Origin of the sequence: Janthinobacterium sp. BJB426, from assembly GCF_002735705.1 — a bacterium.
In the GTDB taxonomy this organism is placed as follows: Bacteria; Pseudomonadota; Gammaproteobacteria; order Burkholderiales; family Burkholderiaceae_D; genus Janthinobacterium.
This window is the reverse complement of the sequence record NZ_PDZL01000029.1, coordinates 1-56,775: the sequence shown is the minus strand read 5'-3', so window position 1 is coordinate 56,775 and position 56,775 is coordinate 1. Positions and strand designations below refer to the sequence as shown.

The following is a 56,775-nucleotide window of genomic DNA, read 5'->3' as shown; positions in this document are numbered from 1 at the left end:
AGCCAATGCAAATGCAGCAGCCGCCCATGCGGCGCTGGCGGCGGCGCAGGCCGACGATGCGGCGGCTGCCACCGCTGCCGCCGTGGCGTCGTCGGCCTGGGCATTGAGGGTGGCTGCCATGGAAGTGGCCGCCTGCGCCGCCGCCGCTGCCGCGGCGGCATCGGCATTCTGTGCCGCTACCGCCGCCGTATGTGCGGCAACCGCATTGGCGGCAGCGGTGGCAGCCGCCGCATCGTCGGCCTGCGCCGCCGCCAGCGCCGCATGGGCGGCTGCTGCATTTGCATTGGCTTGCGCCGCGTCATCGGCCGCACCCTGGGCGGCGAGGAGGAGATTCAGTTTCAGCGTCTTGTCATTGTCGGCATCCGTGGCGTTGATATCGGCCGTCACGGCTGCGGTCAGGTTGGCGATGGCCGCATTGAGCGCGGCATGGGCGTTGAGGGCTGCCGTATCGGCCAGTTGCGCCGCCAGCGTGGCGGCAGCCGACAGTGCCGCCGTATGAGCGGCATTGGCGGCGGCATCGTCGGCGGCCAGCGCCGCGCTGGCCGCGGCCAGTGCATTGTTGGCTGCCGTTGCGAGCGCGGCCAGCCCTGCATCGGCCAGCAGTGCGGCATCGGCAATGAGCTGTGCCGCTGCCGCAGCTGCCGCCGTGCTGGCCGCCGTGGCGTCGTCTGCCGCGGCGGCATTGGCGGCGGCGAGCGAGGCGCTGGCCGTCAGTATCGCCGCGTTGAGGGTGGTCGTGGCGTTATTCAGGGCCGTTTGTGCGTTGCTCGCCGCGGTGGCTGCCGCGCTGGCGAGACTGTCGTCGTTCAGGGCCTGGTTCAGCGCGGCCAGCGCGCTTGCCGCCGTCGCCGCCGTCGTGGTGACGGCGAGATCGGCTGCTTGCGCCGCTTGCGTGGCTGCCAGCGAGATGGACGCCGTGAGGGCGGCGGTGGCGGCGGCGATATCGTCCGCTTGCGCATGCTGTGTGGCGGCGGCAGAAATGGCTGCCACGGCGGCGGCGGCCGCGGCAGCCGTGTCGGCGGCGGTGGCGGCCACGGCGGCGGCCGTTGCATTGGTGGAGTTCAGCACCGCCGCAGCGGCGGCCGCATCGTCGGCCAGGGCCGCATTCAGGGAGGCCAGCGCGTTGGCGGCGATGGTGGCGGCGCTGGCGGCGGCGTTGTCGGCCAGTTGTGCAGCTTGCGCAGCTGCTTGCGAGACGTTGGCGACAGTGGCTGCCGTCGCCGCAGCCAGATCGTCGGCAATGGCGGTGGCGGTGGCCGCGCTCGCCGTGATGGCGGCAGCGGCCGTGGCGGCCGCGTTCGCATCTGCCTGCAAGGCTGCATTCAGGGCGGCCAGGGCATTGGCTGCCGTCGCTGCCGTCGCTGCGGCGGCGGTATCGGCTGCCTGCGCCGTCTGGGCCGCTGCCAGCGAGGTGGCTGCCACGCCGGCGGCGGTGGCCGCGAGCGTGTCGTCCAGTGCCGCCGCAGTGGCTGCCGCCTGGGAAGTCAGGGCCAGGGTGGCGGCGGCGGTGGCGGCATTGTCGGCCGCCAGTGCATTGTTCAGGGCGGTCAGGGATGCTGCCGCCGTGGCAGCCGTCGAGGCGGCAGCCGCGTCATCCGCCTGCGCCGATTGCGCGGCGGCGAGCGACAAGGATGCTGTGGTGGCGGCGACGGTGGCCGCCAGCGCCGCCACCAGATCTAAAGGATGGGCCTGCGAATAAGCGGCCAGGGAAGCGGCATTCGCGGCATCGTTGTTGGCGACGGTGGTCAGTGCGGCGGCATCCGTCAAGGCGGCCTTGGTAGCCGCCACGGTGGCGGCCGTAACGTTGAGCGTGTGGGCCGTGCCCAGCAGGACGGCGTCGGTGAGGCCGGCGACGGCGGCGGCCGCCGTCGAGGCGGTGGCATTGACGGTCGCGACCAGGCCCAGCGCAACGGCGTCCGTCAGGTTGGCCGTCGTTTGCGCGGCGGTGGCGGCGGCCGCGTCGACGGTCGCCGTCAAGCCCAGGGCCACGGCGTCGGTCAGGGCGGCCGTGGCCGCTGCTGTGTTGGCGGCGGCCGTTGCGGCTGTCGAGACGGTGCCCAGCGCCACCGCATCGGTCAGGCTGGCAACGGCGGCAGCGGCACTGGCGGCCGTGTTGGCGGCCGTCGAGACGAGGCCCAGTGCCACGGCGTCGGTCAGGTTGGCTGTCGTTTGCAAGGCGGCGGCGGCAGTCGCGTCCGCCGTGGCGACGAGACCTAACGCCGTGGCGTCAGTCAGCGAGGCGGTGGCGGCTGCCGTATTGGCGGCCGTGGTGGCGGCGGTCGAGAGGGTGCCCAGGGCCACCGCATCGGTCAGGTTGGCAACATTCGTCGCCGTATTGGCGGCGGCGGCAGCGGCCGTGGCGAGCAGGCCCAGTGCGGCGGCATCCGTCAGGTTGGCCGTGGTCTGCAAGGCGGCCGCTGCGGCGGCGTCGGCCGTGGAAATGAGGCCCAATGCGGTGGCGTCCGTCAGTGCGGCCAGGCTGGCTGCCGAGGCAGCAACCAGGCCATCGGCGGTGGAAATGAGGCTCAGTGCGATGGCGTCCGTCTGGCCGGCCGTCGTCACGGCGGCGGCAGCGGCGGCATTCGCAGCCGACGATACCAGGCCCAGGGCGACGGCATCGGTCTGGTTGGCAACGAATTGTGCCGCGGTCAGCGCGTTTTGCGCCAGCGTATTGGCGGCCGTCAACGTGGTAACGGCGGCCTGGGCGGCCAGTTCAGCGGCGGCGTCGGCGGTGGACACGAGACCCAGCGCGCCGGCATCGGTCAGCGCGGCAGTGGCGGCCGCGGTCGTGGCGGCGGCCTGTGCGGCAGCGGCGGCGCTGACGGCCGAGATATCGATCCCGCCGAGCCCGGCGGCTATTTCCGCCGCCGAGACGGCGGCGGCGGCGGTGGCTGCCAGTGCTACGGCGTCCGTCAGGTTGGCGGTGACTTGCAAGCCGGTCGCCGTCAGCGCATCGGCGGCGGAGGCCGCGGCCAGGAGGATGGCGTCCGTCAGGCTGGCATCGGCATCGGCGCCATCGGCATCGATCTGCAAGGCATTCACGGTGGCCGTCAGGTCGATCACGCTGGTTTGGCCAGCCGTGACGTTGGCGGCTAGGGCGGCGAGGTTGGCGAGATTGAAGGCATTGAGCGCGACATTGACGTCCAGCAGGCTGGCTTGCGCATTGGCGGCATCGGCATCGGCATCGGCCTGGTCGGCTGCTTGCTGCAGGGCGACGACATCGGTCTGGTCGGCCACTGTTTGCGCATTGGCGGCATCGCTGGCGGCGGCTGCGTCGGCTGCGGCCAGGGCGGCCGCATCCGTCTGGTTGGCCGTCGTTTGCGCTGCCAGCGCGGCGGCGGCATCGGCGTCGGAAATCACTTGCAGGGCGGCCGCGTCCGTCAATGCCGCTTGCGTGGCGGCGCCGGTGGCCGTGCTGGCTGCCGCATCGGCCGTGATTTGCAGTGCGGCCGCGTCGCTCAGGTTGGCAGTGACGATGGCATTCGCCGCGACGGTGGCGGCAAGGGCGGCGGCGGCGTCGAGCGCGGCGGCGTCGCTACTGGCGGCCAGGGCGGCGGCGGCCGCCGTGGCGGCGTCGGCATCGGAAATCAGGGCCAGTGCGGCCGCGTCGGTCAGGCCGGCCTCGAGTTGTGCTGCGTCCGCCGCGGCGGTGGCGGCGTCGGCGATCAGGCCCAGGGTGGGCGCGTCCGTCGTATTCGCTTGCGTCTGGGCATTGGCGGCCGCCGTGGCGGCGGCATCGGCGGCCGCTTGCAGGGCGACGGCGTCGGTGGCGTTGGCGATCGAGGCGTCCCAGGCGGCAACGCCGGCAGCAGCGTCCGCAGCCATGGTCAAGGCGACGGCGTCGGTGAGCCCCGCCTGCGTGGCGGCGGCGGTGGCCGCATTCGCGGCGGCGGTGGCGGCGATGCCCAGTGCCGCGGCGTCGCTGGCGGCGGCGAGGGCAGCGGCATTTTGCGCGGCGGTCGTGGCGGCAGACGATGCCGCAGCCAGGGCGGCGGCATCGGTGGCGGCGGCCAGGCTGGCGGCCGCGGCGGCGCTGGCGGCATCCGCATCCGAGATGAGGGCCAGGGCATCGGCATCGGTAAAGCTGGCCTGGATTCCTGCGGCGACGGCGGCGTTGGCGGCGGCGGTTGCCGCCAGGTCCAGCGCGGCGGCGTCCGTGGCAGCTGCCAAGGCCGTCGCCGCTGCGGCAGCGGCGGCATCATTGGCAGAGATGATGCCAAGCGCCGCCGCATCGGTCAGCGCTGCCTGGGTGTTGGCTGCGGCGGCGACGACATCGGCTGCATCGGCGATAGCTTGCAGTGCCGGAGCGTTGGTCTGGTCCGCTTGCGTTTGTGCCGCATCGGCAGCGGCGTGCGCGGCGGCGGCGGCGGCGGCGGCCGTGGCGGCAGCCGCATCGGCATTTTGCGCCGATGTGGTGGCGGCCAAGGATGCGGCCGCGGTCGCGGCGGCGGCCGCGGCAGCGCTGTCGTCATTCGTGGCGGCGCTAGCGGCCGCTTGCGCGCCGGGGACAACAGCCGCCGTGCTGGCCGCCAGCATATCGTCGCTGGTGGCGTTATTGGCCGCGAGCAAGGCTGCTGCCGTCGCAGCTGCGGCCTGTGCCGCCAGTTGGTCGGCCAGGATGGCGGCATTCGCCGCTGCCAGCGAAGCTGCTGCCGTGGCTGCTGCCGCGGCGGCGCTGGCGTCATCGGCCAGGGCATTGTTGGCGGCGGCAATAGCTGCGGCGGCGGCCAGCACGGCCGCATCGGTGACGGTGGTGGTGGTGGATTGATTGCCCGTGCCACCCTGGCCGCCGGTCGAGCCACCCGTGCCGCCCGTACCGCCAGTTCCCGTGCCGCCCGTGCCGGAGCCGCCAGTTGCGGCGCCACCACCTCCGCCGCCGCCTGCCGCGGCGGCTACCAGACCAAGGCCGCCAAGCGCGCCCAGTACGCCAAGTCCGCCCAACCCGCCTGCAGCGCCGGCACCCGCACCTGCACCTGCGCCAGCCGAAGCGCCGGCGACATCGACGACACTGCCGCTGGGGATGCCGGCGGCCCCGGCACCAGCGCCAGCGCCTGCGGCGCCACCGTTGTTATCGCTTTGCTGTGTGCCGGAATCGGCACCGCCGTTGCCAGCCTGGCCTGCGGCCGCACTGCCGCCACCGCCTGCCAAGGCTGCTGCTGCAGCCACCGCCGCGGCCGTGCCCAGGGCGGCGGCATTGCCGCTATCGGCGCTTCCCGTGACTTCCACGACATTTTCAGGCGGCATGGTCGCGCTGGCATCGGCCCCTTTGATCAGTTCGTCTTCGTCATACTGTTTGCGGTCGCCATTTTTTGGATTGACGGCTTTTTTTGCGGGCGTCGTGATCCTGGCGGCTGCGCCTTCGGCATTGACGGGAACTTGTGCTGGATTTTGGGTGGTGGCCATTTGAAAGTCTCCGGAAAAGGTTATGTACTCGTTCAATTTTCTAAAATAATAAAAATCAATAATCTGATTCGATTCCTTGCTTGCTCCGGCGAGGCTTGGGCCGTGGTCGAACTTGGGTGTTACCGATGTCGATAATGGCAAGTAAAACATAACTGGCAAAAAAACGCTGGTACAACAGAATACTTATTCAGAAACATTAAAAATGCCATTTTTATAGTTGTTTCATATGGCGTCATTTTTTTTGTATTTTGTTTCTCTTGTAACTGGATTGCCAGGTGTGATTCACTCGCAGGGTGCGGTATTTGCAGGCCCTTCATATCCGCTCCCACTGTGATGGTAGTTTCAATTTTGAAACTTTCAATTTCATTTTGATCACTTTGCATGACTCTATTCTGGCAAGCTTTGCTTTGGCTAATAATCACGAATTGTCACGAAATGGGGCTTTTAGGCTGAATCTGCCAACATGTGCCAGTGTTTCTGTTCCTTTTATCCAAAAAACATATCGCTATCGAATTGCTAGTTGTTGCTTTTTTGTATGGTGATTATCAAATGTGATTGGGAATAAAATACGATAGAAATAATTATTTGTAATTATCATATCGATTTATTACTATCGATTGGGTAGTTGGTATTTAACAAGGAGGATTTTTGATAATAACTATCAATAAGGTAGTTATTGTTTCAGCGAACTGAATGGGGCGCAAAATGGAAAACGCCCCGATGGGCGGGGCGTTTTTATGGGGAAGAGAACCTGCGCTGTCAGCCTTCCTCGCGCCAGCTGCGCAGGCGGATGGCGGCGTAAATCAGCGCCGCGCCTGCCGCCGCGCCCAGCCAGACGGCTGGCAAGGCCAGGCTGGACCAGGAATTGCTGAACACATCGATGCGCGTCATGTGCGATCCTCCTTCCGCCAGCGCGTGCATGCGCGGCAGCAGTTCCGGTTCGAACAGATACCAGCTGCCGGGGAGAGTGCCCAGCAGGGCGCGTCCGATGACATTCATCTGTATCCAGCTGAGATCGCTTTCCGTCTGCGTCAGCTTGCCTGCCCAGACTGTCAGGATAAGCAGCAGTAGCGGCACGCCGACGGCCCACAGGAAGACTTTCGACTTGGCCCAGCTCGATACCATCAGCAGCCAGCCCACCGTCGGCAAAGCCCACAGGCAATACACGGGCAGCAAGCCGAACACGCGCAGCGGTCCCAGGTACAGGCCCGGGGTGGCGAGCAGTTCGGCAAACACGTGGATGCCGTTGGCCGCCAGTACGCCGCTGAGGATCAGGATCAGGGCCAGCGACGTCAGGCTGGCTGCAGCAGCCACGATCAGCGGTGCGACCAGCAGGGCGATGGCCGCTTTCGACAGCACTGTCTGTGCATCCGAAATGGGCAGCGATTTCCAGAACAGCACGCTGCGGTCGCCGCGGTCGTCATGCAGGGCGCTCAGGCAATAGAAAAACACCAGGAAGCCCAGCGCCAGGAACAGCGGCGCGGCCGCGTACGTATAGTTGTTGGCGACGGCGTCGATGATTTCCGTGCGGCGCGGCCCGAAGGTGCGCGTATTGAAGATGGTGCTCCAGGAAATTTCCTCGCCGTTGACGATGAGCGCCGTGTGCATTTTGGTCCTTGCGACAGTCGCGGCCGCCATCAGGGCGCCCAGCACCGTCATGACGACGCCGATCAGGGCCGGCGTCCACACCAGCATGCCCTTGTGTTCCCACAACTCGCGCCGGAGCAGCCATTGCATCTTGTTTACAGGGGAAATACTCATTGGTACGATCCTTTCATGGTCGCGACAAACAGGTCAGCCAGGCTGGGCGTGCGTACTTCGCCGAGGGCGGCCAGCTGGGTGCGGGCGACGCCGTCGAACAGCATCACCGACTTGCCGAACACGCTGCGTTCGCTGATCGGCTGCAGGGCGCGCGCCGGATTGACGTGCTGCGGGCCCACCATCACCTCGATGTAGCGCTCGCCCACCTCTTCCATGCTCGACGCTAGGACGATCTGGCCGTCGCGAATGAACATCAGGTCGCTGAGGATGTGTTCCACTTCCTCGATCTGGTGCGTGGTAATGACGATGGTCTTGTTTTCATCGAAATAGTCTTCCAGCAGGTTTTGGTAGAACTGCTTGCGGTACAGGATGTCCAGGCCCAGGGTCGGCTCGTCGAGCACCAGCAGTTTGGCGTCGATGGCCATCACCAGTGCCAGGTGCAGCTGCACCACCATGCCCTTCGACATGGCCTTGACCTTCATCTTCGGCGACAGCTTGGTGTGGGCCAGGTAGCGTTCAGCCTTGCTGCGGTCGAAACGTGGATGCACGCCGGCAACGAAATCGATGGCGTCGGCCACGCGCAGCCAGCCCGGCAGGATGGCCACGTCGGCGATGAAGCACACGTCTTCCATCAGCGCGTCGCGCTGCACGCGGGGATCGCGCCCCAGCACCGACAAGTCGCCCTCGAAGCCCGTCAGGCCCAGGATGGCTTTCAGGGTGGTGGTCTTGCCGGAGCCGTTAGGCCCGATCAAGCCGACGATGCGGCCCGGCGCGATATCGAAGCTGATGCCGGCGATGGCCACCTGCTTGCCATACTGCTTGCTCAGGCCGCGCGCGCTGATGACGCTGTCCTTGTTCAATGCATTCATGCGTTCTCTCCGTGTGCGCCGCCGTCGCGGCTCGCTTGCAATAGTTGATCGAGATCGAGGCCCAGGCGCGTGATGTGTTCCAGCAAGGCCGGCCATTCCTCGCGCAGGAAGCGCTCGCGTTCACTGGCCAGCAATTTGTCGCGGGCGCCTTCCAGTACATACATGCCGAGTCCTCTGCGTTTTTCTACCAGGGCATCGTCGACCAGTTCCTGATAGGCGCGCGAGACCGTGATGGGATTCAATTGATAATCGGCCGCCACCTGGCGCACCGAAGGCAAGGCGTCGCCGGATTGCAGCACGCCATCGAGCATCATGCCCACCACCCTGGCCTTGAGCTGCCGGTAGATGGGGCTATTGTCGTTCCATTCCGCGCTCATGGGATGCGCTCCGACAAGGGCGGGGCGGTGCGGCGCGTGAAAAATGCTGTAGGCATCGAAGCTCCGTGATGTATTGAGTTGGTGTTGTAGTTAACTATAACAGTGAAAATTCAAATGTCAACATATTCATGTTTTTATATCCACAAGGAAACTATAATGTTGCGTGTTTGAAAATCTTACTTGATAACTTTCGGCGTGCATGTCGCCACAACCATGAAAGCAGAAATGATAAATTGCTTTGGAGAAGTACAAAACCTGTTCAGGCGTGCCGGCTGCGGCGCCGCCTTGTTGGCGCTATTGAGTGCCTGTGGCGGCGGTTCCGGCGGCGGCTCGTCCACGCCGCCACCGACACCCGTGGCGCCGGTCGAGACGCCGCGCTATTTGCTGGGCGGCACGGTCAGCGGCCTGCTGCCTGGCGCCAGCGTCGTGCTGGCGAACGGCACGGATAAAGTGACCGTCACGGCCAACGGTCCGTTCAGCTTTGCCGGCAAGCTGGCGGCGGGCGCCAGCTATGAAGGCAAGGTCGACAGCGCTTCCGCGGGCCTGGGCTGCAGCATCGCGCAAGGCGCGGCCACCATGGGCAGCGCGGACGTCAGCAACCTGGCCGTGCGTTGCCTGCCCATCGTGCTGGCGGGCGTGCAAGAGAAAATCCAGAATGTGGCCGGCATGGTGCAAGATGTGGCGGGCAACTATTACATCGCCGATGCTGTGCGGCAAGTCATTCATAAAGTCACGCCTGGCGGCGCCTTGAGCGTGTATGCGGGCATCTCGGGCAAGCCGGGCGCCGACGATGGCGCTGCTGCCACAGCCACTTTCCATATGCGTAGCGGGATTTCGATCTTGACCATTGATCGCGCGGCGAATCTGTATCTTTTCGATAATTGTAATGCACTCTTGCGCAAGATTACGCCCGCCGGCGTGGTCAGCACGGTAGCGGGACAGCGCAGCGCGGCATGCGACTGGTCTGCCCCGGAAGCGGTAGTCGCGGATGGACAAGGGGCACTGGCGCAATTCGGCTGGACTACGGGCATGGCCATGGATAGCAATGGCGATGTCCTGCTTGCTGATGCTGAGCGGCAAATGATTCGCCGGGTGACACCCGGAGGGCTCGTTAGTTCCGAGAAGCTGGTTGATAGCCGGGGATACCGGATATCCCCTTCGCAATTGGCTGCCGATGCCAGCGGCACGATCTACTTCAGCGACGGGATTGGCAGCCGGATATATCGTTGGCAGCAGGGCGTGGCCGTCGTGGTTGCGGGAAGCAACAAGCGTGTGAGCGAGGATGGCAAAGGCGCCGCCGCCAGCTTCCGCAATATTCGTGGCATGGCGGTTGACCGTGACGGCAATGTGCTGGCGGCTGACGTCACCGCTATTCGCCGCATGACGCCGGATGGTGACGTGACGACCCTGGTTGGCGGGGCGGTGACGGACGCGGCTGGCGTTTCCGCCGGCTGGACGTATCTCAATTCCCTGTTGCTGGAGTCTTCCGGCGCCTTGATAGTCCACGATGCCAGCAAGCACCGTTTGGTCCGTTTCGACGCGACAAAGGTGTTGTCTGCCATGCCATTCATGCCGGGCAATATGGGGGTGGCCGAGGCTGTGGGCGGGGCAGCCCGTGTGGGATATGTGGGTAGCTCTGGTATGTGCAGCGATCCTGCTGGCAACGTCTATCTGCTCGATATGACAAACAAGGTGCTGCGCCGTGTCACGCCGGACGGGACATTCAGCATCTACGCAGGCGTTGCTGGCGTGGCTGGAAGCAATGACGGTCCGCGCACCAGCGCGACCATGCTTGGCCCTGTCGCGATCGCCTGCGACAAGGATGGCGCTGTATATTTTGCCGACAAGACAGCTGCTGGCACCGGATTCAACTTGCGCAAGATCGGCAAGGATGGCCAGGTATCCACGCAAGAAGCTTTGCCGGCCGGCACAGGCAAGCCTTTGCAGTATCGGCTGGCGATTGACAAGGATGGCTATCTGGCTTGGCTGGGCTGGGGACCCGACGGCATCTTCCGCCGCCCTCCTGGGGGAGCGTTTTCGGCTTTCCTGTCATTTGAAACCCTGACGCGCTCGCTGGGCGACACGGGGTCTGGCTGGGAATACATGGACCCGGGCAGCCTGGTTTTTGACAGCAAGGGCAATCTGTATTTTGACGATAATGTGCATCAAGTTGTATTCAAGGTTGATCGCGCAGGCAAGGCCAGCGTTTTTGCCGGTACCTTGAACAAGGGCAGCGGCGGCGATGGCCCGCCAGGCGTAGGCGGCCTGCCGTTTACTGGGGCGCCCAGCTTGGCTGTCGATGCGAGCGACAATCTGTACCTGAGCGGCCAGGGCTGGGTGCGCAAGATCGATGCAGCCGGTGTCATTTCCACGCCAGCATTGGCATGGGGCCATCCGGATATCGGTATCCTTGCCTTTGGCAACGGTATCTTGTACGGCTTCACGACCCAGGCGGTGCTGCAAACGCCGTTGCCTTAGTCGCTGATCCGCGCTTGCAAGTCCAGCGCATTGAACAGGGCGGCCCCGGCCGCCGTATTGTCGAAGATGCACCAGCTGTCCGCCTGGGCTGATGCGTGCAATTCGGTCGCCAGCGCTGCCAGGTACTCGGCCGGATAGTCCGAGTAGTAGATTGTCGGGCTGCCGTGCAGGCGCAGGTAGGCCGCTGCCGTCGTTGGCACGTGCGGCCCCGCTTGTCCCGCAGGCGGATCGGCGCGCACGCGGGTGATGCGCTGCATCCTCAATAGCTCGGTGGCGCCTGCCTCGAACCAGCTGGGGTGGCGCGCCTCGCACGCGAGCATACCGTCGAAGCGCTGGCGCAGCGCATGGAAAAATGCGGCGGCCACGTCCGTTTCGAAACGCAGGCTGGGTGGCAGCTGCACCAGCACGTAGCCCAGTTTATTCCCCAGTTGCATGACTTCTCCCGCAAAACGATCCAACTCGGCCGCACAGTCGCGCAAACGCCGTTCGTGCGTGATGCTGCGCGGCAATTTCACGCTGAAGCGGAAGTGGTCGGGTACGCTGGCGGCCCAGCGCGCGTAGGTGGCGCTCTGGTGCGGGCGGTAGAAGGAGCTGTTGATTTCCACGCAGGGCAAGACGCGCGCATAGCGCTGCAGGTGGCTGCCATCGAGGGGGAAGTGGCTGGCGGCGGTGCTGGAAATACTCCAGCCGGCCGTGCCGATGTAAACAGTGTGCATGGCGCCATTACAGCAAGACCAGGCGGGCGCGGCTATCGGACAAACGCCCGTGCGGCGGTCGGCGCAGGCCTAGACCTGGTCGATGATGTCGCCGCTCAGGTCGTGGCGCGTGATGTTGCCGCGCGCATCGATGGCGATCCAGCCGCCGCGCGGCTGTTGCGGCGGCGTCACGTCGCATTCCCAGTCGGGCAAGACATAGCGCAAGGTAGCGTCGACTTTATGCAGGGCGGGGCGGTGCGTGTGGCCGTGGATCATGACGGTGCTGGCATGTTCGGCAAATACTTGCGCGACAGCATCGGGCGTGACATCCATGATGTCCATGGACTTTTCGCCATTGTGCTCGCGGCTGCTCTTGCGCAAACCGTCGATGATGGCCTTGCGCTGCGCCAGCGGCATGGACAGGAACTGTTTTTGCCAGGCGGGCTGGCGCACCATGGCGCGAAACTCCATGTATTGCACGTCTTTCGTGCATTCGGCGTCGCCGTGCAGCAAGACGATGCGCTGGCCGGCTATCGTGGCCACATGCGGTTCGCTGAGCAGGGTGGCGCCGGCGGCGGCCGCAAAGCCGGAGCCGACGAGAAAGTCGCGGTTGCCGGCGATCCAGTAGACATGCACGCCCGCATCGCTGACGGCGCGGATGGCGGCCGTCATGCGCGCATTGAACGGGTCTTCCAGGTCATCGTCGCCGGCCCAGTATTCGAACAGGTCGCCTAATAGATACAGTGCTTGCGCATATTGCGCATGGTGTTCCAGGAAAGAAAGAAACGCCGCGCTGGTGCGCGGGTGCGAGCTCTGCAGATGCAGGTCGGAAATAAAGAGTGCGGCAGGCATTGTCATCGTTCAACGCTCCCAAAAAGTGATGTACATGGAGAGGTGCAAACGCGGCAATGCCTGTTATTCATGATGCCAGAGCCGAATTACGCGGCTTCTACTTTCTCGATGACAACGTCGGTCACTGGCACATCGGCGAACATGCCGGCGCGCGAGGTTTTCACGGCGCGGATGGCGTCGACGACTTCCTTGCCTTCGGTGACTTTACCGAATACGGCGTAGCCCCAGCCGTCCTGGCCTGGGTAGTCGAGGAAGCTGTTGTTCTTGATGTTGATGAAGAACTGGGCCGATGCCGAGTGCGGGTCCGACGTGCGGGCCATGGCCAGCGTGTACGTGTCGTTTTTCAGGCCGTTCTTGGCTTCGTTTTCCACGGTGGTGTCGGCTGGCTTTTGTTTCATGCCTGGCTCGAAACCGCCGCCCTGGATCATGAAGCCGTCGATGACGCGGTGGAAAATCGTGTTGTCGTAGTGACCGGCTTTCATGTAGGCCAGGAAGTTGGCAACCGTTTTTGGCGCTTTTTCGGCGTCCAGTTCAGCGGTGATCTTGCCCAGATTGGTGGTAATGATGACGGAGGTCATGATGATCCTTAATAAATTGGATGATAAATGATTCAACGGCCCGTGTCGTTCGGGGCCGTAAAAACGCTATTTTACAGTTTTGCGGGCGCTGTCTTGAGTAAAGTCGCCGATTCGATCACCACGGGGGTGACCGGCACGTTCTGGTGCGGGCCCTTGTCCGCCACGGGCACGGCCTTGATCTTGTCGACCACGTCCATGCCACTGACGACTTTGCCGAACACCGTGTAGCCGAAGCCGTCGCGGCCAGGGTAGTCGAGCGGGCCGTTGTCGTTGACGTTGATGAAGAATTGCGCGGTGGCCGAATGCGGGTCGCCCGTGCGCGCCATGGCGATGCTGTAAGTCACGTTTTGCAGGCCGTTTTGCGCTTCATTCTTGATCGGCGCTTTCGTCGGTTTCTGCTTCATGTTCTTGTCGAAGCCGCCGCCCTGTATCATGAAGCCGTCGATGACGCGGTGAAACACAGTGCCCTTGTAATAACCGCTGTTGACGTACTGCAGGAAATTGGCCACGCTTTTCGGCGCTTTTTCCTGATCCAGTTCCAGCACGATCTCGCCCATGCTGGTTTTCAGGGCCACGTGCGGCGTCGGGTCGAGGGCGGTCGCCGGAGCGGCTGCCACGACGGCGCTGCCCAGGGTCAGGCCGGCAAACAGGGTGCAAAAGCGGGCCAGGAAAGACAGGCGTTTCGATTTGATTTCTTGCATGAAGGCGTCCTTGATCGTTATTTTTCTTTAAACTTGCGTTGTTGCCAAAAGAAGTGAGTTTCGGTTGAACATCGTAAAAACCTGATTCATATCGGGCCAGTATGGTTTTTATCAATGTTATACTTGACCGCTAACGCCCTAATTCTAACAAACAAGAACAACAATATAGCGGGTCGTACAGTCTTCGGCGCACACGGCAGTTCTGTGGCGCGGCACCCCCGGTGTCCGCGCCTGTCTGTCGTTTTGCCAGGCTGGCGGCCGCTCCACTTGCAAAGCACGATGAGCAATCTAAAGATTTACAACACCCTGGCTCGCGAAAAGCAGGTATTCGTCCCGATGGAAGCGGGCAAGGTACGCATGTACGTGTGCGGCATGACCATCTACGATTATTGCCATATCGGCCATGCTCGCATGATGATGGCGTTCGATGTCATCTACCGCTGGCTGAAGGCGTCCGGCTTCGACGTCACCTATGTGCGCAACATTACGGACATCGACGACAAGATCATCCGCCGCGCCGTGGAAAACGGCGAGACGATTTCCCAGCTGACGACGCGTTTCACCCAGTACATGGATGAAGACACGGCCGCGCTGGGCATCCTGACGCCCGACCACACGCCGCGCGCCACCGAATACGTGCCGCAGATGCTGCGCCTGATCGAACAGCTGGAAGCGAAGGACCTGGCTTACCAGGGGGCGGATGGCGACGTCAATTATGCCGTGCGCAATTTCCCCCACTACGGCAAGCTGTCGGGCAAATCGCTCGACGACCTGCGCGCGGGCGAGCGCGTCGACGTGAACACGGGCAAGCGCGATCCGCTCGACTTCGTGCTGTGGAAGTCGTCGAAGGATGCGGAACCGGAAGAAGTCAAATGGGATTCGAAATGGGGCAAGGGCCGCCCGGGCTGGCATATCGAGTGCTCGGCCATGTCCTGCGCCTTGCTCGGTGAACAGTTCGACATCCATGGCGGCGGCGCGGACTTGCAATTCCCGCACCACGAAAACGAGATCGCCCAATCCGAAGGCGCGTTCGGCCATACCAGCGTGAATTACTGGATACATAACGGTTTCGTGCGCCTGGACAATGAAAAAATGTCCAAGTCGCTCGGCAATTTCTTCACCATCCGCGAAGTGCTGCAAAAGTTCGATGCCGAAGTGATCCGCTTCTTCATCCTGCGCGCGCATTACCGCAGCCCCCTGAATTACTCGGACGTGCACCTCGATGACGCGCGTCTGTCCCTGACCCGCTTGTACACGGCGCTGGCCGACGTGGCGGTAGAAGAGGGCGCCATCGACTGGAGCGAAGCGCATGCCGTGCGCGTGCGCGAAGCGATGGACGACGATTTCAACACGCCGCTGGCCGTGGCTGCCCTGTTCGACCTGGCAACGGAAGTGAACAAGAGCAAGTCGCCAGCCCTGGCGCGTCAATTGAAGGGCCTGGCGGGCGTGTTCGGCTTGCTGGAGCGCACGCCGCAGCAATTCCTGCAAGCAACCGTGGGCGCTGCCGCCGGCGGCCAGGACGAGGCTGCAGGCATCGAAGCGGCCATCGCGGCGCGCAGCGCGGCGAAGAAGGCGCGCGACTTTGCGCAGTCCGACAAGATCCGCGCTGAACTGTTGGCGGCGGGCATCATTCTTGAAGACAAGCCTGACGGCTCGACCAACTGGCGCCGCGCATGATGCCTACGTCCAGGGAAAACGGGGAAGCCCCCAAGGTGACGGACTTGGCGCAAGTGATCCAGGTGCCGCATTACTGGGAAGAGGCGAAGATCGAGCTGATGAAGCGCGACCGCATCATGAAAAAGCTCATCCCGCAATTTGGCGACCTGCACCTGGTCGGCCATAGCGACCCGTTTACTACCCTGGCCCGTTCGCTGGTGGGACAGCAGATCACGCCCAAGGCGGCGGATGCCGCCTGGAAAAAGCTGCTGCTGGCTTGCCCGAAATGCACGCCTACACAAGTCTTGAAGGCCGGCGCCGAGCAGCTGTCCGCCTGTGGTTTGTCCAAACGCAAGACCGAATACATCCTCGACCTGGCGGACCATTTCAAGGCCAAGCGCGTGCACGCGAGCCAGTGGGACCAGATGGATGACGAAGCTGTCATCGCCGAACTGGTGCAGATCCGCGGCATCGGCCGCTGGACAGCCGAGATGTTTCTGATATTTAATCTGCTCCGGCCGAATGTCTTGCCGCTCGACGACCCCGGTTTGATCCAGGGCATCAGCGTCAATTACTTCTCCGGCGAACCAGTTTCCCGCAGCGATGCGCGCGAGGTTTCCGCCAATTGGGAACCGTGGCGCACCGTGGCGACGTGGTATTTGTGGCGCAGTCTCGACCCTGCAGCCGTCCCTGCCGCACCCGATGCAGCCCCCGGCGCAGCAGCCGGTACGGTAAAATAAACATAGATGACGCCGCGCGCCCTGGCGCCGTGGCCGGTAAAACCTGGAGGTACAATGACTAAAACGACTTTCCTCAATTTTGAACAGCCGATCGCGGAACTCGATTCCAAGATCGAAGAGTTGCGCTTCGTGCAAGACGATTCGGCCGTCGACATCTCGGAAGAGATCGACCGCCTGGCCAAGAAGAGCCAGCAGCTGACCAAAGATATCTACGCCAAGCTGACGCCTTGGCAAGTGGCGCAGATCGCGCGCCATCCGCAGCGCCCGTACACCATGGATTACGTGAATGAAATCTTTACCGATTTCCACGAATTGCATGGCGACCGCAGCTACGCAGACGATCTGTCCGTCGTGGGCGGCCTGGCCCGCTTCAATGGCCAGCCGTGCATGGTCATCGGCCACCAGAAGGGCCGCGACACGAAAGAGCGCGCCATGCGCAATTTCGGCATGCCGAAGCCGGAAGGCTACCGCAAGGCCATGCGCCTGATGAAAGTGGCTGAAAAGTTCAACTTGCCCATCTTCACCTTCGTTGACACGCCAGGCGCCTTCCCCGGCATCGACGCGGAAGAGCGCGGCCAGTCGGAAGCCATCGGCCACAACCTGTACGTGATGGCCGAACTCAAAGTACCGCTGATCGCCACCATCATCGGCGAAGGCGGTTCCGGCGGCGCGCTGGCCATTGCCGTGGGTGACGCCGTGCTGATGCTGCAATACTCGACCTATGCCGTGATTTCGCCGGAAGGCTGCGCGTCGATCCTGTGGAAGAGCGCCGAGCGCGCCTCCGACGCGGCCGAAGCGCTGGGCCTCACCGCCCACCGCCTGAAAGCCATGGGCCTGATCGACAAGATCATCAACGAACCGCTGGGCGGCGCCCACCGCGATCCGAAACAGATGGCGACCTTGCTCAAACGCGCCCTGGCCGACACCCTGCGCCAGTTCCACGGCATGAAAACCAAGGACTTGCTGGCCGCGCGCCATGAAAAACTGCTGAGCTACGGCAAGTTCAAGGAAACCACGCCGAGCGAGTAAGCCAGCGCCGACGCAGGCCGGCAGCAAGAACACCAGGGACAGGCAGCCAAGCGACGCACTCGTTTGGCTACCTGTCCCTCTTTGCATTCCAGGAGTCTTATGAAAAAGCAACAAACCGCCACCGTCGCCGATATCTTCGCCAGCGCGCTGGAAACCTGCGGACCACAAGCCGGTGAGGCGGTCGGCATCGCCCTCAGCGGCGGCCTCGATTCCTCGGCCCTGCTGCACCTGGCGCATGCCTGGGCGCAAGAGCATGGCGTGGCCATGCACGCCTTCCACGTGCATCACGGCCTGAGCCCGAATGCGGATGCCTGGCTGGCCCACTGCAAACAGTTGTGCGCCGGCATGGGCATCGCTTTCGAGGCGCGCAAGGTCACCTTGGAAAAGAATGCGAAGACGGGCACGGAAGAGGCGGCCCGCAAGCGCCGTTATGCGGCCCTGGGCGAGCTGTGCGCCGCGCACGGCGTGCGCCTGCTGCTCACGGCCCACCACCAGGATGACCAGGCCGAGACGGTGCTGCTGCAATTATTGCGCGGCTCGGGCACGGCGGGCTTGTCCGGCATGGATGGCGCCAACAGCGCGCCCGAGCTGCTGGGCAATCCGGACCTGGTGATGGCGCGCCCCTTGCTGCCCGTATCGCGCAAACAGCTCGAAGCGTATGTGGCGAAACATGCGATCGCGCACATTCACGACGAATCGAACGACGATCCCCGCTTTGCCCGCAATGCCTTGCGGCACCAGGTGATGCCTGTGCTGGCGCAGGCCTTTCCCGGTTTCCAGGAGCGTTTTGCCCGCAGCGCCCAGCATGCGCAATCGGCGCAGCGCCTGCTGACGGAACTGGCGACGCAGGATCTGGCGGCCTGCCTCGATGGCGATTGCATCGAGCTGGCGAAATTGCGCGAGCTGAGCGCGGACCGCTGCTACAACCTGCTGCGCCACTGGTTTGGCACGCGCGGCTTGCGCATGCCGTCGACGGCGTGGCTGGCGGAAATGCTGGCGCAACTGCTGGAGGCGCGGCCCGATGCGCAATTGCTGGTGACGCACCCCGAATGCCATGTGCGGCGCCATCGCGACCGTTTATATCTGACGCCGAAGCTCGATGATCTGGCCGGCATGCGCGACAAGAGCGACGCGGGCATTCCCGGCCTGGAAAAGGCCAGCCAGGAGTTCAAATGGCAGGGCGAGGCGAGCCTGGCCTTTCCCGCGTATGGCGGCGTGCTGCATTTCGATGCGGTGGAAGAGGGCGGCCAGGGTATCGATATTGCCTGGTTGCAATCTCAAACCTTGACGATCGACTTCCGTCAGGGCGGCGAGCGCCTGAAGCTGGCCTTGAACCGTCCCACCAAGAGCTTGAAATACCACTACCAGGCGTTTGACGTACCCGCCTGGGAGCGCGAACGCCTGCCCCTTGTCTGTGCGGCGCAACAATTGCTGTTCGCGGCTGGTATTGGCCTCGATTGCCATTGCCTGAGTCTGCTGGATCGTCCCCGCGTCGCCTTGCGCTGGGTCTCCTGCTGAGCGCAGGGGCGGCAGCCACGGCCACTCTGGGGGTGGCCGCCAAGTGCCTGCTCAAGCCAGCTGGACTGCATGGATTGGTTATTTCCATATGCGCAATCGGTATGAGCTAATGCGCTTTTTAGCTTGTTATTTTGCATTGCGGCATGTAGAGTAAAGCCCTCCTTTTTTATTCTTCTTGAGCGGAAACTTCACTCTTATGGCTTTAATCGTCCACAAATATGGCGGTACGTCGATGGGCTCGACTGACCGTATCAAGAATGTCGCCAAGCGCGTTGCCAAGTGGCACGACGCTGGGCATCAAATCGTGGTGGTGCCATCCGCCATGTCGGGCGAAACCAACCGCCTGATTGGACTGGCCAAGGAAATCATGGATCAACCCGATCCCCGTGAACTTGACATGATCGCCTCGACAGGCGAACAAGTGTCCGTCGGCCTATTGTCGATGGCACTGCTGGCGATCGGCAAACAAGCCGTATCCTATGCTGGCTGGCAAGTCGCGATCAAGACCGATTCCGCCTTTACCAAGGCACGCATCCAGTCGATCGATGACGAAAAAGTCAAACGCGACCTCGATGCGGGCAAAATTGTCATCATTACCGGTTTCCAGGGCGTTGACGAACACGACAACATCGCGACCCTGGGCCGCGGCGGCTCCGACACCTCGGCCGTGGCGATCGCCGCCGCCATGAAGGCGGCCGAATGCCTGATCTTCACGGACGTCGACGGTGTCTACACGACCGACCCGCGCGTGGTCTCCGAGGCGCGCCGCCTGAAGACCATCACCTTTGAAGAAATGCTGGAACTGGCTTCGCTGGGTTCCAAAGTGCTGCAAACGCGTTCGGTGGAATTTGCCGGCAACTACCGCGTGCCCACGCGCGTGCTGTCGTCGCTGACCGACCCGATGTTGCCGCTGGAAATAGAAGCCAATTCAGGCACCCTGATTTCGTTTGAGGAAGATACAAACATGGAACAAGCAGTCATCTCCGGCATCGCCTTCAACCGCGATGAAGCCAAAATCACCGTGCTCGGCGTGCCCGACCGCCCAGGCGTGGCGTACCACATCCTGGGACCGGTGGCGGACGCGAACATCGAGGTCGACATGATCATACAGAATCAGTCGGTCGACGGTAAAACGGACTTCACCTTCACCGTCTCGCGCGGCGAATATACGCGCGCGCTGGCCGTGCTGGAAGCGAACCGCGAATCGCTGGGCGCGGCCAGCATCACGGGCGACGCGAAAGTGTCGAAACTGTCCGTCGTCGGCGTGGGCATGCGCAGCCACGTGGGCGTCGCCTCGCAAATGTTCCGCACCCTGTCGGAAGAGGGCATCAACATCATGATGATCTCCACTTCCGAGATCAAGATCTCCGTGCTGATCGATGAAAAGTACATGGAACTGGCCGTGCGCGCGCTGCATAAAGCGTTCGAGCTGGAAAAAGCTTAAATATCCAAAAATATTGCCCCACGCCCTTGACCAAAGGGGGGGCAATCGATATTATGACGTTCGTCGCTGCAGCGCAGTTAGCTACAGAGACATAGTTGAGTAATCAGCTAGGAGACGTGGCCGAGTGGCCGAAGGCACATCCCTGCTAAGGATGCATACGGCTTATACCTGTATCGTGGGTTCGAATCCCACCGTCTCCGCCAGTATTTTTAAAAACCCGCTTCGGCGGGTTTTTTCATTTCCGCCTTGCGGAGACGAGCAAAGCGCCTGCGCGCTTTGCGTGTGGGATTTGAAGCTTCGCGCCTGCAGGCGCGAGGCGCTTCGAATCGCCCAATCAGGCACTAACTGCCAGCTTCCCCGCCGGCCCCTGACCGCAATCCCCCTCAGCAATAAAAACAACAAGTGACTTAGTGTGAGTATTAACTCTTTGTCATTATGGATAATAGCAATGTTACTAATAAAAACTACGCATGCCCAGCCATGCTTCCATTGCCGAGTCCAATCAAGGAGTTGTCATGTCCAATCGCCTTCCCCGCAGCTACGTGTCGCTGTGCCTGGCCGCCATGCCGTTCGCCTGCGGCGCCGTCTTCGCCGCGGAAACCACGGTCAATCTGAATCTCGACCTGAACCTGAAGTCCGTGCCCAAACTCGAGCTGCGCCTGCTGCAGGAGCCGCCGAAGCTGAAGGCCCGCGCCAGGCCCGCCAACCGCGCGGCAAGCAAGCGCGACGAGTATGAAAAGTCGTACGACCTGTACATCCGCTATGCCAACGGCAGCATCTATAACCCGACCACGGCCAAGCATGACAAGGTGCGCCTGCGTTCCTACCAGCAGACGAGCAACCTGGCGTTCGATGGCCGTGACGAGAATGCGGCCACCTTCATGGCGCCCACGGTGGTGATGGCGCCGGGGCAAACCGTGCGCTTCAAGCTGCATAACCAGTTGCCGCGGCTGTCGGCCGAGCAGTGCGCGACGAGCGATACGAATGCGCCGCGTCCGCGCGGCTGCTTCAACGACACCAATCTGCATTCGCATGGCTTGTGGGTCTCGCCTTCGGGCAATAGCGACAACGTGCTGATCTCGATCAAGCCAGAGGTGGATTTCGAGTATGAATACAATATTCCCATCGACCACCCGGCCGGCACGTTCTGGTATCACCCGCACCAGCATGGCGCGACGGCGATGCAGGTGGCCAGCGGCATGGCCGGCGCGCTGGTGGTGGAAGGCGACCGTTATCCGACCGCCACCGCGCAGGGCGACCTCGATGTGATGCTGAAACAATTCCAGCCCGACGATGGCAGCGGCAGCGCCGGCGAAGTGATGCTGTTGCAGCAAATTCCGTATGACTGCCCCAGCAACAGCCTGGTGCCGACGATACCGTGCGAAAAGGATGCCGTGGGCGTGCTCGAGGATTTCAATCAGGTCAAGGATCCGGATGCCTGGCTGATGTCGGGCCGCTACACCTCCGTCAACGGCAAGGTGCAGCCGGTGCTGAACATGGCCACGCAGCGCCTGTACCGCTGGCGCATGATCGATACGGGCTTCCAGGCGTCCGTCGTGTTGCGCATCCGGCGCGCGAACGATCCACAAAAGCTGTTCCAGGCGCTCGGCGTGGCGAACCAGGACAAGGACGTGATGGCGTTGTGCGATGGCGAGGATGTCACGCAATTCGAGGTGGCCGGCGACGGCTTGACGCACGACAAGATCATTGCCAAGACCCTCAACTACCTGCAGCCGGGCTACCGCAGCGACATCCTGTTTTCGCTGCCGAAAGCCGGCGCGTATTGCGTATATGCGGAAACCAACGTCAATAACCTGACGACGATGCATGACGTCAACAACACGCGCCTGATCAGCGTGATCGCCGCCAAGACCAACGCCAAGGCGTCTGCCCGCGCGAAGGCGGGCGAGTCGCCGCGCGATTTCTTGCTGGCCGAGTTGCGCAACGCCGTCAAGCGCCTGCCCAGCGCCCGGTTGCCGGACAGCGTCAAGAGCACCATTCTCAGCGACCTGGAGAATGGCCTCAAGCTCGGCAAGTTTGTGCCGCACGCCAGCTTCAGCGAGGCGGCAAAGGAGGCCATGCGCGGCAAGAAGAAGGAGTATGCGACCTTCAATATCGCCGAGCTGGGGGGCAAGTTCCGTTTCATGGTGGAAGGCAAGCCGGAAGACTCGCCGACACCTGATCTGAAGTATGTATATGATCCGCACCGCGTGGATCACACGCTGGTGCTGGGTACCGAGCAGATGTGGGAACTGGCGTCCAAGAAGGGCAACCATCCCTTCCATATCCACGTCAATCCCTTCCAGGTCGTCAGCGTCGTTCGGACCGACGGCGGCAAGGTGGATCAGCAATACCAGGACTTGATCGGCACCTGGAAAGACACCTTGCTGGTGATAAAGGACCACAAGATCGAGATTGCCACGCGTTATCAGCGCTACATCGGCGAATACGTGCTGCATTGCCACATCCTCGAGCATGAAGACCAGGGCATGATGCAGAACGTCAAGGTGGTACTGCCGGATGGCAAGGGTGGCGGCGACATGGGCGGACACGGACACTGACCGTTCCAGGCGGGAGCGCGCCCGGCGCGCTGCCGCCTCTCCCCACCTGCCTCCGGAGCAACTACCCATGTCAAGCATGAAAACTGCACTCCTTCCCCTCCTGGCCGGCCTGCTGTGCGCAGGTGTCTGCACCTCGGGGCAATCGCAGGCCGCCGTATCGTGTCGCCCGGAATTGCTGGCGCAAGCGGAGCCGGGCGGCGCCCGCGTCGTGCGCTACCGCAAGAATATCGATGCACTGACTCCGGCCGAGCTTGACGCCTTCAAGCATGCGGTGAGCGAAATGAAACGCAAGAGCCAGGAAAACGTGTATGACCGGCGCGGCTTCCTGTGGCAGGCCTGGGTGCATAACTGCACCTCCGTCGACGTCTTCAATGACCGCCAGGCGGCCTTGCCTGGCGACAGGCTGAAAAAGCTGCTGGGCGATCCGACGCGCAACAGCTGCGACGTCGCCTATTTCCTCGACAAGGTGGCGACCGAAGACAACGCCCACGAGGAGTTTCCCGGCGAGTGCGAGCACCAGAAAAACACCTTCCTGCAATGGCACCGGGCGCAGCTGTATTTTTATGAGCAAGCCTTGCAGGCAGCCGACCCGAACGGCGAGCGGGGACCCAGTACGCGCAATGTCACGCTGCCGTACTGGAACTTCACCCGCAAGCCTTCCGGCGTGCGCTATCCGAAAGCCTTCGAGGACGTCGATTCGCCGCTGTACGACGCCACGCGCAACAAGGAGGGGCTCGACAGCTCGCTGGCCACGGCTTCGCCCAACTTGCTGGCCTATCAGATCTATTACATGGAGTGGGCCGATTTCGGCGGCGACGAATACGGCAGCCTGGGCGGCGGCAACCTGGAAACAAAAATCCACAATCGCATGCACGCCACCTACATGGGCGGCAACATGGGCGACAACGTCACGGCCGGCCTCGATCCGCTGTTCTATGCCTTCCATAATTTCCTCGATTACAGTTTCGAGAAATGGCTCGACGAGCATGGCGATGCCGGCATACGCGGCAGCGGGCGCACGGCGTTCATGCGCAGCGAGCAGGACGCCAGCCTGCCCCGACCCGTCGGCTGGAGCGCCGGCAGCGGCGACGCCCAGCGCGGTGATTCGGGCGACTACACGGCCAACATGGGCCAGGCGGAACTGTATTTCGACACCCTGCGGCAGGGCTATGGCTTCCAGCCGCGCTATGGCGGCGAGTTTGCCCGCAAGACGGATATCCAGGCCCTGATCGACCGGCACCAGCAGGCGGGTTTTGTGTTTGGCGACAACCAGAAAAGCCTGTTCGCCGCCTTGCTCAGCGACGATGCGGCCGATGGCGCGGTCGCCAGGCCCGATCTCACCGTGACCAGCGCCTACCAGATCCCGGCGCGGCGGGTGGCCAGCGACAAGCGGGCCAACATGGTGCTGGATCGCGCGCATGCGGATGAAGACTACAGTTTTCAGGCCGATATCTACCTGCATCCCGCCAACGTGGCCGCGCGCATCGGCGACAAGTCGTTCCGCGACCGCTACCTGGTCACCAGCACCAGCCACTGGGCCTTGTCCGGCCATCATCAGCACGACAAATATGTCATCGAAACGGATATCACCGGCATCGTCGACAGTCTCGTACCCAGGAAGCGCAGGCAGGCCTGGCGCATCACGGCAGCCATCACCACCAATGACAAGGGGCGTGGCCTGATACGGCAAGGCGATTTCTCCACGCCCGTGATCCAGCTTGTCGACCGGCGCAAACCTGCCGAACCCACGTATGAGGAGAGCAAGCCATGAGTGAACGGACCAGCTTCAAGCGCGATGTGCAGGGCCTGTTTTCCCGCTATGTAGCCGACATGAACAAGGTCAAGCTGTCGAACCCCGCGTCGACGGGCGTGCAGCGGCTGTATCTGAACGACTATGCGAGCGTGAAGGCGTTTGCCTGGCAAATCCAGGTGGCCATCCACGGTTACGACTATGACAGCCGCAACGAAAAATGGCTGGTGCCGGCCGGGCACCGCCTGCGCAAGCCGGGCGCAGGGGAGGGCCAGTATGTCATGTCTGCACCGCACCCGATGCCGCCTGACGGCCCGATGCCGCAGGAGGGCATCGATATCTTCGACCAGTGGGTCCGGGACGGCATGCCGCCGTGATGCGTTGGCCAACCGGCACAGACACCCTTGATGAGCAGGAGTTCAGCATGGCATACACAGGTTTGAGAATTCACCCGGCCATCGGCATCGCCCGCGTCGGCAACAGCGAAGAATACTATCTGGGCCCGGAAAGCCTGGCCGGCATGCCGCTGGCTGGCCAGGATGGCACGGGAGGCTTGCCGATCCGGCCCGGTACGGAAGATACGACCATCGCCAGCAGCGAGTTGCGCGATGCCAGCGGAAAGCTCAAGCGGCAGGCGGCCCGCTTCCGGATTTACCAATATGCGTTCGATGCGGCCGATGGCGTGGAAAGCTACCCGCTGGGCCGGCGGGGCGCGGCGGCGGAAGTGGCCATCGGCAGCATGGTCGATGGCAAGATCGTCAAGGACATCGTGTGGACCGTGCACTTGGCCAACAAGAAGGCCAATAGCTGGGAGGCAGGCGACGGCGTGGCGCCGTTCGACAACAAGCGCGTGCCAGCCTTGCGCAATCGGGCTTTCGGCGAGCCGGCCTCGCCGCACTTCGGCACGCCGGCCGACCCGCTGCGCCTGCAGCTGCTGGTCATCGACCCCGGACCGCGCACGGTGCAGGCCTCGCGCCAGTCGGTGCAGCAGTTCGACGCCGCCACGCCGCCATCGTGCGCGGAGGCGGCCAGCGGCGCCGTGCGCAGCCTGCCCGACTATCCCGTATCGTTTCCGCGCGGCGGACAGGCTGGCGCGCCGGCGCAGGGCCCTGGTTCCATCATCGCCTCGCTGGGCGCCGTCACGACGGAAAAGAATGGCCGCCTGCTGGTGCTGGGCGGTTATGGCAAGGCCTGCGGCTTTGACGCGCAAGGCAATTATTCGCCCGCCGCCGTCCTGCACGACAACGTCAACAACGACAACTGGTTCGATGACGTGGCCGATGGTCCCGTCACGGCCATGCTGCTCTTCGCCGACGGCACGGCGCGCAGCGTCGAGGGCGGCGCCTGGGTGGTGTCGAGCGACCCGTCGTATGCGCCGCAAACGGCGAACGTCGTCTCGCTGTGGGACGACCTGTATTGCACCTGGCTGGAAAAGATGGCGCTGCGGCCCGCCGTGTATGCGGATGGCAGCTACCAGGCGGGCTACCAGAGCAATTTCAGCACCGATGTCCAGCCCATCCTGCGGGCGGCCTCGCTGCAGCGCTGGACGACCAGTCTGCCGCCCAGGGCGATCAAGGAGCACGACTTGCTGGGCAAGATGAAGGCGGAGGGCCTGACTTACCCCATCATGAATTTCATCCGCCATCCCGACCAGACGGGCGCGCAGTCACTGAAGCCGCAGATGCCGCTGTCGCTTGGCGATGCGGGCAGCAGCCTGCTGACCCTGACGCGTGCCCAGTATTTTTTCATGGACCAATGGGCGCATGGCCAGTATGTGGCCGACAGCGGCACTTTCCTGCTGGGCGCGGGCGAAGCGCTCGACCGTAGCGTCCTGTTCAACTGCCTGGGCGGCCGCTACAGCCCCGGCATCGAGATGGGTTTTATCGTGCGCGATCCCGGCCTGTACCGGCAGGCGTGGCGGCGCCATGATGCAGGCGGCCCGTTCCGCATCCATGCACAGCATCTCGATTACCCGGCCGCCGTCAGGGACCAGCCCTTTCTTGGCGCCGGCTATGTGCCGCTGCGCGGCGGCGAGGTGCAGCCTGGCGACGTGTCGAAGTTCATGGCCTTGCCATGGCATACCGATTACAACTCGTGCGCCACGCATCTGCCGGATCCGAATCCCGGCGGCAAGGTACTCAATAACCAGCAGGCGATCGACGCGGCCACGGCGATCAATGGCAATGGCTACAACACCTTGCTGTATTCCTCCTGGCCGGCGCAGCGGCCCGTGGCCGTGTACACCTACGACGACGTCGTTGCCAATGGCGGCGAACTGGCGACGCCGCGTTACTCCGTTCGAGGCAAGGGCACGCGGGCCGATGGCGTGCCATCAAGCACCCCGGACAATGCGGAAATCGATCGGCCCGCCATGCATGTGGGCCGCTACCAGGACCGCGCGCAGTTCCTGCTGAACTGGCACCGCATCGGCGTGGTCGTGCAAAGCACGGCGATTGCGCGCAAGGCTGGCGAGAAGGCCATCTGCAAGGATTACTACCTGGAAGTCGAGAGCCTGTTCGACAGCGATGAAAGCAACCTGGTCGAGTATTGGCGCAACACGGCCATCGACAAGGTGTACCGGCCGAAGCCGCTGCCGAAACCGAAGCCCTGATGGCGGCGGCAGAAAGTTCCGTAGCGGCGGGGCCGTCGCGGCAGCGCTACCGGGTCGCCATCATCGGCGGGGGCCCGGCCGGCTGCGCCTGCGCGCTGGCGCTGGCCCGGCATGGCGTGCACGATGTGCTCGTGATCGAGGCGGGCGACTACGCTCAATTTCGCATCGGCGAAAGCATTCCGCCCGAAGCCAACCGCCTGTTCCAGGCGCTGGGGATGGCGCAGGCGTTTTTCGCCGAGGCGCATGCGCCTTGCCATGGCAGCTGTTCCTGGTGGGGCAGCGACAAGCGCGGCTACAACGACGCGCTGCTGCATCCGCTGGGCCACGGCTGGCACCTGGAGCGTTCCCGTTTCAATGACTTCCTGGCGCGCCAGGCGCGCTTGCGCGGGGCGGAAGTGCTGCTGCGCGCCAGCCTGGCCGCGTCGGCCCCGGCGCAAGGCGGCGGTTTTACATTGGAATTGATGCTGGGCGATCCGGCGCACCCGCGCCTGGCCAGCATCCACGCCGACCTGGTGGTCGACGCCAGCGGCACGCGCGCCATCTTCGCGCGCCAGCGCGGCAGCCGCAAGGTGGCAACGCTGCCGCTGATATGCCTTGCGATGCGCTTCGCCGCGCCAGACGGCCCCCGTTCCGGCCTGACGCACCTGGAAGCCGTCGAACATGGCTGGTGGTATGGCGCCCATCTGCCCGACGCCACCTTGCTGCTGGCGTTCTACAGCGATGCGGCCACCGTCAAGGCGCGGCGCCTGCAGCATGCCGGGCACTGGCTGGAAGGGCTGGCGGCCGCGCCCAATACGGCGGCGCTGGCCCGCGGCGCGGCGCCGCTGGCAGGCGGCGTGCAGAGTTTTCCCGCGCCGTCCTACTGCCTCGATCAACTGCATGGCGACGGTTGGCTGGCCATCGGCGACGCCGCCTCGGCCTACGATCCTGTCACCTCGCAAGGCATTGTCAAGGCGCTCGCCAACGGCATGGCGGCCGCTGACGCCATCGCCGGTCACGCCACCCTGGGCGCGGTGGCGCACACGGTGGCACTGCGCCATGCGCAGTACCTCGTGCAGCGCCAGCAGTACTATGGCTGGGAGCAGCGCTGGCCCGCCGCGCCGTTCTGGCGCCAGTTGCATGCGGGTGCGCAGGCGCGCTAGCGGTCTTATCGCCGCTGCGCTTCGCGTTCGAGTGTATCCCTGCCGATGATCTTCAGGCTGGCGCCGCCCTTGAAGGGCAGCGTTTCCTCGTTGCCCGCCGTCTGGATGCCGGCCGAGACACCGATTTCGGCCGTCACGTCGACGAACTCCTTGCGGAACAGCAGCAGTTCCGTATGCTTGATGACGCTTTGCAGCGCAATCGATTGTCCGGGCGCGATGGTCGTGAGGTCGCGCTTGAGCGCGTGATTGGCCAGGCCCGTCTTCAATACCTGGCTTTGTTCGCTCACGTTATCGATCAGGCGCATATTGGGCCCCCGCGCCTGCATGTATTTGAGCGGATAGCCGACTTCCCCATTGCCGACATTCTTGATGAGCACCTCGATGCGCATGTCGCTGCCCGTGAAAATGCAGGCCGGATTATCGATGCAGTGGGCGCTGATGGAGAGAATTTCGTTCGGCATGGCGTTTCCTGGGAGTTGTAGGGACACTGCGAGCAGTGCGATTAGGAGCCGTTCAGGATGATATCGCATTTGATCTGCCGTCCTATTTTCGTCCGTAGCAATTCCTGCACTTCGATGGCGATCTGCCAGGCATGCCGGTCACGGATGACGATGGAGCCGGCCGAGTTCATGATGTTGGCGGCGGCCGGTTCAGGTTCCTTGTCGTCAGAGAGGGAAGGCACGGGCGCATCCCAGCTGCCGTCCGGCTTCTTGTATTTGACGGTCTCGTCGTCGCCCTCCACATACGAATATTCATCCGGCAGGCCATAGCAGTGACCGAATTCATGTGCGTGCGTCTGGCCATCGGTCGAGGCGGACACGTCGATGATGGTGCCCGTCACGCTTTCGCGGTCGTAGCGTTTGTGGATCTGCATGACGTAGTGTTCGTTGCTTTCCACATAAACGACGCGGTAGACGATGGGCAGGACGCGCGTGCCGCATTCCGGATCGCTGATTTTCATCTGGAATTTATTGTTCCAGTGGCTTTCCAGCCCCGTGGTGGCGATGCCCTTGACGTACTTGATGACGGCGGCGCGCTGCTTGACCCGCGTGGCGGCCTGTGGGGTACCCTTTTCGCGCTCTTCCAGCGCCTGGTCGGCCGGCTCGAGCACCGTGATCACCTTGACGCGCAATTCGGCGATGATGCCGGTATTCGACTTGACGGGCACGTAGATCTTGTAGCGCACGTTGTCGAAATAGTTATGCGGCGCGCCAGTGGCGCCGAAGGTGTTGTTGTAGCGCGGCACGCTGGAGACGCTGATCTCCTTTTCATAGTCGGCGATCCAGCAGGCGGGGCGCTTGATGAGCACTTCCTTGCGCTGCTTATTGTCGACGGGGCTGGTGCTGGACGTACCCGTTTCCTTGAATTTCGGCTCGGGCTTGGGCGGCACCTTGGCCGTCGTGCCGGGCGCAGGCGCCTTGGCGCGCGTGTCCGAGCCGGGTGGCGGGGCAGGAGCCGGCTCAGGGCTGTCTTGCGTCTCGGGCAACTGGCCCGGTGATTTGAGCAGTTCGATCACCAACGCCTCGACGGCGGCAGCCGCCACGATATGGGTCAGGCCCCTGGCGTCCGTCATGCCCGTTTCGATACTGCCGTCGGCGCGCTTGACGCGATACGGCTGGCGCGGCATCAGTTCGCCCGTGTCGCGGTCTTTCAGCACGAATCCTTCGTCGAACAGTTTCAAGCGGCTGTCGGGCAAGGGCGGCAGGCCGGCGGCGACGCTGGCGCCGCCGTTGAAGACATGCTGCCCGCCCTTGACCGTGAAATGACCGGGGCAGCGGAAGGTGATGTCGCCGCCTTCGAGCGTGATCGACGATTGTCCTGCCTGCAGGACGATTTTCTGATTGGCCTTGATGTCGATGCTGTCGCTCACGGAGATCACCGTGACGGCTTGATCGGCGAGGATTTCCAGCTGGTCGGTATGCGCTTCGAGCGAGACGGGGCCGTTGCCCGCGACGGCCTTGATGCCGCCTTCCTGGCTGAACAGCGTGGCCGCGTTGGCCGCCACCGAGGCGACGGTCTGGCCGGCCGTCATGTGCAGGTCGGCCTGCGCCGTCCAGTGCAGCTGCTGGCCCGCGAACAGCACGGTCGACGCGGGCGTGGCCCAGTTGATGCTGCTGGGCGACTCCATCACCACCAGCGGCTGGGCGTAGCGTTCCACGGGCTGCGCCGCATCGGGCGCGCGCGTGCCGCTGCCCGCCTTGCTGGCTTCCTGGCCGCCGACAGCGGCCTGGTACTTGCCATCCTGTTGCGGGTCGATCTGCGTCGCCATGTCCAGCTGCGCCTGGTTCGCATCCTTGCTGACGAGGGCGTTTTGCTGGCTAGCCGACGTCGCCACCGTCTTGCTCAGTTCACAGGCACCGCGCAACAGGGCCAGCGCTTCCTTCGTGTCGAGCTGGCTCGAGGTCACGCCGGCGCCCTGGCGCGCGCGCGCCGTGGTCGAGATCAGCATGCCTTCGCCGGCGCGCAGCATGGCCCAGGCATCGGTGCGCAATTCAAAGCCGCTGCCGCGGTAGCTGCCCCGTTGCGCCGAGCTGGCGCCTTGCTGCACCAGGTAGCCCAGATTGAGCTCGGTGGCGGCGCTGCTCGAAGCGAGCCGGGTGCGCAGCTGGCCCTGGGTATCGTCGAGTACCCACTGGTTGTAGCCGGCGCCGTCGAAATTGTGGCTGTGCATGCCCGACAGGACGCCCGCGTGGTTGACGCCCGCATCCTCGCCGGCCGCATACGGCGGCGTGTCGCTGCCCGTGTAGAGCTGGGCGACGACCAGCGGGCGGTCCATGTCGCCTTCGATGAAGTCGACCAGCACTTCCGTGCCGAGGCGCGGCGTGAATTGCGAACCCCAGTTCGGGCCGGCCAGCGCTTCGGCCACGCGCACCCAGGCGCCGGAGGCCTCGTTGCCGGGCGCGTTGCCCTGCGCGTCGGTATTGTGCGCCAGGCCGCCCGGATTGGCGGCGCTGCCGCGCTGCCAGGCGAACTGGATGCGCACTTGGTGGTCGCGGCCCGTGGTGGCCACGCTGTCGGCCAGCCCCACCACCAGCGCCGTCTGCGGGCCCAGCGCCACGGCCGGCGCGCGCGCGGCGGTGGCGCGCGGCACGATGGCCACGCTGGTGCGCACGCAGCCGAAGCGGTTGCGGTAGGTGCCCGGTTCGATCTGGCCGGCGATCCAGTCGGCCACGCCGCCCAGGCCGGCCGTCCTGGCCAGCGTCGACAGCATGCCGCCCAGACTGGCGCCGGCTGTTCCCGCATTGTTGCGCGCCTGGTGTTCGGCCCACAGCACGGTGAAGGCGTTGGCGCCATCGGCATGCTGTTCGTGCTGCAGCAGGCGCATGGCGTGGCCGGCGGCCAGGCGGCGCACGGCGCCGGCGCCGTCGAACTGCTTGTTGTCCAGTTCCAGCGCTTGCAGCATGCGCTCGCTGTGCGGCCCGGCCGCCGCGCGGTCGGCGTGCCGGCGTTCGCCGGCGCCGTCATACACGGCCAGCTGCGGCAATTGCCCCGCCTCCAGGCTGGAGACCTGCTCGGCGGCGGGCGCCGTCACCTGCGCCGGGTCCCAGCTGCTGATGCTGACGGCATTCGATTGCACCTGGCGGCGCGCACCGAAGCGGTCGATGGCGTCGTCGGTATCGGTGGCGCGCACGCCGTGAAAGCGCATGTCGGCGCCGCCCGGCGTCTGCGGCGCGGTCGCCTTGCTGTCGAAGATCACCAGTTTGTGCCTGGCCTGCACCTCGCCCTCGCCACCTTCCTGCGCGCCGCCGGGCTGGTCGTGCTCGAAGCGCCAGCTCAGGCCTTCGGCGGCCAGCAGGCGCGCGAAGAAAGCGAAGTCGCTTTCGCGGTACTGGGTGCGGATGGCGCGCGTGGCCAGCGCCTGGCTGACGTCGAATTCGAAGCGCAGCTGCGGGTAGTCGGCCAGCAGCTCGGTGACGATGTCGCGCGCGTTCTTGTCCTGGAAAATATAACTGTCGCGGCGCAGCTGCAGCAGGGCCAGGGCCGGCTCGAGGCGCAGCCGGTAGCGCGCCACGCCACCGTCGGCGCCCAGCCAGGCGCAATCGGTGCAGATGCCGTGCCAGGCGCGCTGGCTGCCGTCGGGCTGCAGCAGGCACAGCGTCATTTCTTCGCCGATGAAGGAGGACAGGTCCAGGCTGGCCGCGGTGCTCAGCGCGTCGACCTCGAAGCGGAACAGTTCATTGACGGCCTCGCGGCCCTCGAACTGTTCCGCCATCAGCGATTCCGGCTGTCCCGACTGCTGGGCCGTGGCCAGGGTGATGAGCCGCGCATGCTGGCTCAGGCCGGTGCCGAACTGGCCCGTGGCTGCGGGGGTTGCCTGTGCGCCGCCCATCACGGCAGGGTAATGCTCAGGTTAGCCACGCGCGGCGCCAGCTTGACGATGTCGTTGTAGGCATTGATCTGCGCTTGCGTCTGTTTGGCCAGCATGGTGCGCAGGCCCAGGTAGCCCATTGCGCAGATCAGGGCGAACACCGAACACAGCACCCAGACCGGCACGTTGTTGCGCAGCTTGTGGATGATCTGGTCGGGCCGCTCCGCATGCGGGGCGAAGCCGGTTTTCTTGCCCTTCATCTGGGCGATTTCGTCCCCCAGGCGCGCCGTCAGGTAGTTGAGTTTTTCCGGGCCTTCGAGGATGTAGCGGCCCTGGAAACCCAGCAGCAGGCACATGTGGAAGACCTCGAGCGCCTGCAGGTGCGCGCTGCCGCGCGCGCGCAGCGCTTCGAGACGGATGAAGAAGTTTTCGCCGGCCAGCTGGTCGCCGAACAGCACCAGCTGCAAGGGCCGGCGCGCCCATTCGTCGCGGATGCTGTAGGGCGAGCGCAGGATGATTTCATCGACGGCCGCGCAGAACGCATATTTTGCGGCGTCGATGTCGTCCGCCGACGCGCCCTGTTTTTTCGCGCCGCGGCTGAACTCATCGAGGAAGTGCGTCATCTTGCTGATGAAATCGGCATTGTCTTGCGGCCCGCTGCCGTTCTTCAGCATGAACAGGGCGTAAAAACCGTCGTACATCAAGTCCATCAAGGTGTGTTCGGTGCCGGGACCGGCAGCCATGCTGGAGGCATAGGCGGCCTGGCTGCCGGACATCAGGGAAGGGGGAGCGCTGGAGTGCATCGTTGGACCTCAGGAAGTGACGGCGACAAGTTCGAGTTTCAGTTCACGCATGCCGGACGGGACATAGACCAGCAGCGACTGCGCCTGCAGCATGCGTTCGTACATCTGCCCCTTGGCCTCGATGGTGAAGTAAAACATGTCGGGACGCACCGGCACGGCGGCCGGCACCTGCGGCGCATGCTGCAGGCGCACCCCGGGCAGGGCGGACAGGACGAATTTTTCCACATCGTCCGGCGCGCCCACCTTGAAGCGCAGCGGCACCACGTCGACCAGCTCCACGCCGGCCATGTCGGCCGACACGCCCAGGTAGAACGCCGTCTTGGCATCGATCTTTTCCGAGTCCAGCTTGCCGTGATGGTAGGACGGCTTGGTTTCCGTCAGCGCGATGGCGAAGTATTTCGACGAGATCACGGTGTCGAGCAATTCGCGGATCATGGCGTGCAGCTGGGCGAACGCGGGGCCGGGATCGGCATGCCGGTACGGCGGCAGGTCGGCCAGCGCATGGCTTCTTGAAAAGGTCATCAAGCCGCCCGCCAGGGCCAGCAGCTGTTCGTACAGCCGCTCCGGATGCAGCCCCGGATGATGGAAATAATGGCTGAGCGATGCGTAGGCCGCGCTGGCCGTATGCAGCAGCCAGAACGAGGACATGTCGCCCGAGCGGAACTCAATCACGCTCTTGCTCGGCTCGCGGTGGTGCCCGTACAGCGCGTTGACCTTGGCTTGCAGCGCGTCGATCAGGCGGCGCAGCTGCAGGAACAGCAGGGGCGCGCTGCGGATGGACAGGCTGGGGGGGACGAAGGCCGGGTCCTGCTCGAAGCCGCCCGTCGACAGGCGCCGCAGGCGCAGCAGGGGGAAGCTGACGTAGGAATCGCGCGGCTCGGCATCGGCGACCAGCCGCAGGGTTTTTTTCAGGTAGGTCAGTTCAGCCTGCGCGGCCTGGGTGTACAGGTCCGGCGTGCTGAGATTGGCCTGGGCGTAGCGCGCCGCGTTGTTGGGCTGGCCGCTGGCGGCGAAGTTGCCGCCGAATGGCTTGAAAGCCGGCAAGGCGGCGTGGAAGGTCACCGATTGCAAGGACGACGGCACGTTGCCCAAGTCCAGCGCGTCGGGCAGTTCATCGCTCCCGGCGGCGTTGTAGATTTCGCCGTCCTGGAAGACCAGCGACAGTTCCAGCAGGCGCAAGCTGTTGTTGGCCAGCGCATCGCGGTCGATCTGCAACTGGTTCACTCCCCACGCATACGGGTGCAGTGCCTTGACGCTCTCGTGCAGGCGCTGTTCGTGGTAGTGGTCTTGCTGCTGGAAATGCTGGGGCCGCAGAAACAGCCCTTCGCCCCATAACAATTTGTTTGCCATGCTCATGGATTGCCCTCTATGCCAGACACAGTGAGGCGCGCGGCAGCGACTGAAAATCATGCTTCGCATCGCGCAACCTGGTGCTTTTTTCGCAACTGCAAGAACCTTAACATTATCTTGAAGAATGGTGCGTACTGTACGTTTTTAGCGCGAGTAGTGTGAGTTTTCGCGTATTTTCTATTGAACGCAGTGAATTTTCAAATCATGCTACGCTCCGAAAAATAGATAATTAGCAACTATAAAAAGCAACTTTTCAGTTCACCAAACAGTCTTCTTTTTTGAAGGAAAGCTCAACATGACACGCTCGGTTTCGCTACGCACGCTTGCAGTTATCGCCTGTGCTTTTGCCCTCAGCGCCTGCAGTACGGCGCCGGTAGCCAAAGCGCCGCCCGTCGTGGCGCCGCCGACGCTGGAGGAGCTGATGGCCAAGGCCACGCAGGCGGTGGACACGGGCAACAAGGCGGCGGCGCTGGCGCTGTGGCAGGAGGCGGCCGCCGCGGCGCCCGCCGACAAGCAGCCCTGGGTGCGCATGGCGCAAAGCCGCTACGATGCCGGCCAGTATGGCGAAGCCATCCTCAACGCCCAGGAAGTGCTGGTGCGCGATCCTGCCGACAAGCTGGCCAACAGCGTGATTGCCATCAGCGGCCTGCGCCTGTCGACGCGGGCGCTGGCCGACCTGAGCCGTCAGAACAACCTGTCCGGTCCGCTGCGCGCGGAATCGCAGGACCTGGCCAAGCTGCTGCGCGAGAGCCTTGGCGAAACCGTGCTGGTGCCGCCGCCGGACAAGCCGCCCGTGCGCGCGTCGCGCAAGCAGCCAAGCAAGCGCACTGCCGATGAGGGCAGCGCCAATCCATTCAATGCCCTGAAGTAGCCAGCCAGGCACGGGCACGCCGCAGTTCAACAGGCGCATCGCCGATGCCGCCAATATTTGGAAGGGGATGTCATGTCGAAGAAAGATAGTGTGCAGAAGCGCTTGCAAAAGGTACGCCCGCCGCGCGTGCAGATGACGTATGACGTCGAGATCGGCGACGCCATCGAAAACAAGGAGCTGCCCTTCGTGGTGGGCGTGGTGGGCGATTTCGGCGGCAATTCCGAACTCGAACAGAAGCGCCTGAAGGACCGCAAGTTCGTCGATATCGACCGCGATAATTTCGATGAAGTGATGAAGGGTATCGAGCCGCGCGCCACCTTCCGCGTGCCGAATGAACTGAGCGCCGCTGGCGGCCAGTTCGGCGTCGAGCTGAAATTCCGCTCGATCGCCGATTTCCGGCCGGAAGCGGTGGTCGGGCAGGTCGAGCCGCTGCGCAAGCTGCTCGAAGCGCGCACCAAGCTGGCCGACCTGCGCAACAAGCTGGCCGGCAACGACAAACTGGAAGACATCCTGAATGACGTGCTCAATAGCACGGAAAAACTGGCCCAGCTGGAACAACATTCCCACGTCAGGAAAGATTGATATGTCCGCACAACTGACCCCCGCATTGAGCGCCGCCGGCGCCGCCGAAATCGACTTGCTCGACCAGATCGTCGAACAGAGCAAGGTGGCCAAGTCCAGCGTCGAACACGCCCGCGCCAAGGATCTGATTTCCGAACTGGTCAGCCAGGTCATGGATGGCACGGTGGTGGTATCGAATAACCTGGCCGCCACCATCGATGCCCGCGTGGCCGAACTGGACCAGCTCATTTCCGCGCAGCTTAGCGCCATCATGCACGCGCCCGAATTCCAGAAGCTGGAAAGCAGCTGGACGGGCCTGCATTACCTGGTGAAGAACACGGCCACCGGCACGAACCTGAAAATCAAGATGATGAACGCGACCAAGCGCGAACTGGTCAAGGATTTCCAGAGCGCGCTGGAGTTCGACCAGTCGACCATGTTCAAGAAGGTCTACGAAGAGGAATTCGGCACCTTCGGCGGGGCGCCATTCGGCACCTTGCTGGGCGACTTCGAATTCAGCCGCCAGCCGGAAGACATGTATTTCATCGAACAGATGTCGCATGTGGCCGCCGCCGCGCACGCGCCGTTCATCTCGTCCGCGTCGCCGGAACTGTTTGGCCTGGAAAGCTACAGCGACCTGGGCAAGCCGCGCGACCTGGCCAAGGTATTCGACACGGTCGAGTATGCGAAGTGGAAATCCTTGCGCGAATCGGAAGATTCGCGCTATGTGGGCCTGACCTTGCCCCGCTTCCTGGGCCGGCTGCCATTCAATCCGCTCGATGGCGCCACCGTCGACGGCTTCAATTTCGTCGAGGACGTCGACGGCACCGACCACCAGAAATACCTGTGGTGCAATGCCGCCTACGCGTTCGGCACCAAGCTGACGGCCGCCTTCGAGGATTACGGCTGGTGCGCGGCGATCCGCGGCGTGGAGGGGGGCGGCCTGGTGGAAGACTTGCCGACGCATACCTTCAAGACGGACGAGGGCGAGGTGGCGCTGAAATGCCCGACCGAGATCGCCATCACGGACCGTCGCGAAAAGGAATTGAGCGACCTGGGCTTCATCTCCCTCGTGCACTGCAAGAACACGGACTATGCCGCGTTTTTCGGCGCCCAGTCGGCGCAGAAGGCGAAAAAATACAATACCGACGCCGCCAACGCGAACGCCGTGCTGTCGGCGCAACTGCAATACATCTTCGCTGTGTCGCGCATCGCCCACTACATGAAGGCCATGATGCGCGACAAGATCGGCAGCTTTGCCGCCGCCTCCAACGTGGAAGATTTCCTCAACCGCTGGCTGACGCAGTACGTGCTGCTCGACGATAACGCCAGCCAGGAACAGAAAGCCCAGTTTCCGCTGCGCGAAGCGTCGGTGCAGGTATCGGAAGTGCCGGGCCGGCCCGGCGTGTACCGCGCCGTGTCCTTTTTGCGTCCGCATTTTCAACTGGACGAATTGTCCGTTTCACTCCGTTTGGTCGCGGAGCTTCCGCAGTCGACCAAATCGTAATGTATTTTTCTTCACACCCTTGAAAGGAATGACATGGCAATCGACGTATACTTGCAAATTGATGGCATCAAAGGCGAATCCACGGATAACAGCCACAAAGATTGGATCGAGTGCAAGTCGGTCCAGTGGCAGGTGTTGCAACCCAAATCGGCGACCGCCTCGACAGGCGGCGGCCATACCGCCGAACGTACCGAGCACAAGGATATCGTTATCGCCAAGATGGCCGATCTCGCCAGTCCCTTGCTGCTGCAAACGTGCTCCTCGGGCAAGACTATCCCGAAAGCCAAGCTCGAGTTCCTGCGCGCCGATGGCCAGGGCGAGCGCATCAAGTACTTCGAAATCGAACTCGAGAATGTGATGATCAGCAGCGTGGCGCCATCGGTGGCCGCGGGCGACATACTCGGCGAAGACCTGGCGCTCAAGTATTCCAAGGTCAAGTGGAAGTACACGCAGCAAAAAGTGGGTGGCGGCTCGGGCGGTAACACCTCCGGCGGCTGGGACCTGTCGGCCAACAAGACAGCCTGACCGTATCTGACCGCGTACGCCAGCGGCGCGCTGCCGCCGCTGGCTTTCCTGGCCGCCGGCAGCGGTATCCACGCCACCCAAGAAACGGGAAACCCATGAAAGGTTTTACGCCGGGCCTGTTCGACCGCCTGATGGATACGCCCGTGCACGGTGCCTCCAGCGGCACCGTCTCGCGCCTCTCGCTCGAAGACTTGAAAGACACCGTGGCGCGCGATCTCGAAGCGCTGCTCAACACGCGCGCCGTGCTGCCCGAGGCGCTGCTCAAACCCTTTCCCGAATGCGGCAAGTCGATCATCACGTACGGCTTGAACGATTTCGCCGGGCTTAGCCTGTCGAGCACGGACGACCGCGCCTATATCTGCCAGTGCCTGGAGAAGGCCATCGCCCGTCACGAGCCGCGCTTGCGCCAGGTACGTGCATCGCTGGAAATCGAGGAAGGCTCGATCAACCGCCTCAATTTCGCCATCAGCGCGCTGCTGGTGGTGCATGCGGCGCACGAACCGGTCAGCTTCGACGCCATCCTGCAGCCTTCCAGCCTGCATTACACGATCAGCAAGGGACGCCGCGCCGCGTCCACGGGAGCCTGACCTTGGATGAATTGCTGCCTTATTACGAGCGCGAACTGGGTTTCCTGCGCCGCTATTCGCGCGAGTTTTCCGAGCGCTACCCGAAGATCGCAGGCCGCCTGCTGATGGGCGGCGAGGTGTGCGAAGACCCGCACATCGAGCGCATGATCCAGTCGTTCGCGCTGCTCAATTCGCGCATCTCGAAGCGTATCGACGACGATTATCCCGAATTTACCGAAGCGCTGTTCGAAGTGCTTTATCCGCATTACCTGCGGCCGTTTCCCTCGTGCTCGATCGCCCGCATGGATTACGCCGCCGCGGCGGCGCAGTTGACGGCGCCGGCGGAAATCGCCCGCGGTACGGAGCTGACGACGCGCCCCGTGAAAGGCGTGGCCTGCACCTTCCGCACGGCCTACCCCGTGACGGTGGCACCGCTGGCGCTCACGCATGCGGCTTTTTCCGCCATCATCGAGGCGCCGGAACAGGTGCTGCTGCCGGCGAATGCCACCTCGGGCGTGCGCATCACCATCGAGTCGAGCGCCGCGCAGCTGTCGCTGGGCCAGCTGGGACTGGCATCGCTGCGCGTGTTCATCGATGGCCAGCCCTCGTTTTGCGCGGCGCTGCGCGACGCCCTGTTCATGCGCACCGTGAAGGCCTACGCCGAGGCGGACGGCAGCGGCAGCTGGGTTGCGCTCGACGGCATTCCGGTGCGCAGCGCCGGCTTTGCCGAGGACGATGCGCTGATCCCGTTTTCCGCCCGCTCGCATCCGGCCTACCGGCTGCTGACCGAGTATTTCTGCTTTCCCGAAAAATTCAATTTCTTCGACATCGACCTCGGTGCGCTGTGCGCCGCGCTGCCGTCCGGCTGCCGCCGCATCACCTTGCATCTGGCGCTGAGCGGCTTGCGCACGGATTCGAACACGGCGCGCCTGCTGGGGACGATGAACACGCACAATCTGCTGCTGGGCTGCACGCCAGTGGTCAACCTGTTCCGCCAGCGCGGCGAGCCTATCCGCCTCACGCACACGGCCGCCAGCTATCCCGTGCTGGCCGATGCGCGCCGCGCCTATGCGTTCGAGGTGCAGTCGATCGACTCGGTCAAGCTGGTGCGGCAGACGCCGCAGGGAGAATCCGTGGTGGAATTCCGTCCCTTCTATTCGCTGCGCCATGGCGAGACCCCGGCCAGGGATGGCCACTACTGGGTCATGCGGCGCGACGAGATCATCGCCGGCAAGAGTCCCGGCTACGAGACGCAGATATCGATCGTCGACATCGATTTCGATCCGGCCGCAGTGGAAACGGACACGCTCAGCCTGGAGCTGAGCTGCACCAACCGCGACTTGCCGGCACAGCTGACCTACGGCTTGCACGGCGGCGACCTGTTCCTCGAAGGCGGCTCCAGCGTGCGCAGCATCAGCCTGCTGCGCAAACCCAGCGAGTCGCACCGTTTCGAGCGGGGACGGGGCGCCCACTGGCGCTTGATTTCGCATCTGGCGCTGAATCACCTGTCGCTGGCCGGCAGCGGCCTGGAAGCGTTCCAGGAAATGCTGACCCTGTACGACTTGCCGCGCTCGGCCACTTCGCAGCGGCAAATCCGCGGCATCACGGCCATCGCCCACCAGGCCGTCAATGCCTGGTTGCCAGGCAATCCCTTCGCCTGCCTGGTGCGCGGCGTCGAAGTGCGGCTGACGATAGACGAAGAGGCCTTCGTCGGCAGCGGCATCCACGCCTTTGCGCATGTGATCGAGTGCTTCCTCGGTTTGTATGTGCATGCGAACAGCTTCACGCAACTGGTGGTGCTGGCAAAAAAATCAGGAGAGGAGCTGTGGCGATGCAAACCACGCAGCGGCGATTCCAGCCTAGTGTAATCGAGCGCCTGTTTGCCCAGCCTTGCCGCTTCCAGTACTTCCAGGCGGTACGCATGCTGGAGCTTTGGCTCAGGCGCAATGGCTTGCCGCACGACGATGCGGTGGCCAGCTTCCTGCGCTTCCAGAATTCCGTCTCGCTCGACTTCGCCCCCAGCCAGATCGAGGCGCTGGCGCCGGAGCCGCGCGAACTGGCCACGGACGCCAACGCCCTGGGCGCGGCGCTGCGCAGCGCGCAGCTGAAATACGTGCGCGTCACGCCGGCGTTCATGGGGTTTCTCGGCGTCGCCGGCGCGCTGCCGCTGCACTATACGGAACGCATCGCCACGCACCAGCTATATGAAAAGGACGAGGGGCCGCGCGCCTTCCTCGACACGTTTTCGAACCGCGCCCTGGCCCTGTTCTATGAAGCGTGGCGCAAGTACCGGCTGGAACTCAAATACCAGCTCGACGGCAAGGACCAGTTCCTGCCGCTGCTGCTGTCGCTGGCAGGGCTGGGCAACGCCTCGCTGCGCCAGCGCCTGGCGGGGGATGGCGCCGGCGTGCTCGATGAATCGGTGGGCTACTTTGCCGCCGCCATGCGCCACCGGCCGCCATCGGCCGTGCTGATCGGCCAGGTGCTGTCCGAGTATTTCGGGCAGCGCATCGCCGTCAGCCAGTTTGTCGGCTGCTGGTACGACGTGCCGCGCGAGCAGCAAAGCACGCTGGGCGGCAGCAACGCCCTGCTGGGCGCCACCGCCATGGTCGGCGCGCGCGTCTGGCAGCGCGACCTGCGCCTGCGGCTGACCATCGGCCCGCTGGCCCGCTGCCACTTCGACGCCTTCCTGCCTGGCGGCGCGGCCGCCCTCGCGCTCGAGAAGATGCTCGCCATGTTCACCGGCCTGTGCCTGGAATACGAAGTGCAGCTGGTGCTGCGCGCCGCCGACGTGCAGGGCATTGCGCTGGCGGTGCCGCGCAGCGGCGGGCGGCTGGGCTGGGACAGTTTCCTGATCACCGGCGGCGAGGCGAGCGACCGCGCCGATGTCCGCTATGAACTGCATGCGCTGGCTTGACCTCGCGCTTCTCCACCGATTTCGTTAACCATCACCCGACAAGGACCGCCGCCCCATGAGCATCAACCTGAAAACCCTGATCAGCAAGTTGAACGACACCTGCCGCACGGCCGCCACGCGGGCGGCCAGTCTTTGCGTCGGCCTGGGACAGTATGAAGTCGACCTGGAGCACGTTTTCCTCGCGCTGCTGGAGCAGCCGCACAGCGATTTCGTGCTGATTGCCCGCAGGAGCGGCGTCAGCGTGAGCATGCTGGAAGCGGATTTGCGCGCCGAAGTGGCGCGCCTGCAGACGGGCAACACGCGCACGCCCGTGTTTTCCGTGCGCCTGCCCAAGCTGTTCGAGCATGCCTGGCTGATCGCTTCGCTCGATTTGCGCGCCGGGCGGCAGGTGAGCATCCGCAGCGGCCACCTGCTGCAGGCGCTGCTGACCGAGCCGGAACTGGCGCAGCTGGCCTACCGGGGCTCGGCGCTGTTCCACGAATTCAAGCTCGACGAGATCAAGCACGGGCTCGACAAGCTGACCGAAGGTTCGCAGGAAGCCGACGAGGCGGCGACGGGGCCGGAGGATGCGGGCGACGCCGGCGGCGATCCCGTGGGGGAACTGGCAAGTGCGGCGGCGTCGAAAACGCCGGCGCTGGATCAGTTCACCGTCAACCTGACGGCCCGCGCGCGCGCCGGCAAGGTCGATCCCGTGATCGGGCGCGACATGGAAATCCGCCAGGCGATCGACATCCTGATGCGGCGGCGCCAGAATAATCCCATCCTGACGGGCGAGGCGGGCGTCGGCAAGACGGCCGTGGTGGAGGGCCTGGCGCTGCGCATCGTGCAGGGCGACGTGCCCGACATTTTGCAGGGCGTGGAAATCCACACGCTGGACATGGGCCTGCTGCAGGCCGGCGCCAGCGTCAAGGGCGAGTTCGAGAACCGCCTGAAAAACGTCATCGCCGAAGTGGGCAAGAGCGCGCACGCCATCATCCTTTTCATCGACGAGGCGCACACGATGATCGGCGCCGGCGGCAGCGCCGGGCAGAACGATGCGGCGAACCTGCTGAAACCGGCGCTGGCGCGCGGCGAGCTGCGCACCATCGCTGCCACCACCTGGGGCGAATACAAAAAATATTTTGAAAAGGATGCGGCGCTGGCGCGCCGCTTCCAGGTCGTCAAGATCGAGGAACCGAGCGAAGAGCTGGCGTGCGCCATGTTGCGCGGCATGGCGCCGCTGATGGAACAGCATTTCAAGGTGCGCATCTTCGACGAGGCGATCACCGAAGCCGTGCGCCTGTCGCACCGCTACATCGCCGGCCGCCAGCTGCCGGACAAGGCCATCAGCGTGCTCGATACGGCTTGCGCCAGGGTGGCGCTGGGGCAGAGCGCCATGCCGGCCCTGCTCGACAGCGTGGCGCGCCGGCGCGAGCGCATCGATGCGGAAGCCTCGGCCCTGGTGCGCGAGGAGAGCGGCGGCGCGCGCCACGGCGCGCGGCTGCAGCTGCTCGACGCCGAACGCGGCGCCGCCACGCAGGAACACGCGCAGCTGGCCGCGCGCTGGGACAGCGAAAAGGCGCTGTCGGAACAGATCCAGGCGATCCGCCTCCAGCTCGAGGAGGGCACGCCGGCCGACGCGGGCCAGGGACGCGAGCTGCTGGCGCTGCAGGCCGAACTAGCGTCGCTGCAGGGCGAGACGCCGCTGGTGCCGGTGCAGGTCGACGGCCACGTGGTGGCGGAAATCGTCGCCGGCTGGACCGGCATCCCGCTGGGCAAGATGGTCAAGGATGAACTCAAGACGGTGCTGCGGCTGAAGGATTTGCTGCAGGAGCGCGTGCTGGGCCAGCCCCACGCGATCGAGGCGGTGGCGCAACGCGTGCGCACGGCGCGCGCCAACCTGGACGACCCGGACAAGCCGAAGGGCGTGTTCCTGTTCGTCGGCCCGTCCGGCATCGGCAAGACGGAAACGGCGCTGGCGCTGGCCGACGTGCTGTACGGCGGCGAACGCAAGCTCATTTCCATCAACATGAGCGAATACCAGGAAGCCCACAGCGTGTCGGGGCTGAAGGGTTCGCCGCCCGGCTATGTCGGCTATGGCGAAGGCGGCGTGCTGACCGAGGCCGTGCGCCGCAATCCGTACAGCGTGCTGCTGCTCGACGAGGTGGAAAAGGCGCATCCCGATGTCATGGAGCTGTTCTTCCAGGTCTTCGACAAGGGCGTGATGGACGATGCCGAGGGACGCGAGATCGATTTCAAGAATACCATCATCATCCTGACCTCGAACGTGGCGTCGGCCAGCATGATGCAGGCGTGCCTGAACCTGCCGCAAGAGCAGCTGCCGACGCCGGAGCAGCTCGAGCTGGCCATCCGCCCGCAATTGCTGAAGGTCTTCAAGCCCGCGTTCCTGGGGCGCCTGAAGGTGATTCCCTACTATCCGCTCGGCGACGATGTGCTGGCCAGTATCATCGGCCTGAAGCTGGGCCGGATCGCCGCGCGCATCGCCGCCAATCACCAGGCCGAGTTTATCTACGACGAGGCGCTGGTCGAGGCGGTGCTGGCGCGCTGCACCGAAGTCGATTCGGGTGCGCGCAATGTCGACAATATCCTGAACGGCAGCCTGCTGCCGGAAATCGCCGAAGCCGTGCTGGCGCGCATGGCCGAAGGGCAGGGCATCAGCCGTATCAAGGCCAGCGCCGGCAAGCAGGGCCAGTTCCGGTATACGATCAAATAGGCGTCAAGCCGCTTCAGTGGCCGCTGCCGGGCGCGATGCCCAGCAGCTCCTCGATGTGGGCCAGCGAGGCGCCGTCCTTGACCACGCCGCGCAGCCATTCGTGCAAATTCTGTTCGCCCGCGTTGGCGGCCTTGTCGGCGAAGTACGAGACGGGGCTGTGCGGCTCCGTCTGGCGGAAGTACTGCGCCACCTGGCGCAGCTGCGCCAGCGCCTGGGCGCGGCTTTGCAGTTCGCCGGGCGCCGCCGGCGGCAGCGCCGGCACGGCGGCCGGTGCCGCCAGGCCGCCAGCCGGCACCGGTGCGGCGGCGACGCTGGCGGCAGGGATGGTTACGGCCGCGGCGGGCAGGGCCAGCTGCATCGCCTGCAGGGCCTCGCGCGCCAGCGAAAAGCCCGGACTATCCTTGCCCAGGCGGCTATCGGCGGCCTGTTCCAGCTCGGCCAGCGCGTCCAGGCAGAACTGGGCGTCGGCGGCAAAGGCGGCGCGGAACTGCGCCGACGTGGCGCGCCGCGCCGCCTCCATGTCCACCAGCCTGGTGCCGTTGACGCCGTCCTGGTTGCTGGCTGCCCGCTTGCGCGCCGTCTCGAAGTCGATGGTCGACCAGCCGCCCGATTGCTTGTCCGTCAGTGCCATGGCGCGCACGAGGGATGGCGTGCGCGCCAGGATCCAGCTCAGGTTGCCGATGCGCTGCTCGTGGTCGTCGCCATCGGGCTGCGGGTACAGGCCCAGGTCCCAGTACTGGCGCAGCAGGCCGGCCAGCAGGCGATAGCCTTCGCCCAGACCGCGCAAATGGTCTTGCCTGGCGCTGGCTTCGGCCAGCCAGGCGGCGAGCCGCAAGTCCTTGCTCTTTTCGCCCAGCAGGGCGGCGCAGCGCTGCAGTACGAAGGCCCAGTCGGCTTCCTTCAGGTCGGTGACCCACTCACCCTGGTCGAGCGTGGGGTCGTCGAACTTGCGTGCCTGGCCGATGGCGTCGAAGTCGGTGGAGAAGGACAGGTCGACGCCGCATGGCTGCTCGGCGCTGATGGGAAGTAGGAGCTGGTCGGCTGAAATCATGTGTGTTCTCGGCAGTGGGGCGGATGGCTTGCTGGCGGCATGGCGGCCTTACTGGACCATGCGGAATTCGATGCGGCGGTTGCGCGCGCGGCCATCGGGGCTGTCATTGCTGGCGATGGGACGGTCCGGGCCCTGTCCGGAAGCGCTGAGCAGGTCACCGTCGATGCCCTTGCCGGCCAGGTAGGTCTTGACCGCCTCGGCGCGCGCCTGGCTCAGGTTCTGGTTGCTGGCGCGCAGTCCCAGGTTGTCGGTGTGGCCGATGATGTCCACCTTGCGGCCTGCCAGCTTGTGCAGCGCCGCGCTCATTTCGTCGAGGATGGCGCGGCCCGACGGCGTCAGCGTGGTCTTGCCGCTCTCGAATTCGATGGTGCGGTTGGCCAGCGCGCCGTCGAGGATATTCTGCTCGGAAGCGGACACGCGCAAGCCGTTGTTGACGGTGTACGTGGGATTGAGGCTGGTGGCGAAGTCGCTGGCGATCTTTTGCCGCTGCGCCTCGTTGGCCACTTCGCCGCGCACGCTGACCACGCTGCCTTCGATCTTCAGCTGGCCGCGGCGGATCTGCTTGAGGTCCGCCGTCAGCAGCTTTTGCACATAGGCGTTCCAGTTGGCCGGCTGCGCGACCGGGCCGACGGCGATCTGGTCGACGACCTTGTCGGCGCCATACAGTTCGCGAAGACGTACCAGCACCGCCGCCTTGGCCGCTTCGTCCGGCACCGTGCCGCTGGCCAGGACCTGGCCCGGTTGCGGCGTGGTGGCGGCGGGCGCCGAGACAGCGGCCGCCGGCGCGGCGGCGTTTTGCGCGCTGGCGCCGGCCGGCGCGAAGACCAGGCTGAGTAGGATGGCAAGGCGGATGTGGCGCATGATCAGGTCCCGATGAAGGCGGCACGAAACGTGTCGTGCGCCGATTTGAGTGACAGGTTGGCCTGCGCAAGGTAGCTCGAGGCTTTCTTGATGGCGTAGTCGCTGTTGGCGTGTTCCTCGACCCAGGCCAGGTCGTCGAAGGCGATGTGGTGTTCCAGCGCCGCCTGCGGTTCCATGATGGCGTGCAGGGTCTGCGCCGAGGCGCCGCAAAAGCCCAGCACCAGCGCATGGCGGCCGCGGATGCGGGTGATGAACAGCGCCAGTTCGAAGTCGGCGCGCGCCAGGAACGGGGCGATCAGGTGCATCCAGAAGGCCGCCACCAGGTTGCGGTACAGCGGGTCGGCCGGCAGCGGCAATTCCAGGCTTTTTTCCAGCCGGCTGGAGCTGCTGGCCATGACGGGCTGCAGCAGCATGCCCAGGGCCAGCAGCACCTGGCGCACGGAGCCGCCAAAACCCGTGGGCGCCAGCAGGGCGTCGAGCGCGCCCACCGTCTGCAAGGCGAGGAAATCGTCGAAGGCGGCATCGTAGGCGCTGCCGCGCAAGTCCAGTTCGATGCTGGCGCCCGCGGCGGCGGCCGGCAGCGCGGCGCCGGCCGCCGCACCGCACATCTCGGTGCTCAGGGCATCGAGGCGGTTCCACAGGCGCGACAGCACCAGCGGACTGGTCGGCACGAAGCCGGCCGGCTGCGCCACGTCCATGGCGCCCATCATCAGGAAGGGAAAGCGGCGCGACGAGGCATCGCTGCTGGCGGCGATATGCCCGGCGATGGCGCGGCCGCGACGCGGGCCGATGAAGGCGAAATGCAGCGGCGGCAGCGCATCGTAGGTGAGCTTCCAGCGCGCATCGGCCGTCATCAGTTCCATGGCGTTGGCCAGCCAGTCATCGAGCATCTTCAGCAGGGCCGGGTTGTCGCCGTGCTTGATGAAGTCGCCGCGGCTGGGGATCTTGCCGAAATAGCCGATCTGGGTAACGGTAGGGCGGCTCATGGCGTGTTCCCGGCGATGGCGGTGGCCGTTTCCGGCGCGCCGATGGCGACCGATTCCGGCAGTTTCAGGCCACGGAAACCCTGGTTGCCGGCGGAGGTGGCGGCCGGCGCGGGCGCGGCCACGATCTTCAGGTTGGCCGTCACGGTGACGCCGCTGTTCTCCCAACTCAGTTCGAATACGCCGCCCTCCTTGCGCGTGCGCCTGGCCGAGTCGATCATCTTCTTCAGGCCGAAATGCCCCGGTTCGTTCAGCAGCACCACGGTGCGCCCTTCCGGCGTGATGGCGCTGATGCGCGAGCCGGGCACGCCCTGCGGGTTGGGCCAGACCATGTGCACCCAGGGCTGCGGCTGGCCGCGCCAGCGCAGCGCCTGGCCATCGATTTCGATCGTATATTCGGTGGCGCCGGGCGCATTCAGTGCCTGCAGGTCGAAGCGCGTCTGCGCTTCGGCGGCGCCGGCCGCCGTGGCCACGCCGTTGGCGCTGAGCGGGGCGACCCAGCCGGGCAGGCTGGCCACCACCGGCGGCGCCAGGGTGATGCCCATCGCGGCCCAGGTCCTGGCGCTGATGGCGTCGCCGCGCCGCACGACCAGCGGGCCGATGGTGGTGTTGAAGAACTTGGCGATGGCGCCTTCCGGACCGAATACCTGGCCGATGTCGGCATTGCTTGCCTCGATGCGCGAGTCGGGCGCGAACGGATATTTCGGCGCCAGGGTTTTCTGGAACGGTTCGAGCACCTGCGCCAGCCAGACCTTGTTGATCTCCGTCTCGGTGGGCTTGACGATGACGGCGAACGTCTGCATCAGCGGGCGTACCAGCAGCGGGCGGATGGCCTGCTTTTGCTGGTCGCTCATGCCGGTCAGCATCTGCTCGTCCACGTACTTGAGCGCGTCGGCCAGCTCCGAGCCGCTGCCATCGAGCGTCTGCTGCATCAGCTGCTTGGCGCCGGGTCCCGTGTCGCCCTGGTTCTTGATCTGGTTGAGGCGCACGCGCAGCTTCGACAGGGCCGCGAGGTAGCCGCGCATGGGCGAGGCTTCCTTGTCGCGTGCCACCACCAGGCGCGCCACGCCGGAAAATTCGCGGCCGACGGGCCCCATCGGCATGGCGCCGCCGACCTGGCCCACCGCCGTGGCGGCGGGCTTCTGGCGCAGCACCGTTTCGCGGAACCAGTCCATCGCCCCGCGCTGGGCGCGCTGCAAGCCCTGGCCCAGCAGCGAAGGGTTGTCCCACGAGGTTTCCTGGTACACCGTCTCGATCAGCTTGTTGAGGGGCGACGCTTGCGGATCGCCGAGGCGGTTCATCGCCTGCGCCGCGTTGTCGAAACCGTTCAATTCGCGGATGCTGACGCCCTGGATGAATTTCTGCCACTCCCTGGCGTAATCGGTCTTGTACAGTTCCACCAGCGCCTTCTGGATCTGTTCCGGGCTGCCTTCCAGGGTCAGGTCATCCTTCGACGCCGTCTTGAGCACCCAGTCGGCGCTTTGCAATTCGCGGTTGGCCGCTTCCTGGAACGCCTGCTGGATGTATTTTTCCCACGCGTCGCGTGTGAAAGTGCCGGGGATGGCGTAGCTGCCCAGCACCAGTTCCTTGTCCTGCTCGCCAACGATGCGCGCCACCGTCATCGACGGGAAGCGCGTGGCGGCGCGCGCCTTCACATCCGCATACACGCGGTCGCGCGCCGGCATGCCGCGCACCACGCGGCGCAGGCTGTCGCGCGACTGGTCGGCCAGGGCCAGCTTGTTCTCGATCTGCGGCCAGGACGGGTCGTCGATCTGCGTCAGGTAGAACGAGATCAGGCGCTCGGCGCTGCGGATCATCTGTTCGCGCGGCATGTTACCCCGATTGGCGTCGAGCCAGCCGCGCCAGTAGCGGGTCAGCTGGTCGTTCAGGTGGCTGGCCTCGGCGCGCGACTTGTCGCCCAGCATCAAGTAGGTTTTCAGGGCATTGTAGGCATCCTCCACATTCGTCGGCGCGGCATCCTTGAAGGGCTGGTTTGCCGCAGTGACTGGCGTACTGGCTGGCGGATTGGCTGTGGTGGCGGCCGTCGTGCCGGCCGGCACGGCCGTCAGCGGCTGCAGCCGGTCGGCGCCCGCGTTTACTTCCGCGAGGAACGACTCCAGCGATTGCGCCACCGGCGCGAGCATGACTTCCTTGAGGCCGGAAAAATACTCTTCGCGCAGTTTGCGCTCCAGCAAGTCGCCCTGGTACAAGCCCAGGCTGAGCGCCAGCGGCCGCTTGCTGCGGTACGCTTCCAGCTGCTCGATGCGGTCCTGCATGATTTCCAGGGCCTGGAAGCGCGACTGCAAATCCAGGCGCTGGTCCTGCACCTTGATGGCTTGCTCCAGGTCGGCCTGGACGTTGGCCGCCAGCTGGCGGTTGGCCAGGTAGGACCAGCTCCAGCCGCCCAGCGCCAGACCGGCCAGCGCGATGGCGGTGAAAAACGTGGCATAGCGCAAGCGCGTCTTGCGCGGGCTGGCGTATTGCGCCACCAGTTCCCGGTCGGCAAAGATCACCTTGCGGAACAGGTTCAGCAGGAAGTAGCCGTGCTGGTCCTGGACCTGCACCGCCTTGTGTTCCTGCTGCTGCGGCTTGAGGTCGAAGCGCTGCGCCACCCGTTCCGACGAGGCGGAGACGGAAGCGCCTTCCTGCAGCGCGCTGGTGAAATAGAAACCGCGGAAGACGGGCTTGAACTGGAACGGATTTTCCTCGAACAGGGTGGCGATGAAGGCGCGCAGCGGCCCCTTCACGGAGCTGAATTCCAGCGGGAAGGTGAACACGCCGGGCGGCATGCGCTCGCGTCCCAGCAGCGACATATTGGCCAGGCTGAGGTCCTTCAGGCCATCGTACAGCTCGTCGAAGCGCTGGTCGAACTGCTCCAGCACATCCTGCTTCGAGCTGTTGACGCTGTAGGGCAGGGTGGCGCCCCAGACCTTGTCGCGTTCGGCGCGCTCGGCATCCTGGAAAAATTCGCTAAAGCCGGTGATCAGGTCGGCCTTGGTGAATACCACGTACACGGGCGCATGGACTTCCAGCTTCTCCGTCAGTTCCTGCACGCGCTGGCGCAGGTTCTTGGCCAGTTCGATGGCGAATTCGGGCTTGCTGCCGGTCAGCTCGGCAATGCTGACGGCGATGATGATGCCGTTGATCGGCGCGCGCTTGCGGTGCTTTTTCAGCAGGTTGAGGAAACCGAACCATTCGGCGCGGTCTTCATCGTTGATGGCGTAGCGACCGGCCGTGTCGAGCAGGATGCCGTCGGTGGTGAAAAACCAGTCGCAGTTGCGCGTGCCGCCCATGCCTTGCACGATCTTGCTGTCGACAAAAGGAAACTGCAGGCCGGAATTGGCGATCGCCGTGCTCTTGCCGGCGGCGGGATTGCCGATGATCATGTACCACGGCAATTCATACAGCGCGGCATCGCCCGACAGCTGGCCCAGCCGCGATGTCTTGATGGTATTGATCGCTTCCAGCATGCGCTTGCGGATGGCTTCGGTTTCCTCGCGCTGCACCGGACCGGCCTTGGACGCGGCGCTGGCCGCCTGCTGCTCCAGCATGCTGTTGAAGCTGGCGCCCTCGCGCCGGCGCCGGCGGCGGCGCAGCCACCACACGATGGCGCCCAGCAGCGCCGCCGCGGCCAGGAAGGGCAGCAGCCGGATGGCCGGCCAGTCGAAAATGACGGCGCAGGCGAACAGCAGCAGGATGGCGGCCGCGATGCCGAGGATGAGCAGGCTGGTGCGTGAAGTCAGGAAGTGCCAGAATCGTTGCATCATAGTTTTATAGTGTGCAAACCGTTAAGGTGCGTGAATGGGGCGTCGCTGTATCAGGTGGTGCTGTGACTGCTTTTTGCGGGGGGACCAATGACGAGGGCGCCGCGCTGGAGTGGATCAAGGTTGCTGAGACATAAGACGTGCGCGCCGTCGTCGGCCGCCGCCTGCCGCGCCATGGCCAATGCGGCCAGCGTCGTGACGGCGCCGCACTGGCCGCATGCGGCGCCGACGCCCAGCACCTGCTCGCCCAGGTCCAGCTGGGGCAGGAGGGCAGCGGCGCATTGCATCAGTTCGAGCATGCGGTTGGCGCGCTGGTCGGTATCGGCGCTGACCAGCGCGATGCCGGCCGTCGCCTCGTCGCCTGCCGCCGCCAGCGCCTGCCTGCCCAGGTCCGCCAGCATGTTCTTGTCGGCTGCTCCCCGCTGGCTGGCGCCCTGCGGCAGTTCGCCCGTGGCGGCGCGGTGCAGCAGGACTGGCGCCGGCTCGTCCAGTGGTGGCGCCGCGCCAGGGATGGCCAGCAGCAGGCCGGCCGCGCCTTCGCCGGGAATCTGTCCTTGCGCCTGGCTGGCGCTGAACAGCTGGCCCTGGCTCGCCAGGACATGCACGCGCAGCTCGCCCAGGTGCGAATCGCAGGCCAGCACGATGGACAGGCAGGGCGGCTGCTGTGGCGTCGCGTGCCCGGCAAGCTGGTTCAAGAGGACAAACGGCGCCAGTTGCCGGGTGGCCGGTTCGGTGGGCGGCAGCAACTGCTGCGCTGGCCAGCCCTGCTCGCGCGTCAGTTGGCGCAGCCAGGCGTCGCCGGCCTGGTGCTGGGCGGCGCTCCACGAGGCCGGCATCAGCAGGTGCAGCCGCAGCATGGGCAGCGCGCTGGCCGGCGAGGCCGGTGCGCCTGCGGACAGCGCATGCTGCTGGGCTTCGTCCACCAGTTCGGCCAGCACCACGGCGCCCAGGGCCAGCGCGCGCAAGTCTTCCGGATTGAAGGGAAACGGTTCGCTCGCCAGGTCGGCTTGCGGATGCTCGCGCAGCCAGGCGGCCAGCAATTGCTGCTGCAGCTCTTCGTCGATGCCGTCCACCCTGGCACACAGCAGGGGATAGCCATCTTCATCGAGCAGCTGGCTGTCGAGCGCGGGACGGCTTTGGCGGGAGCGCATGGCGGCCAGCAATTCTGACGGCGTGGCGCCGCCCGGCATGCGCAGGCTGGCCGCCACGATATGCAGCGGCACCGGCGCCGCGGGAGGTGTCGCCGCCTCGGCCTGGAGGGGGGCGGCAAGGCCCGGCGCCGCCAGGGCTGGCCCGGCCAGCAGCCTGGCCAGCACTTTTTTACCCAGCCACAGCAGCAATAGCAGTGCCAGCGGCAGTGCCAGCATGGCGCCGGCCAGTTCGCCCGGCGTCGGCATGCGCGTGCTGTCGCGCCAGTAGGCGATGGCGCCCGTCCAGCTCAGCGCAAAGACGGACACGCTCAACAGGCAGCGTCGCAACCAGGGGCGCATCAGCGGGCTCCTCCGCGTATGGGCAGGGCCGTCATGCCTGGTCGATGGTAGCTTGCTGGCTGGCGATCAGCAGCGCCCCACAGCTGGTCTTGTCGCCGTGGCGCGCCACGGGCTTGCCATCGACGATGAAGCCGGGGTCGCCGCTGACGATGGGGCACACGCCATGGCCGGGCAGGGGGCAGGCAACCTTGTCGCCGACCCGCGCCATGCCGATGCCGCCGCTGTCGCTCACCGCCGATGCTTCCAGCACGGTGCCGCCATGCGATGTCTTGTCGCCTAATCTGATTACCGGACCCGCCATACGCGCTCCCTTCAGTGTTTTTTCATTACGCCGGGCAGGCGCAGTTCGGTATGTCCGAAATCCATCATCTTCCAGCGTCCGCCCCAGGTCATGCCGACCGATTCGGCCACTTCGCCATACAGCTGGTAGCCGCGCATGGCCCACGGATCCTTCTCGGAAATGACCAGCTTGCCATTGCGCAGGAAGGCGCAGTCGGCCGCCAGGCCGTACTGGTGCCAGCTTTGAAAGGCGGCCGCGTTGCTGACGTTGGGACCCATGCCCGCCAACATGTCTTGCCGCTCGGGACTGCGGTAGCCTTCCAGCAGCGCCATCTCGTAGCCGTGTTTTTCCTTCATGATCTTGAAGACCAGCAGCAGGCGCTGGGCGTATTCCACATTCAGCAAGGTCCAGTTGCGGCTGGCCGATACCAGCAGCGGGCGCTCCTGGCGCACTTCTTCGGTGGCAAACACCAGCGGCGGCAGGTCGACGGGCGGCACCAGCTGCTCACCCTGCAACAGGCTGGCCACCTGCGTATTCATTTCCCGCGTCGACACATCGTAGGCGCCCAGCATGGATTTGCTGTCGGCCATCAGGGCCAGCAGGGTCGGCAGGCTGATCGCGGCCACGCCCGCGAGACACAGCAGGTAATGACGGCGCAGCAGCTCGGCAGTGCGGGCCCACAGCGTGGCGCATCGCTGTGCCAGGCTGGCCATGCCCGACTGCCGGCGCCTGGTCACGCGCTGCAGGCAGGCCGCCAGGCGCTGCTCCGCGCCGTCGACGGCGTGCAGCACGAAATCGCGCCCGGCCGGGAACAGGATCAGCCAGCTGATCAGGCATGCCAGGATGAAATACAGCGCTACCGCGAGTAGGAACACGCTAACCTCAATCAGGAAATGTTTGGCTGCGGGAAACGGTGCTGTCCATCACAGAAAACAGGGAAGCGATGGATATTGCCTGGAAGTATATCTTACAAAACTGATAATTAAGGGGGGCTTTTTTCAATTGTGCGGGGGGTGCGCACTGTTGATTTTATGGCACGCGTCATGATTTTGTTGAATAGCGTAAAGTCTTGCAAATATTACAGGAGCGCACATTTTGCGAACTCATGACGATAGCCCCCGGCTCCCGGCCCGGCCCAGCCTGTTGACCCAGGCGCAGCAGGCGGAGGCCGACCGTAACCGCATCCTGACCACGCTCGAGGGTGGCAATACCGGCTCGCCCGTCAGGGCCAGGCGCGGCAGTCTGGCGCTGCGCGGGGGCATGGGCGCGGTGGCCGCGCTGCTGCTCTTGTTGGCCGCCGGCGTCTGGCTGGGCCAGCGCGGAGAACGGGCTGGCGACGACGCTGCGCCGCTTTCCCTGCCCGCCGCCACCGCCGTACCCGCCGTCGTGGCGGCGCCGCCGGCCGTTGCCAGCATCCATGACGAGGCGCCGCCCGGCGCAGCCGCACCGCAGCAGAGCCTGAGCGAGATGCTCGATGCCGGCGCGACCGCCACAACCGCCACTGCCGCTGCCCGGAACGCGAGTGCCGCGCATCCCGGCGATGTGCTGAGCAAGGCGCTGGAAACGCCATCGCCACCACCGGCTGCAGCGAAACCGGTGGCCAAGGCGCCCCGTCCGGCAGCCAAAAAGCCAGCGGCGAAAGGGCCTGCTGCCACGCCCGTGCGCCGCGCGGAAGACAGCGATATCGCCCTGCTGTCGGCCCTGCTTGCCCACGCGCAGGCCGCGCCGGCGCAAAAGAAAACCGCGTCCGGCCTGCGGGCCCAGTTGCAGCAATGCGCGGCGCTCAAGCGCGACGCGGCCGTGGCCTGCCGCGCGCGCGCCTGCCAGGGCCATACCGACAACGCGCAATGCAAGGCCGGGCAAGCTGCCGCGAAAGACGGAAAATGAGTGCCGCCAGCGCCGATCAGGTCAACGCTTCCCTGGCTGGTTTCAGCAGCGTGACGCGGCTGTATGAACTGTCGCTGGACGGCGGCGAAGGCGGGACGGCGCAGTGGCTGGTGGAAGCGTTTGTCGCCGACGAACAGTTGCAGACCGTGGGCGCGCGCGACATCATCGTGCTGTCCACGCAGGCGAATGTGGCGCTGGCGCCGTTGCTGGGCAAGCCGGCCGCGCTGCACGCCAGCCTGGCCGATGGCAGCCGCGCTGTCTTTAGCGGCTATATCAGCGCTGCCGCCATGCTGGGCAGCGATGGCGGACTGGCCCGTTTCCGGCTGCGCCTGACGCCGTGGTTATGGCTGTTGAGCCAGGTACGCAACAGCCGCGTCTGGCAAGACAAGAGCGTGATCGAGATCGTCGACAGCGTGTTCCAGGCCTACGCGCCGCAAGCCGACTGGCGCTGGAGCGGCGATACCGGGCCGTTCATGGCCGAGGCGCAGCCGCGCAGCTATTGCTGCCAGTACCGCGAGTCGGACCTGGCCTTCGTCACGCGCCTGCTGGGCGAAGAAGGCCTGGCCTGGCGTTTCGAAGAACACGAGGGAGGCCATTGCCTGGTGCTGTTCGCCGACAGCAGCGCCCTGAGCGCGGTGCCGGAAGATGCCAGCAGCGCGCAAGGCGGCGGCATCCGTTTTCAGGGCGCGCGGGCCATGGAACAGGCCGATTCCATCCAGGCGCTGTGCCGGGCACACGGCTTGCGCACGGCGGTGGCAACAGTGCTCAGCTACGATTACAAGGCCAAGAAGGCCGTCGGCGCCAGCGTGCCCACGCGGCTGGCACCGGGCGGGAAAAGCGCGCCCGCGCTGGAAAGCTATGACACGCCCGGCCAGTATTTTTATGCCAGTGCGGCCCAGGCCGAACGCTATGCCTTGCTGCAGATGCAGGCGATCGAAGCGCGCGGCGAGCGCTGGCAGGCGCGTTCGACCGTGCGCACCTTGCGTGCCGGCACGCGCTTTACCCTGACGCAGGGACCGCTGCAGCAGGACGGCGCCGAGGCGCCGGCGCTGGTGGTGCTGCGCGTGTGCAGCGTGGGCGTGAATAATCTGCCGGCGCCCGCCAGGCAGGGCTTGGCTGAACTGTTCGGCCCCATTCCCGAATTGCTGCAGGAAAGCCTGGCTGGCCAGGCGCTGGCGCCGCGCGATATCGCGCATTTCCCGCAAGTGATCGCGCAGGCGGCCGAGAGCGGCTATGCCAACCATATTGAAGCGATCGCGGCCGATACGCCATGGCGCCCCGTGCATGACGGCGGCGACGCGCGCCACCACCCGAAACCGACGGCCTGCGGCAGCCAGAGCGCCATCGTCGTCGGCGCCGACGGCGGCACCAGCGCCAGCGGCGGCAGCGAAATCCATTGCGACAAGCTGGGCCGGGTGCGCATCCGTTTCCACTGGCAACTTGACGGCAGCGCCACCTGCTGGGTGCGCGTGGCGCAGCGCTCGGCCGGCGGCGGCATGGGCAGCCAGTTCCTGCCGCGCATCGGCCAGGAAGTGCTGGTGCAATTTCTGGAAAGCGATATCGACCGGCCCATCATCGTCGGCGCCCTGTACAACGGGCAAGGCGAGGGCGGCGTCGCGCCCTCGCCGGGCGGCATCACGGACAAGCCCGCGGACGCCAGCGTCTTCGAGCCGGCGCGTGACCATGCGCCATCGGCGCAGGGCAACGTGGCTGGCGGCAACAGCCCGCTCTGGCATGGCGCGGCTGGCGGTAGCGCGGGCCATCGCAACGGCGCGGCGCAATGGGGCATCCGCAGCAAGGAATTCGGCGCCGCCGGCTCCGGCTCTGGCTACAACCAGTTGCTGTTCGACGATACCGACCAGCAGGGGCGCATCCAGCTCAAGAGCAGCCATGCGGCAAGCGAACTCAATCTTGGCCACCTGATCCATGCGGCCGACAATTACCGGGGCAGCCTGCGCGGCACGGGCGCCGAGCTGCGCACCGACGCTTACGGCGCCGTGCGGGCCGGTGCCGGCCTGCTCATTTCCAGCTACCTCGTCAACCATGACGCGCAGGCGCGCGATCCGGCCGGCGACAATGCACCGGGCATGGTCTTGCTCAAGCAGGCAGCCAAGCTGGGTGCAACCTTCAGCGCCGCCGCCGTCACGCACAAGACGGTCGCGTATGCCAGCC

Annotated in this window: 41 protein-coding genes and 1 tRNA gene; 22 read left to right on the top strand and 20 right to left on the bottom strand. The window is 64.9% G+C overall.

Annotated elements, in window-relative coordinates; genetic code table 11:
* From CSQ93_RS29705 to CSQ93_RS26795, 5 genes are all read right to left on the bottom strand, one after another.
* A partial coding sequence (locus CSQ93_RS29705; RefSeq protein ID WP_199534526.1) for a hypothetical protein occupies positions 1–5,403 on the bottom strand: 5,403 nt, incomplete at its 3' end.
* Positions 5,404–5,522: 119 nt separating this feature from the next.
* On the bottom strand, positions 5,523–5,786 hold the full coding sequence (locus CSQ93_RS29115) for a hypothetical protein (protein ID WP_158301382.1): 264 nt from the start codon (positions 5,784–5,786) through the stop codon (positions 5,523–5,525).
* Positions 5,787–6,162: 376 nt separating this feature from the next.
* Positions 6,163–7,164, bottom strand: a complete 1,002-nt coding sequence (locus tag CSQ93_RS26805; protein WP_099380653.1) for a hypothetical protein — start codon at positions 7,162–7,164, stop codon at positions 6,163–6,165.
* Positions 7,161–8,033 carry an ABC transporter ATP-binding protein gene (locus CSQ93_RS26800; RefSeq protein ID WP_099380652.1) on the bottom strand — a complete coding sequence of 291 codons (873 nt, stop codon included), beginning with the start codon at positions 8,031–8,033 and terminating at the stop codon, positions 7,161–7,163. Before CSQ93_RS26800 ends, CSQ93_RS26805 begins: the two co-directional genes overlap by 4 nt.
* Positions 8,030–8,410, bottom strand: coding sequence for a GntR family transcriptional regulator (locus CSQ93_RS26795; RefSeq protein ID WP_077402228.1), 381 nt, complete (start codon positions 8,408–8,410; stop codon positions 8,030–8,032). Before CSQ93_RS26795 ends, CSQ93_RS26800 begins: the two co-directional genes overlap by 4 nt.
* Positions 8,411–8,635: 225 nt before the next feature.
* Here CSQ93_RS26795 and CSQ93_RS26790 point away from each other — a divergent pair, with 225 nt between their 5' ends.
* Positions 8,636–10,888 carry a hypothetical protein gene (locus tag CSQ93_RS26790; RefSeq protein WP_099380651.1) on the top strand — a complete coding sequence of 751 codons (2,253 nt, stop codon included), beginning with the start codon at positions 8,636–8,638 and terminating at the stop codon, positions 10,886–10,888.
* Here the strand turns inward: CSQ93_RS26790 and CSQ93_RS26785 are convergent.
* The 4 genes from CSQ93_RS26785 to CSQ93_RS26770 all read right to left on the bottom strand — a co-directional run bounded on the left by CSQ93_RS26785 (position 10,885) and on the right by CSQ93_RS26770 (position 13,714).
* Positions 10,885–11,604 (bottom strand): DUF72 domain-containing protein, encoded by a 720-nt coding sequence (locus CSQ93_RS26785; RefSeq protein WP_099380650.1) that lies wholly within the window; start codon positions 11,602–11,604, stop codon positions 10,885–10,887. The genes CSQ93_RS26790 and CSQ93_RS26785 overlap by 4 nt on opposite strands.
* Positions 11,605–11,673: 69 nt before the next feature.
* Complete coding sequence (locus tag CSQ93_RS26780; RefSeq protein WP_099380649.1) at positions 11,674–12,435, bottom strand: UDP-2,3-diacylglucosamine diphosphatase; 762 nt, start codon at positions 12,433–12,435, stop codon at positions 11,674–11,676.
* An 86-nt stretch (positions 12,436–12,521) separates the two neighbouring features.
* On the bottom strand, positions 12,522–13,013 hold the full coding sequence (locus tag CSQ93_RS26775) for a peptidylprolyl isomerase (protein WP_099380648.1): 492 nt from the start codon (positions 13,011–13,013) through the stop codon (positions 12,522–12,524).
* A gap of 71 nt (positions 13,014–13,084) precedes the next feature.
* Entirely contained in the window at positions 13,085–13,714 is a 630-nt protein-coding gene (locus CSQ93_RS26770; protein ID WP_099380647.1) for a peptidylprolyl isomerase, read from the bottom strand.
* Between the two features lie 279 nt (positions 13,715–13,993).
* Here CSQ93_RS26770 and cysS point away from each other — a divergent pair, with 279 nt between their 5' ends.
* The 11 genes from cysS (at position 13,994) to CSQ93_RS26715 (ending at position 28,165) form a co-directional block, all read left to right on the top strand.
* Positions 13,994–15,391, top strand: coding sequence for a cysteine--tRNA ligase (cysS, locus tag CSQ93_RS26765; protein WP_099380646.1), 1,398 nt, complete (start codon positions 13,994–13,996; stop codon positions 15,389–15,391).
* The gene (locus CSQ93_RS26760; RefSeq protein WP_233516363.1) at positions 15,391–16,110 is read left to right on the top strand and encodes a DNA-3-methyladenine glycosylase family protein; all 720 of its coding nucleotides are present in this window, start codon (positions 15,391–15,393) and stop codon (positions 16,108–16,110) included. The genes cysS and CSQ93_RS26760 overlap by 1 nt, the downstream gene beginning before the upstream one ends.
* Positions 16,111–16,164: 54 nt before the next feature.
* On the top strand, positions 16,165–17,139 hold the full coding sequence (locus CSQ93_RS26755) for an acetyl-CoA carboxylase carboxyltransferase subunit alpha (RefSeq protein WP_034756951.1): 975 nt from the start codon (positions 16,165–16,167) through the stop codon (positions 17,137–17,139).
* A gap of 99 nt (positions 17,140–17,238) precedes the next feature.
* Positions 17,239–18,657 carry a tRNA lysidine(34) synthetase TilS gene (gene tilS, locus CSQ93_RS26750; RefSeq protein WP_099380645.1) on the top strand — a complete coding sequence of 473 codons (1,419 nt, stop codon included), beginning with the start codon at positions 17,239–17,241 and terminating at the stop codon, positions 18,655–18,657.
* A 196-nt stretch (positions 18,658–18,853) separates the two neighbouring features.
* A complete protein-coding gene (locus CSQ93_RS26745) occupies positions 18,854–20,101 on the top strand; it encodes an aspartate kinase (RefSeq protein ID WP_035817435.1) in 1,248 nt (415 codons plus the stop codon).
* 110 nt (positions 20,102–20,211) lie between these two features.
* Positions 20,212–20,304: transfer RNA gene (locus CSQ93_RS26740), tRNA-Ser, on the top strand.
* Positions 20,305–20,616: 312 nt separating this feature from the next.
* The gene (locus CSQ93_RS26735; RefSeq protein ID WP_158301381.1) at positions 20,617–22,662 is read left to right on the top strand and encodes a multicopper oxidase family protein; all 2,046 of its coding nucleotides are present in this window, start codon (positions 20,617–20,619) and stop codon (positions 22,660–22,662) included.
* Positions 22,663–22,738: 76 nt separating this feature from the next.
* Positions 22,739–24,433 carry a tyrosinase family protein gene (locus tag CSQ93_RS26730; protein WP_158301380.1) on the top strand — a complete coding sequence of 565 codons (1,695 nt, stop codon included), beginning with the start codon at positions 22,739–22,741 and terminating at the stop codon, positions 24,431–24,433.
* Positions 24,430–24,789: a hypothetical protein gene (locus tag CSQ93_RS26725; RefSeq protein ID WP_099380642.1), complete on the top strand. Its 360-nt coding sequence runs from the start codon at positions 24,430–24,432 to the stop codon at positions 24,787–24,789. Before CSQ93_RS26730 ends, CSQ93_RS26725 begins: the two co-directional genes overlap by 4 nt.
* Positions 24,790–24,836: 47 nt before the next feature.
* Entirely contained in the window at positions 24,837–27,023 is a 2,187-nt protein-coding gene (locus CSQ93_RS26720) for a LodA/GoxA family CTQ-dependent oxidase (RefSeq protein WP_099380641.1), read from the top strand.
* Positions 27,023–28,165, top strand: coding sequence for an FAD-dependent oxidoreductase (locus tag CSQ93_RS26715; protein ID WP_099380640.1), 1,143 nt, complete (start codon positions 27,023–27,025; stop codon positions 28,163–28,165). Before CSQ93_RS26720 ends, CSQ93_RS26715 begins: the two co-directional genes overlap by 1 nt.
* 5 nt (positions 28,166–28,170) lie before the next feature.
* Here the strand turns inward: CSQ93_RS26715 and CSQ93_RS26710 are convergent, their stop codons facing one another.
* The 4 genes from CSQ93_RS26710 to tssK are packed head-to-tail and all read right to left on the bottom strand — an operon-like array spanning position 28,171 to position 34,633.
* Positions 28,171–28,626 carry a hypothetical protein gene (locus CSQ93_RS26710; protein WP_099380639.1) on the bottom strand — a complete coding sequence of 152 codons (456 nt, stop codon included), beginning with the start codon at positions 28,624–28,626 and terminating at the stop codon, positions 28,171–28,173.
* 41 nt (positions 28,627–28,667) lie between these two features.
* Positions 28,668–32,495, bottom strand: a complete 3,828-nt coding sequence (gene tssI, locus CSQ93_RS26705) for a type VI secretion system Vgr family protein (RefSeq protein WP_099380638.1) — start codon at positions 32,493–32,495, stop codon at positions 28,668–28,670.
* Positions 32,495–33,277, bottom strand: coding sequence for a type IVB secretion system protein IcmH/DotU (gene icmH / locus CSQ93_RS26700; RefSeq protein ID WP_099380637.1), 783 nt, complete (start codon positions 33,275–33,277; stop codon positions 32,495–32,497). Before icmH ends, tssI begins: the two co-directional genes overlap by 1 nt.
* Positions 33,278–33,286: 9 nt before the next feature.
* On the bottom strand, positions 33,287–34,633 hold the full coding sequence (gene tssK, locus CSQ93_RS26695; protein ID WP_099380636.1) for a type VI secretion system baseplate subunit TssK: 1,347 nt from the start codon (positions 34,631–34,633) through the stop codon (positions 33,287–33,289).
* 289 nt (positions 34,634–34,922) lie between these two features.
* Between tssK and CSQ93_RS29590 the strand changes: the two genes are divergently transcribed.
* The 8 genes from CSQ93_RS29590 to tssH all read left to right on the top strand — a co-directional run bounded on the left by CSQ93_RS29590 (position 34,923) and on the right by tssH (position 44,287).
* Positions 34,923–35,498 carry a hypothetical protein gene (locus CSQ93_RS29590; RefSeq protein WP_233516362.1) on the top strand — a complete coding sequence of 192 codons (576 nt, stop codon included), beginning with the start codon at positions 34,923–34,925 and terminating at the stop codon, positions 35,496–35,498.
* Between the two features lie 72 nt (positions 35,499–35,570).
* Positions 35,571–36,080: a type VI secretion system contractile sheath small subunit gene (tssB, locus tag CSQ93_RS26685; protein ID WP_099380635.1), complete on the top strand. Its 510-nt coding sequence runs from the start codon at positions 35,571–35,573 to the stop codon at positions 36,078–36,080.
* 1 nt (position 36,081) lies between these two features.
* Positions 36,082–37,566: a type VI secretion system contractile sheath large subunit gene (gene tssC, locus CSQ93_RS26680; RefSeq protein WP_077402280.1), complete on the top strand. Its 1,485-nt coding sequence runs from the start codon at positions 36,082–36,084 to the stop codon at positions 37,564–37,566.
* 33 nt (positions 37,567–37,599) lie between these two features.
* Positions 37,600–38,091, top strand: a complete 492-nt coding sequence (locus CSQ93_RS26675) for an Hcp family type VI secretion system effector (protein WP_035817450.1) — start codon at positions 37,600–37,602, stop codon at positions 38,089–38,091.
* 95 nt (positions 38,092–38,186) lie between these two features.
* On the top strand, positions 38,187–38,678 hold the full coding sequence (gene tssE / locus CSQ93_RS26670) for a type VI secretion system baseplate subunit TssE (RefSeq protein WP_035817453.1): 492 nt from the start codon (positions 38,187–38,189) through the stop codon (positions 38,676–38,678).
* Positions 38,679–38,680: 2 nt separating this feature from the next.
* On the top strand, positions 38,681–40,525 hold the full coding sequence (gene tssF, locus CSQ93_RS26665; RefSeq protein ID WP_099380634.1) for a type VI secretion system baseplate subunit TssF: 1,845 nt from the start codon (positions 38,681–38,683) through the stop codon (positions 40,523–40,525).
* Positions 40,489–41,574, top strand: coding sequence for a type VI secretion system baseplate subunit TssG (gene tssG, locus CSQ93_RS26660; RefSeq protein WP_099380633.1), 1,086 nt, complete (start codon positions 40,489–40,491; stop codon positions 41,572–41,574). The genes tssF and tssG overlap by 37 nt, the downstream gene beginning before the upstream one ends.
* 55 nt (positions 41,575–41,629) lie before the next feature.
* Complete coding sequence (gene tssH, locus CSQ93_RS26655) at positions 41,630–44,287, top strand: type VI secretion system ATPase TssH (protein ID WP_099380632.1); 2,658 nt, start codon at positions 41,630–41,632, stop codon at positions 44,285–44,287.
* A gap of 13 nt (positions 44,288–44,300) precedes the next feature.
* Here tssH and tssA read toward each other — a convergent pair whose 3' ends face one another.
* The 7 genes from tssA to CSQ93_RS26620 are packed head-to-tail and all read right to left on the bottom strand — an operon-like array spanning position 44,301 to position 53,591.
* Positions 44,301–45,338, bottom strand: coding sequence for a type VI secretion system protein TssA (gene tssA / locus CSQ93_RS26650; RefSeq protein ID WP_099380631.1), 1,038 nt, complete (start codon positions 45,336–45,338; stop codon positions 44,301–44,303).
* Between the two features lie 48 nt (positions 45,339–45,386).
* The gene (locus tag CSQ93_RS26645) at positions 45,387–46,199 is read right to left on the bottom strand and encodes an OmpA family protein (protein WP_099380630.1); all 813 of its coding nucleotides are present in this window, start codon (positions 46,197–46,199) and stop codon (positions 45,387–45,389) included.
* 2 nt (positions 46,200–46,201) lie between these two features.
* The gene (tagF, locus tag CSQ93_RS26640) at positions 46,202–47,185 is read right to left on the bottom strand and encodes a type VI secretion system-associated protein TagF (protein ID WP_099380629.1); all 984 of its coding nucleotides are present in this window, start codon (positions 47,183–47,185) and stop codon (positions 46,202–46,204) included.
* Positions 47,182–50,946 (bottom strand): type VI secretion system membrane subunit TssM, encoded by a 3,765-nt coding sequence (gene tssM, locus CSQ93_RS26635; protein ID WP_099380655.1) that lies wholly within the window; start codon positions 50,944–50,946, stop codon positions 47,182–47,184. The genes tagF and tssM overlap by 4 nt, the downstream gene beginning before the upstream one ends.
* Before the next feature lie 53 nt (positions 50,947–50,999).
* On the bottom strand, positions 51,000–52,436 hold the full coding sequence (locus tag CSQ93_RS26630; RefSeq protein ID WP_099380628.1) for a hypothetical protein: 1,437 nt from the start codon (positions 52,434–52,436) through the stop codon (positions 51,000–51,002).
* 31 nt (positions 52,437–52,467) lie between these two features.
* The gene (locus CSQ93_RS26625) at positions 52,468–52,737 is read right to left on the bottom strand and encodes a PAAR domain-containing protein (RefSeq protein ID WP_099380627.1); all 270 of its coding nucleotides are present in this window, start codon (positions 52,735–52,737) and stop codon (positions 52,468–52,470) included.
* An 11-nt stretch (positions 52,738–52,748) separates the two neighbouring features.
* Positions 52,749–53,591 carry a M15 family metallopeptidase gene (locus CSQ93_RS26620; RefSeq protein WP_199534525.1) on the bottom strand — a complete coding sequence of 281 codons (843 nt, stop codon included), beginning with the start codon at positions 53,589–53,591 and terminating at the stop codon, positions 52,749–52,751.
* 220 nt (positions 53,592–53,811) lie between these two features.
* On the opposite strand from CSQ93_RS26620, the gene CSQ93_RS26615 reads away from it, so the two are divergent.
* Both CSQ93_RS26615 and CSQ93_RS26610 read left to right on the top strand, forming a co-directional pair.
* Positions 53,812–54,603, top strand: coding sequence for a hypothetical protein (locus CSQ93_RS26615; protein ID WP_158301379.1), 792 nt, complete (start codon positions 53,812–53,814; stop codon positions 54,601–54,603).
* A partial coding sequence (locus CSQ93_RS26610; RefSeq protein ID WP_099380625.1) for a type VI secretion system Vgr family protein occupies positions 54,600–56,775 on the top strand: 2,176 nt, incomplete at its 3' end. The genes CSQ93_RS26615 and CSQ93_RS26610, both read left to right, overlap by 4 nt.

Excerpts from the sequence above, each read along its gene's own strand:
- CSQ93_RS26720 (WP_099380641.1), top strand. The coding sequence starts at position 24,837 with ATGGCATACACAGGTTTGAGAATTCACCCGGCCATCGGCATCGCCCGC.
- icmH (WP_099380637.1), bottom strand. The coding sequence starts at position 33,277 with ATGCACTCCAGCGCTCCCCCTTCCCTGATGTCCGGCAGCCAGGCCGCC.
- tilS (WP_099380645.1), top strand. The coding sequence starts at position 17,239 with ATGAAAAAGCAACAAACCGCCACCGTCGCCGATATCTTCGCCAGCGCG.
- CSQ93_RS26790 (WP_099380651.1), top strand. The coding sequence starts at position 8,636 with ATGATAAATTGCTTTGGAGAAGTACAAAACCTGTTCAGGCGTGCCGGC.
- tssI (WP_099380638.1), bottom strand. The coding sequence starts at position 32,495 with ATGGGCGGCGCACAGGCAACCCCCGCAGCCACGGGCCAGTTCGGCACC.
- CSQ93_RS26775 (WP_099380648.1), bottom strand. The coding sequence starts at position 13,013 with ATGACCTCCGTCATCATTACCACCAATCTGGGCAAGATCACCGCTGAA.
- tssA (WP_099380631.1), bottom strand. The coding sequence starts at position 45,338 with ATGATTTCAGCCGACCAGCTCCTACTTCCCATCAGCGCCGAGCAGCCA.
- CSQ93_RS26780 (WP_099380649.1), bottom strand. The coding sequence starts at position 12,435 with ATGCCTGCCGCACTCTTTATTTCCGACCTGCATCTGCAGAGCTCGCAC.
- CSQ93_RS26745 (WP_035817435.1), top strand. The coding sequence starts at position 18,854 with ATGGCTTTAATCGTCCACAAATATGGCGGTACGTCGATGGGCTCGACT.
- tssC (WP_077402280.1), top strand. The coding sequence starts at position 36,082 with ATGTCCGCACAACTGACCCCCGCATTGAGCGCCGCCGGCGCCGCCGAA.
- tssG (WP_099380633.1), top strand. The coding sequence starts at position 40,489 with ATGCAAACCACGCAGCGGCGATTCCAGCCTAGTGTAATCGAGCGCCTG.
- CSQ93_RS26805 (WP_099380653.1), bottom strand. The coding sequence starts at position 7,164 with ATGAGTATTTCCCCTGTAAACAAGATGCAATGGCTGCTCCGGCGCGAG.
- CSQ93_RS26785 (WP_099380650.1), bottom strand. The coding sequence starts at position 11,604 with ATGCACACTGTTTACATCGGCACGGCCGGCTGGAGTATTTCCAGCACC.
- CSQ93_RS26725 (WP_099380642.1), top strand. The coding sequence starts at position 24,430 with ATGAGTGAACGGACCAGCTTCAAGCGCGATGTGCAGGGCCTGTTTTCC.
- CSQ93_RS26625 (WP_099380627.1), bottom strand. The coding sequence starts at position 52,737 with ATGGCGGGTCCGGTAATCAGATTAGGCGACAAGACATCGCATGGCGGC.
- CSQ93_RS26755 (WP_034756951.1), top strand. The coding sequence starts at position 16,165 with ATGACTAAAACGACTTTCCTCAATTTTGAACAGCCGATCGCGGAACTC.
- CSQ93_RS26715 (WP_099380640.1), top strand. The coding sequence starts at position 27,023 with ATGGCGGCGGCAGAAAGTTCCGTAGCGGCGGGGCCGTCGCGGCAGCGC.
- CSQ93_RS26630 (WP_099380628.1), bottom strand. The coding sequence starts at position 52,436 with ATGCGCCCCTGGTTGCGACGCTGCCTGTTGAGCGTGTCCGTCTTTGCG.
- CSQ93_RS26760 (WP_233516363.1), top strand. The coding sequence starts at position 15,391 with ATGCCTACGTCCAGGGAAAACGGGGAAGCCCCCAAGGTGACGGACTTG.
- tssH (WP_099380632.1), top strand. The coding sequence starts at position 41,630 with ATGAGCATCAACCTGAAAACCCTGATCAGCAAGTTGAACGACACCTGC.
- CSQ93_RS26795 (WP_077402228.1), bottom strand. The coding sequence starts at position 8,410 with ATGAGCGCGGAATGGAACGACAATAGCCCCATCTACCGGCAGCTCAAG.
- tssM (WP_099380655.1), bottom strand. The coding sequence starts at position 50,946 with ATGCAACGATTCTGGCACTTCCTGACTTCACGCACCAGCCTGCTCATC.
- CSQ93_RS29590 (WP_233516362.1), top strand. The coding sequence starts at position 34,923 with ATGACACGCTCGGTTTCGCTACGCACGCTTGCAGTTATCGCCTGTGCT.
- tssB (WP_099380635.1), top strand. The coding sequence starts at position 35,571 with ATGTCGAAGAAAGATAGTGTGCAGAAGCGCTTGCAAAAGGTACGCCCG.
- CSQ93_RS26645 (WP_099380630.1), bottom strand. The coding sequence starts at position 46,199 with ATGCGCCACATCCGCCTTGCCATCCTACTCAGCCTGGTCTTCGCGCCG.
- CSQ93_RS26675 (WP_035817450.1), top strand. The coding sequence starts at position 37,600 with ATGGCAATCGACGTATACTTGCAAATTGATGGCATCAAAGGCGAATCC.
- tssE (WP_035817453.1), top strand. The coding sequence starts at position 38,187 with ATGAAAGGTTTTACGCCGGGCCTGTTCGACCGCCTGATGGATACGCCC.
- CSQ93_RS26770 (WP_099380647.1), bottom strand. The coding sequence starts at position 13,714 with ATGCAAGAAATCAAATCGAAACGCCTGTCTTTCCTGGCCCGCTTTTGC.
- CSQ93_RS26730 (WP_158301380.1), top strand. The coding sequence starts at position 22,739 with ATGAAAACTGCACTCCTTCCCCTCCTGGCCGGCCTGCTGTGCGCAGGT.
- CSQ93_RS26800 (WP_099380652.1), bottom strand. The coding sequence starts at position 8,033 with ATGAATGCATTGAACAAGGACAGCGTCATCAGCGCGCGCGGCCTGAGC.
- tssK (WP_099380636.1), bottom strand. The coding sequence starts at position 34,633 with ATGAGCATGGCAAACAAATTGTTATGGGGCGAAGGGCTGTTTCTGCGG.
- CSQ93_RS26710 (WP_099380639.1), bottom strand. The coding sequence starts at position 28,626 with ATGCCGAACGAAATTCTCTCCATCAGCGCCCACTGCATCGATAATCCG.
- cysS (WP_099380646.1), top strand. The coding sequence starts at position 13,994 with ATGAGCAATCTAAAGATTTACAACACCCTGGCTCGCGAAAAGCAGGTA.
- CSQ93_RS26735 (WP_158301381.1), top strand. The coding sequence starts at position 20,617 with ATGTCCAATCGCCTTCCCCGCAGCTACGTGTCGCTGTGCCTGGCCGCC.
- tagF (WP_099380629.1), bottom strand. The coding sequence starts at position 47,185 with ATGAGCCGCCCTACCGTTACCCAGATCGGCTATTTCGGCAAGATCCCC.
- CSQ93_RS29115 (WP_158301382.1), bottom strand. The coding sequence starts at position 5,786 with ATGCAAAGTGATCAAAATGAAATTGAAAGTTTCAAAATTGAAACTACC.